At 67.7% G+C, this 42,427-nt stretch carries 41 protein-coding genes (2 of these 41 only partly in view); 24 read left to right on the top strand and 17 right to left on the bottom strand.

Translation table 11 applies throughout. The features are described 5' to 3' along the window. The 9 genes from BOQ54_RS03045 to BOQ54_RS03005 all read right to left on the bottom strand — a co-directional run. On the bottom strand, nucleotides 1-1,894 hold the 5' portion of the coding sequence (locus tag BOQ54_RS03045) for an efflux RND transporter permease subunit (RefSeq protein ID WP_071923225.1). The gene continues 1,181 nt to the left of window position 1, outside the view; only the first 1,894 of its 3,075 coding nucleotides appear in the window; it begins with the start codon at nucleotides 1,892-1,894; the stop codon falls past the left edge of the window. A gap of 10 nt (nucleotides 1,895-1,904) precedes the next feature. After that, nucleotides 1,905-3,017: an efflux RND transporter periplasmic adaptor subunit gene (locus tag BOQ54_RS03040; protein ID WP_055459667.1), complete on the bottom strand. Its 1,113-nt coding sequence runs from the start codon at nucleotides 3,015-3,017 to the stop codon at nucleotides 1,905-1,907. A gap of 222 nt (nucleotides 3,018-3,239) precedes the next feature. After that, nucleotides 3,240-4,034, bottom strand: a complete 795-nt coding sequence (locus BOQ54_RS03035; RefSeq protein ID WP_055459898.1) for an SDR family NAD(P)-dependent oxidoreductase — start codon at nucleotides 4,032-4,034, stop codon at nucleotides 3,240-3,242. A gap of 107 nt (nucleotides 4,035-4,141) precedes the next feature. Beyond that, on the bottom strand, nucleotides 4,142-4,609 hold the full coding sequence (locus BOQ54_RS03030; RefSeq protein WP_055459668.1) for a universal stress protein: 468 nt from the start codon (nucleotides 4,607-4,609) through the stop codon (nucleotides 4,142-4,144). 14 nt (nucleotides 4,610-4,623) lie between these two features. Further along, entirely contained in the window at nucleotides 4,624-7,278 is a 2,655-nt protein-coding gene (locus BOQ54_RS03025; protein WP_071923224.1) for a TRAP transporter permease, read from the bottom strand. A gap of 107 nt (nucleotides 7,279-7,385) precedes the next feature. Continuing rightward, nucleotides 7,386-8,363 carry a TAXI family TRAP transporter solute-binding subunit gene (locus tag BOQ54_RS03020; RefSeq protein ID WP_055459670.1) on the bottom strand — a complete coding sequence of 326 codons (978 nt, stop codon included), beginning with the start codon at nucleotides 8,361-8,363 and terminating at the stop codon, nucleotides 7,386-7,388. Nucleotides 8,364-8,388: 25 nt separating this feature from the next. Beyond that, complete coding sequence (locus BOQ54_RS03015; protein ID WP_071923223.1) at nucleotides 8,389-9,261, bottom strand: 3-keto-5-aminohexanoate cleavage protein; 873 nt, start codon at nucleotides 9,259-9,261, stop codon at nucleotides 8,389-8,391. Beyond that, complete coding sequence (locus BOQ54_RS03010) at nucleotides 9,258-10,592, bottom strand: aspartate aminotransferase family protein (RefSeq protein ID WP_055459672.1); 1,335 nt, start codon at nucleotides 10,590-10,592, stop codon at nucleotides 9,258-9,260. Before BOQ54_RS03010 ends, BOQ54_RS03015 begins: the two co-directional genes overlap by 4 nt. A 7-nt stretch (nucleotides 10,593-10,599) precedes the next feature. Further along, entirely contained in the window at nucleotides 10,600-11,496 is an 897-nt protein-coding gene (locus tag BOQ54_RS03005; protein WP_055459673.1) for a MurR/RpiR family transcriptional regulator, read from the bottom strand. A 181-nt stretch (nucleotides 11,497-11,677) separates the two neighbouring features. On the opposite strand from BOQ54_RS03005, the gene BOQ54_RS03000 reads away from it, so the two are divergent. From BOQ54_RS03000 to BOQ54_RS02960, 9 genes are all read left to right on the top strand, one after another. Next, a complete protein-coding gene (locus BOQ54_RS03000) occupies nucleotides 11,678-12,562 on the top strand; it encodes a MurR/RpiR family transcriptional regulator (RefSeq protein ID WP_063188312.1) in 885 nt (294 codons plus the stop codon). A 464-nt stretch (nucleotides 12,563-13,026) separates the two neighbouring features. Next, on the top strand, nucleotides 13,027-14,175 hold the full coding sequence (locus tag BOQ54_RS02995; RefSeq protein ID WP_063188311.1) for a mandelate racemase/muconate lactonizing enzyme family protein: 1,149 nt from the start codon (nucleotides 13,027-13,029) through the stop codon (nucleotides 14,173-14,175). A gap of 9 nt (nucleotides 14,176-14,184) precedes the next feature. Beyond that, entirely contained in the window at nucleotides 14,185-14,946 is a 762-nt protein-coding gene (locus BOQ54_RS02990) for a creatininase family protein (protein ID WP_071923222.1), read from the top strand. Nucleotides 14,947-14,989: 43 nt separating this feature from the next. Next, nucleotides 14,990-16,525 carry an ABC transporter substrate-binding protein gene (locus tag BOQ54_RS02985; protein ID WP_071923221.1) on the top strand — a complete coding sequence of 512 codons (1,536 nt, stop codon included), beginning with the start codon at nucleotides 14,990-14,992 and terminating at the stop codon, nucleotides 16,523-16,525. Nucleotides 16,526-16,818: 293 nt separating this feature from the next. Continuing rightward, the gene (locus tag BOQ54_RS02980) at nucleotides 16,819-17,760 is read left to right on the top strand and encodes an ABC transporter permease (RefSeq protein WP_071923220.1); all 942 of its coding nucleotides are present in this window, start codon (nucleotides 16,819-16,821) and stop codon (nucleotides 17,758-17,760) included. Then, the gene (locus BOQ54_RS02975; protein ID WP_071923219.1) at nucleotides 17,760-18,617 is read left to right on the top strand and encodes an ABC transporter permease; all 858 of its coding nucleotides are present in this window, start codon (nucleotides 17,760-17,762) and stop codon (nucleotides 18,615-18,617) included. Before BOQ54_RS02980 ends, BOQ54_RS02975 begins: the two co-directional genes overlap by 1 nt. Nucleotides 18,618-18,620: 3 nt before the next feature. Beyond that, nucleotides 18,621-19,670 (top strand): ABC transporter ATP-binding protein, encoded by a 1,050-nt coding sequence (locus BOQ54_RS02970; protein ID WP_071923218.1) that lies wholly within the window; start codon nucleotides 18,621-18,623, stop codon nucleotides 19,668-19,670. A gap of 5 nt (nucleotides 19,671-19,675) precedes the next feature. After that, nucleotides 19,676-20,683, top strand: a complete 1,008-nt coding sequence (locus BOQ54_RS02965; RefSeq protein WP_055459899.1) for an ABC transporter ATP-binding protein — start codon at nucleotides 19,676-19,678, stop codon at nucleotides 20,681-20,683. Next, nucleotides 20,680-21,138, top strand: a complete 459-nt coding sequence (locus BOQ54_RS02960; protein WP_063188300.1) for a RidA family protein — start codon at nucleotides 20,680-20,682, stop codon at nucleotides 21,136-21,138. Before BOQ54_RS02965 ends, BOQ54_RS02960 begins: the two co-directional genes overlap by 4 nt. A gap of 227 nt (nucleotides 21,139-21,365) precedes the next feature. Here the strand turns inward: BOQ54_RS02960 and topA are convergent, their stop codons facing one another. Continuing rightward, complete coding sequence (gene topA / locus BOQ54_RS02955; protein ID WP_071923217.1) at nucleotides 21,366-24,017, bottom strand: type I DNA topoisomerase; 2,652 nt, start codon at nucleotides 24,015-24,017, stop codon at nucleotides 21,366-21,368. Between the two features lie 304 nt (nucleotides 24,018-24,321). On the opposite strand from topA, the gene rplS reads away from it, so the two are divergent. From rplS to leuB, 10 genes are all read left to right on the top strand, one after another. Beyond that, on the top strand, nucleotides 24,322-24,708 hold the full coding sequence (gene rplS / locus BOQ54_RS02950; protein WP_055459900.1) for a 50S ribosomal protein L19: 387 nt from the start codon (nucleotides 24,322-24,324) through the stop codon (nucleotides 24,706-24,708). A 217-nt stretch (nucleotides 24,709-24,925) separates the two neighbouring features. After that, nucleotides 24,926-25,063 (top strand): hypothetical protein, encoded by a 138-nt coding sequence (locus BOQ54_RS19960; protein WP_157672649.1) that lies wholly within the window; start codon nucleotides 24,926-24,928, stop codon nucleotides 25,061-25,063. Nucleotides 25,064-25,234: 171 nt separating this feature from the next. Further along, entirely contained in the window at nucleotides 25,235-26,638 is a 1,404-nt protein-coding gene (gene leuC / locus BOQ54_RS02945; RefSeq protein WP_063188295.1) for a 3-isopropylmalate dehydratase large subunit, read from the top strand. A 139-nt stretch (nucleotides 26,639-26,777) separates the two neighbouring features. Continuing rightward, nucleotides 26,778-27,032 carry a hypothetical protein gene (locus BOQ54_RS02940; RefSeq protein WP_055459684.1) on the top strand — a complete coding sequence of 85 codons (255 nt, stop codon included), beginning with the start codon at nucleotides 26,778-26,780 and terminating at the stop codon, nucleotides 27,030-27,032. Between the two features lie 18 nt (nucleotides 27,033-27,050). Beyond that, nucleotides 27,051-27,476 carry a metallopeptidase family protein gene (locus BOQ54_RS02935; RefSeq protein WP_055459685.1) on the top strand — a complete coding sequence of 142 codons (426 nt, stop codon included), beginning with the start codon at nucleotides 27,051-27,053 and terminating at the stop codon, nucleotides 27,474-27,476. A 103-nt stretch (nucleotides 27,477-27,579) separates the two neighbouring features. Continuing rightward, on the top strand, nucleotides 27,580-28,185 hold the full coding sequence (gene leuD / locus BOQ54_RS02930; RefSeq protein WP_055459686.1) for a 3-isopropylmalate dehydratase small subunit: 606 nt from the start codon (nucleotides 27,580-27,582) through the stop codon (nucleotides 28,183-28,185). Between the two features lie 128 nt (nucleotides 28,186-28,313). Further along, complete coding sequence (locus BOQ54_RS02925) at nucleotides 28,314-28,940, top strand: LysE family translocator (RefSeq protein ID WP_071923216.1); 627 nt, start codon at nucleotides 28,314-28,316, stop codon at nucleotides 28,938-28,940. Between the two features lie 25 nt (nucleotides 28,941-28,965). Next, nucleotides 28,966-29,355, top strand: a complete 390-nt coding sequence (locus BOQ54_RS02920) for a RidA family protein (RefSeq protein WP_071923215.1) — start codon at nucleotides 28,966-28,968, stop codon at nucleotides 29,353-29,355. A 23-nt stretch (nucleotides 29,356-29,378) separates the two neighbouring features. Continuing rightward, nucleotides 29,379-29,774 (top strand): VOC family protein, encoded by a 396-nt coding sequence (locus tag BOQ54_RS02915; RefSeq protein ID WP_019404457.1) that lies wholly within the window; start codon nucleotides 29,379-29,381, stop codon nucleotides 29,772-29,774. A 105-nt stretch (nucleotides 29,775-29,879) separates the two neighbouring features. Continuing rightward, a complete protein-coding gene (gene leuB, locus BOQ54_RS02910) occupies nucleotides 29,880-30,992 on the top strand; it encodes a 3-isopropylmalate dehydrogenase (protein WP_063188289.1) in 1,113 nt (370 codons plus the stop codon). Between the two features lie 183 nt (nucleotides 30,993-31,175). Here the strand turns inward: leuB and BOQ54_RS02905 are convergent, their stop codons facing one another. After that, a complete protein-coding gene (locus BOQ54_RS02905; RefSeq protein WP_055459691.1) occupies nucleotides 31,176-31,475 on the bottom strand; it encodes a hypothetical protein in 300 nt (99 codons plus the stop codon). 127 nt (nucleotides 31,476-31,602) lie between these two features. Further along, nucleotides 31,603-32,574 carry a hypothetical protein gene (locus tag BOQ54_RS02900; protein WP_071923214.1) on the bottom strand — a complete coding sequence of 324 codons (972 nt, stop codon included), beginning with the start codon at nucleotides 32,572-32,574 and terminating at the stop codon, nucleotides 31,603-31,605. A 440-nt stretch (nucleotides 32,575-33,014) separates the two neighbouring features. Here BOQ54_RS02900 and BOQ54_RS02895 point away from each other — a divergent pair, with 440 nt between their 5' ends. Beyond that, entirely contained in the window at nucleotides 33,015-34,049 is a 1,035-nt protein-coding gene (locus BOQ54_RS02895) for an aspartate-semialdehyde dehydrogenase (protein WP_071923213.1), read from the top strand. A gap of 159 nt (nucleotides 34,050-34,208) precedes the next feature. Here BOQ54_RS02895 and BOQ54_RS02890 read toward each other — a convergent pair whose 3' ends face one another. The 3 genes from BOQ54_RS02890 to BOQ54_RS02880 all read right to left on the bottom strand — a co-directional run bounded on the left by BOQ54_RS02890 (nucleotide 34,209) and on the right by BOQ54_RS02880 (nucleotide 36,675). Next, complete coding sequence (locus tag BOQ54_RS02890) at nucleotides 34,209-34,895, bottom strand: carbonic anhydrase (protein WP_055459694.1); 687 nt, start codon at nucleotides 34,893-34,895, stop codon at nucleotides 34,209-34,211. 21 nt (nucleotides 34,896-34,916) lie between these two features. Further along, a complete protein-coding gene (locus tag BOQ54_RS02885; protein ID WP_055459901.1) occupies nucleotides 34,917-35,882 on the bottom strand; it encodes a threonine/serine dehydratase in 966 nt (321 codons plus the stop codon). A gap of 70 nt (nucleotides 35,883-35,952) precedes the next feature. Further along, nucleotides 35,953-36,675 (bottom strand): DUF429 domain-containing protein, encoded by a 723-nt coding sequence (locus BOQ54_RS02880; protein WP_071923212.1) that lies wholly within the window; start codon nucleotides 36,673-36,675, stop codon nucleotides 35,953-35,955. Between the two features lie 110 nt (nucleotides 36,676-36,785). On the opposite strand from BOQ54_RS02880, the gene BOQ54_RS02875 reads away from it, so the two are divergent. Then, nucleotides 36,786-37,667, top strand: a complete 882-nt coding sequence (locus tag BOQ54_RS02875; RefSeq protein ID WP_071923211.1) for an HpcH/HpaI aldolase/citrate lyase family protein — start codon at nucleotides 36,786-36,788, stop codon at nucleotides 37,665-37,667. A gap of 82 nt (nucleotides 37,668-37,749) precedes the next feature. Here the strand turns inward: BOQ54_RS02875 and metW are convergent, their stop codons facing one another. Continuing rightward, nucleotides 37,750-38,385, bottom strand: coding sequence for a methionine biosynthesis protein MetW (gene metW, locus BOQ54_RS02870; protein WP_055459697.1), 636 nt, complete (start codon nucleotides 38,383-38,385; stop codon nucleotides 37,750-37,752). A gap of 2 nt (nucleotides 38,386-38,387) precedes the next feature. Beyond that, entirely contained in the window at nucleotides 38,388-39,557 is a 1,170-nt protein-coding gene (metX, locus tag BOQ54_RS02865; RefSeq protein WP_055459698.1) for a homoserine O-acetyltransferase MetX, read from the bottom strand. A gap of 252 nt (nucleotides 39,558-39,809) precedes the next feature. On the opposite strand from metX, the gene BOQ54_RS02860 reads away from it, so the two are divergent. The 3 genes in view from BOQ54_RS02860 to BOQ54_RS02850 are tightly spaced (at most 14 nt apart) and all read left to right on the top strand, a layout consistent with a single transcriptional unit that may run on beyond the window. Then, nucleotides 39,810-40,688 carry a chorismate mutase gene (locus tag BOQ54_RS02860; protein WP_071923210.1) on the top strand — a complete coding sequence of 293 codons (879 nt, stop codon included), beginning with the start codon at nucleotides 39,810-39,812 and terminating at the stop codon, nucleotides 40,686-40,688. 14 nt (nucleotides 40,689-40,702) lie between these two features. Then, complete coding sequence (gene hisC, locus BOQ54_RS02855; RefSeq protein ID WP_071923209.1) at nucleotides 40,703-41,815, top strand: histidinol-phosphate transaminase; 1,113 nt, start codon at nucleotides 40,703-40,705, stop codon at nucleotides 41,813-41,815. Beyond that, nucleotides 41,808-42,427, top strand: partial view of a prephenate/arogenate dehydrogenase family protein gene (locus BOQ54_RS02850; RefSeq protein ID WP_063188281.1) — the 5' portion only. 340 nt of this gene lie beyond the right edge of the window; 620 of the gene's 960 nt are visible here — the first part of the coding sequence; its start codon is at nucleotides 41,808-41,810; its stop codon lies beyond the right edge, outside the window. Before hisC ends, BOQ54_RS02850 begins: the two co-directional genes overlap by 8 nt.

The raw sequence follows: 42,427 nt of genomic DNA, 5'->3' as shown, positions 1-42,427 counted from the left end.
GCTTCGGCTGCAGGTCGGCGACGATGTCCTGCTGCTTGACGCTGCGGTCGTCCCAGTCGACCAGCCGGCCGAAGGCCATGAAGTCGGTCACCTCGGGAAAGCCGACGATACTGAGCGTCGAGCGGATGCCGGGATATTGCGACACCAGCGCCTCGACCTCCTGCGCATAGCGCGTCGTATAGGCGAGGGTCGCGCCCTCGGGGCCGCTGCCGCGCAGCATCACCGTGCCCCGGTCCTCGACCGGCGACAGCTCCGACCGCAGCTGGGTGAAATAGAAGGCGCTCATGCCGGCGACGCCGACGGCCAGCAGCACCACGAGCCAGCGCAGCTTCAGCGAGGCGACGAGCGCGCGGCGATAGCCATGCTCCAGGGCCGACAGGAAGCGCTCGAGCGCCGAGAAGACGAAGCCGGGGTTCGGATTGTGCTTCAGCAGGCGCGAGCACATCATCGGCGTCAGCGTCAGGGCGACGAAGCCCGAGACGAGCACCGCGCCGGCGAGCGTCAAGGCGAATTCGAGGAACAGCCGCCCGGTGCGGCCCGGCGAGAAGGCGACCGGCGCATAGACCGCGGCGAGGGTCAGCGTCATCGCCACCACGGCGAAGGCGATCTCGCGCGAGCCCTTGATGGCGGCCGCGACGGGCGTCATGCCCTCCTCGATGTGCCGGTAGATGTTCTCCAGCACGACGATGGCGTCGTCCACCACGAGGCCGATGGCGAGCACCATGGCGAGCAGGGTCAGCGTGTTCACGCTGAAGCCCATCGCATACATCAGCGTGAAGGTCGCGATGAGCGAGATCGGGATGGTGACGATCGGGATGATGGAGGCGCGCAGCGAGCGCAGGAAGAACAGGATGACCAGCACCACGAGGATGATGGCCTCGCCGATGGTGTGATAGACGGCCTTGATTGAGCGGTCGATGAAGACCGCGTTGTCGTTGGCGACCTCTGCCGTGACACCGGCCGGCAGCGATTCGTTGACCGCTGGCAATACGGCCCGCACCGCATTCGAGACGTCGAGCGGATTGGCCACCGCCTGCTTGACGATGCCGACCGTGATCGTCGGCTTGCCGTTGTAGCGGCCGTCGCGCCTCAGGTCAGCGGCGCCGAGCTCGACGCGCGCCACCTCCCCCAGCTTGACTTGATAACCGTCGGCCAGCTTGACGATGATGTTGCGGAATTGCTCGGCGGTGGTGAGGCCGGTGCGCGACAGCACCGTGAACTCGCGCATCTGGCTCTCGATCCGGCCGGACGGCAACTCGACGTTCTGGCTGCGCAATGCACTTTCGACGTCCTGGACGGTGAGGTTGTAGGCAGCGAGCCGCTCGCGGTCGATCCAGATGCGCATCGCATAGCGGCGCTCGCCAAAGATGGTGACGTCAGCGACGCCATTGAGATTCTTGAACCGGTCGACCACGTAGCGGTTGACATAGTCGGTCAGCTCAAGCGCATCCATCCGCTCGGCCATGAAGGAGATGTAGATGACCGGCTGGGCGTCCGCTTCGACCTTGGCAATGGTCGGCTCGTCGATCTCGTCCGGCAGGCGCCGGCGCACCCGGCTGACGCGGTCGCGCACATCGCTGGCGGCAACATCGACATCGACATCCGAACGGAAGCGCACGGTGATGCGGCTCGATTCGGCCCGGCTCGTCGATTCGAGGACATCGATGCCGGCGATACCAGCGATCGAGCCTTCGAGCACCTGCGTCACCTGGCTCTCGATGATGGTCGCCGAGGCTCCGGGATAGCTCGTCGTCACGGAGACGACCGGCTCGTCCACGTTGGGATATTCGCGCACCGCCAGCCGGTCGTAGGAGACGATACCGACAAGGATGAGGACGAGGCTGAGAACGGTGGCGAAGACCGGACGGCGGATGCAGATCTCCGGCAGGCGCATCTGCCTTCCCTCAGCCCTGCGCGGCGGTCGAGGTCACGACCTCGACGTTGGCGCCGTCGCGCAGCCGCTGCTGGCCGGCAGTGACGACCACCGCCCCCGGCTCGACCCCTTCGGCGATCTCGACGAGGCCGCCGTAGCGGTTGCCGAGCGTCACGCGCGCCTCGACGGCCTTGCCGTCCTCTACGCGGAAGACGAAGGTGTCCTGCCCGCGCGGCACGATGGCCTCCTCCGGCACGGTAACCACCTGCCGCTCCCGGCTACCCTTGATGAGGATGCGCGCGAAAAGCCCGGGCCTCAGGGCCATGTCGCCGTTGGGCACCCGGGCGCGCACGCTGAGTGCCCGCCCGTTAACGTCGACCAGCGGGTCGATGGCCTCGATCACGCCGTTGAAGATGCGTCCGGGGAATGCATCGACGCTCACCTCGACGGCCTGCCCCACGGCGATGTCGCCGAGATGGATCTCCGGAACCTTGAAGTCGACGTTGAGGGCATCGATCTTCTCGAGGTTCACGAGCGGCTGGCCGGTCGTGACATAGGCGCCGACCGAAACCGTGCGGATGCCCAGGATGCCCGGGAATGGGGCGCGGATCGTGAGCTTATCGAAGCGGGCCCGGATGAGCGCGACGGCGGCCCGTGCCATGGCGAGATTGGCCACCGCCTCGTCGTTCGCCCGCTGGGTCGTGTTGCCGGAACGGGCGAGTGTGCTCGTGCGCTCGTAATTGGCGAGGGCGAGGTCGAGCTTGGCCTGTGCGTCGTCCATCTCGGCCTGCGTCAGCGCGCCGTCGAGCTTGAAGAGAACGTCACCCTCCTGGACGGCTTGGCCGTCGCTGAAGGCGATCGAAGAGATGCGGCCCGCAATCTCTGACGCGACCTTCACCGATTCGTCCGAGGCGAGGCTGCCGATGGAGCGAACGTCGGCGGTCGACGTGCCGGCCTTGGCCACCGCGGTCTCGACGGCAAAGGCCGGTGCGCGACGCGAGGTCGTCGCCGGGCCCTGCCCCTGCGCCGAAGCATTCGACTGCAACGCGGTCCACAGATCATTGAACCGGCCCTGATTGAGCAGGTAGGCGCCGCCCCCAGTGGCCGCGAGCAATGCGATGGCGACAACAACCGATTTGCGCATACCGTCCCCTGACTCTCTCGGCCCGCCGCCCATCGCGCACGACGAGCCTGTCTTGGCATGCCCGCGAACGTTCGCGAACGCCCCCGTCCGCCGGCCCGAAAGTGGCCTAGTTCCTCAACCCGAGAATTATACGCTAGCTATGTGGCGACTAGCAGAAAGCGGCAAATTAAATCTTCGTCATCAAACACCCGGCAAGGCACCGCCTCGTCAGTGGGCAAAAGTTCACAGTGCGGACAGGAGATGCCCGCCGTCGACGGGAATCACCGCGCCCGTCATGTAGGCCGAAGCCGACGACAGCAGCAGCAGCAGGACGGCATCGAGATCCTGCATGCGGCCGAAGCGCCTCTGGGGGATGCGTTTCAGGAGCGCCGCCCCAGCCTCGCTCGCCAGGACGTCGCGGTTGAGGTCAGTTTCGACATAACCCGGGGCCAGCGCATTGACGCGGATGCCGTGGCGCGCCCATTCGAGGGCCATCTGTTTCGTGAGTTGGATCAGCCCAGCCTTCGACGTCGCGTAGGAGCCGACCTGTCTGCCCTGGCGCAGGCCCAGGATGGAGACGACGTTGACGATCGCCCCGTCGCCGCCCGCCGCGATCATTGCTCGCGCCACCTCGCAGGCGACATGCCGCGCCCCGGTGAGATTGGTGTCGATGGTCGCCACCCACTCCTCCGATGCCTCGTCGAGCAGCGCCCGCGTACGGGCGATGCCGGCGTTGTTGACGAGTCCGTCGATCGTGCCGAAACGCGCCACCACACGGGCAACGCCGTCACGGACGGAAGCGATGTCCGTCACGTCCATCGCCACCGGCTCGGCCTCGCCGCCGGCCATGCGGATCTCCTCGACCAGGGGCACGAGCAGATCGAACCGTCGGGCCGCGACCGCGACATGGACCCCATGGCCGGCGAGCATGCGCGCGAAATGATGGCCGAGACCGGACGAGGCGCCGGTGACGATCACCACCGCGCCGGCCAGGTCGGCGAAGGGATTGAGAATCCGTGGGCCATTCTCGTCGAGCATCGCGCCATCCATCCGCAACCGGCCCCCTCCAGGCCCCGGCGACCTCATGCGAGCACGCGCGCGCATGGGGCGCAAGGCGGCCGGACGGCGATCCGCCCGCCGGCCGCTCAGCGCTGCGTGCCGGCCTGCCGTGCGGCCTCGGCCGCCGTCTCGCGCACGACGACAACGGTCGCATCGGCATGGCGGACGACACGCGCGGCGTTCGGCCCGAGGAAATAATCGTCGATCTTGGGCCGCGCTGCGCTGATGACGATGAGGTCGATGTCCAGTTCCCGGGCATAGCGCAGGATGACCTCGTAGATGGTGCCGTGATCGACAATGTGCCGGTGGCGCACACCCGCCGGGATGGTCTCCTTCGTATAGGCGTGGAGGGCAGCGTTCGCCTCCTCCATTGCCCGGCGCACGTGATCCTTCGGGAAGAAGCCAGCAACGATGCTCATGCCGAAATCCGGCACCACGGTCAGCACGTGGATCGTGGCACCGAAGGCCTTGGCCATGTCGACGGCGGTCTTCACCGCCTTGGTCTGGCTGTCGAGGTGGGCGACGTCGATGGCGAGCAGGATGTTCTTGTACATGGACTTCCTCCGGCTCAGGCGGTCGCGGGCGCGCCGACGGCCGTGCGCTGCCGGCGGCGCTGCAGGAGAACGACGAGGCCGATCAGCAGGAAGCCGGGAATCGTCATCAGCTGGCGATTCATGCGCTCGCGCTCGCGCTCCAGCTGCACGATGCGCACCGGCTGCTCGCCGTAGAAGTCGAAGTTCTTGAGGCTCTGGGCCGCCTGGCTCGTGGCATCGAACGGCTCCTCCAGCACGACCGCATCCCCCTCGACCTGGTAGAGGAGACCCGTGTTCTGCTCCAGGCGCCCGCGCGGATCCCCTGCCGGCGCTCCGAGCTCGAGCACGATGGTCTTCTGTGCGATCCGCCCGAGGCGGAAGTCGGGCCCCTCCACCGTGAGCCGCAACGTGCCCTCGTCGGGCTCGGAGGCCACCGCCTCCTCGATCCGCGCCGGCGCCAGCGTTTCATAGGGTTCAGATATCTGGTCCAGGAAGAAGCCGGGACGCAGCAGGAAAAAGGCCGCGAGCAGCAAGATCGCCGATTCCCACAGGCGCGAACGCACGAGGAAGAAGTTCTGAGTCGCCGCGGCGAAGACCAGCATGGCGATCGTCGCCTTGAAGAAGATCCAGACCGCACCGGCCCAAGAGACGTCGATGAGCAGGAGGTCAGTGTTGAAGATGAAGATGAACGGCAGCAGCACGGTGCGCAGACTGTAGAAAAAGGCCGTAACGCCGGTTCTGATGGGATCGCCACCGGAGACGGCGGCCGCGGCAAAGGAGGCGAGGCCGACGGGTGGCGTCACATCCGCCATGATGCCGAAATAGAAGACGAACAGATGCACGGCGATGAGCGGCACGAGGAAGCCGTTGGCGGCCCCGAGTTCCACGACCACCGGCGCCATCAGCGAGGAGACGACGATGTAGTTCGCCGTTGTCGGCAGGCCCATGCCGAGGATAAGGCTGATGACGGCCGTGAAGAAGAGGATGAGCAGGAGGTTGCCGCCGGAGATCAGCTCGACGAACTGCGCCATCACCTGGCCGATGCCGGTCAGCGTCACGGTGCCGACGATGATGCCGGCCGTCGCCGTGGCCGCGGCGATGCCGATCATGTTGCGGGCGCCGAGCACGAGCCCTCCGAAGAGATCGTCCGCCCCCTCGCGCAGCGCGGCGCCGACATCTTGGCCGCGCAGGCCGCGGAAGAGCGCCTTGAGCGGCTTCTGCGTGACGAGGATGAGGAGCAGGAGGGCCACGGCCCAGAAGGCAGACAGGCCGGGCGACTTCTGCTCGATCATGAGGAACCAGACGAGGACGACGATCGGCAGGAGGTAGTGCAACCCGGTCTTTAGCACCTCCTTGGCGAGCGGCAGTTCCACCACCCGGGCGTTCGGGTCGTCGAGTTCGAGGTCGGGCGAGCGCGAGGCATACCAGACGAGCCCGACATAGGCGGCGAGCAGCAGCAGGACGAGCAGCGAGGCCGACATGTCGGGCAGCAGCATCTGCACGCCGCGGATGACCCAGTAGATCACGCCGCAGAGGATGACGATCGAGGTCGCGGAGATGCCGGTGACGAGGGCCGACTGCCAGACGGTACGCCGAATGCGCTTGGGCAGCGTCGGCATGTCGTGCTTCACCGCCTCGAGATGCACGAGATAGAGCAGCGCTATGTAGGAGATGATGGCGGGCAGGAAGGCGGCCTTGATCACCTCGAGGTAGGAGATGCCGACATATTCCACCATCAGGAAGGCGGCCGCGCCCATGACGGGCGGCATGATCTGGCCGTTGACCGAACTCGCCACTTCGACCGAGCCGGCCTTCTCGGGTGTGAAGCCGACGCGCTTCATCAGCGGAATAGTGAAGGTGCCGGTCGTCACCACATTGGCGATGGAGGAGCCGGAGATGAGACCGGTCATCGCCGAGGCAAGGACGGCGGCCTTCGCGGGTCCGCCGCGCAGGTGGCCAAGCAGTGCGAAGGCGAGCTTGATGAAGTAGTTGCCGGCCCCCGCGCGGTCGAGCAGCGAGCCGAAAAGCACGAAGAGGAAGACGAAGGACGAGGACACGCCAAGCGCGATGCCAAAGACGCCCTCCGTCGACAGCCACATCTGGTCCATCGCCCTTGGAATCGACGCGCCCTTCCAGCGGATCACGTCCGGCACGAAGACACTCGAGCCGAAGAAGACGTAAAGCAGGAAAACGACCGCCACGACGACGAGGGGCAAGCCGAGCGCGCGGCGCGTCGCCTCGAGGAGGAGGATGAGGCCGACGCCGGCCACGACCAGGTCCTGCATCAACGGATTGCCTGGGCGGGTCGCGAGGGCCCCGTAGAACAGGAAGATGTAGGCCGCGCAGAAGGCGGCGAGGAGCGCCAGCACCCAGTCCTGCACAGGGATGCGATTGCGAGGGCTCGACGGCAGGGCCGGAAAGGCGCAGAAGGCGAGGAAGAGCGCAAAGGCGAGGTGGATCGAGCGCGTCTCGGTATCATTGAGGACGACGCGCAGGCCCGTTGCCGCTTGGGTGACGAAGGGCAAGGGCGACGCGATCCAGATCTGGAACAGCGACCAGGCGAGCGCGACACAGAACAGCAGCCGGCCAGCCATGCCACCGGGATCGCGTGCACCGGTGTCGGAGGACGCCACAAGGTCCTGCAGTTCGTCATCGCTCAGCGGACGGCCCGCTTTCGGCTCCTCAGCCATGCTCATGCTCCCCCCGCAATTGCGCTTGCCGCCTTGTCGGCCCGCCGCCGGGCATTTACCGCGACGGCGAAAAGACGGGCGGCACGCGCGTGCCGCCCGTCTTCATCTTACATCAGGCCGGCTTCCTTGAAGTACTTCTCCGCGCCTGGGTGCAGCGGCGCCGACAGGCTCTGCTTGACCATCTCCTCCTTGGTCAAGGTGCCGAACGCAGGATGCAGGCCCTTGAACTGGTCGAAGTTCTCGAAAACCGCCTTGGTGAACTCGTAGACAACGTCTTCGGGCACCTTGGCCGAGGTCACCACCGTGGCACCGACGCCGAAGGTCGTCGTGTCCTCGGCTGAACCCGGATACATGCCGCCGGGAATGGTAGCCATGCGGTAGTAGGGGTTATCGGCGACGAGCTTCTCCACCTCGGCACCGTCGACGTTGACGAGCACGCTCTCGCAAGACGAAGTCGCCTCCTGGATCGAACCGTTAGGATGGCCGACGGTGTAAACGATGGCGTCCACCTTGTTGTCGCACAGCGCCTGGGCCTGCTCCGCCGGCTTCAACTCAGAGGCGAGCGAGAAGTCGGACGTCTTCCAGCCCTTGGCCTCGAGCAGCACCTCGGTCGTCGCCCGCTGACCCGAGCCCGGGTTGCCGATATTGACGCGCTTGCCCTTGAGATCGTCGAAGGTCTTGGCATTCGCGTCCTTGCGCGCCAGCACCGTATAGGGCTCGGCGTGCAGCGAGAACACGGCACGCAGGTCCTTGTCGGCGCCCTGGTCGGCGAAGTTGGCCTTCCCGTTATAGGCATTGAACTGCACGTCGGACTGCACGACGCCGAACTCGAGCTCGCCCGAGCGGATGGCGTTGACGTTGAACACGGAGCCGCCGGTTGATTCGACCGAGCAGCGGATGCCGTGTTCCTTGCGCTTCTGGTTCATGAGCCGGCAGATGGCGCCGCCGGCCGGATAATAGACGCCCGTGACGCCGCCCGTGCCGATGGAAATGAACTTCTGATCCTGGGCAGCGGCGCCACCGGCGGCGGCAAGGCCGATGGCCCCCGCCGCAGCGGCCGTTGCGAAAATGGACAGGATACGCATGTCTGGACCTCCCTCTATGGTCAGATCATCCGGGAACCCTTGACGAGGCCCCGCTCATCGCCCCGGCCGGTACTGGCGGCAGGGGCGTGTGCCAAAGGCGGCGCAGGTCGTCCGCGCTGGCGAGCGGACGGGCGCTGCCGGCAGCGGCCGCGACGGCCGCCGCGACAGTTGCGCCGTTATGGGGCGCGACGCGCCCCTCCGGCAATATCAGATTGTTCTCGAAGCCGATGCGCATATGCCCGCCGTGGGCAACCGCGGCAGCGGCGCAAGCCGCCTCACGCCGCCCGAAGGCGCAGACCATGAACGGATGGCGCGCAAGGCCTGCCGTGAGGAAGGCGTCAAGATCGCCCGGCGCTGCCTCCCGTCCGGCGTAGCTGCCGAGCACGGCGAGCACGTTTGGCCGCGGCGTGTCCGGGATGATCCCGCGCGCCATGACGTCGTCGAGCCGGGCGAGCTCCTCTGCACTGTAGACGATGATCTGCGTCAGGACGGGCCGGATGGCGAGCCGGGCGAAGAAGCGGCCAGCCGCAGTCTCCGCAGCAACATCGGGCATGATCTCGCGCAGCGCAATCGAGACGCTCTCGGGCACCAGGTCGTCGACGAGCGCCATCTGCGCCGCCGGGGCATAGCGCCCGACGGCCTCGGTGGTGATCTGCACCACCATGGCCTCGCCCACCGCGGCGCGCACGGCGCGCGTCGCCTCGCGGTACAGATCCGCATCGAGGACGTGGCGCCCCTCGCCGTCGCGCACGTGAAGGTGGATCGCCACGGCGCCCGCCGCTCGGCAGCGGGCGGCCTCGCGGGCGAGTTCCCTGGCCGTCAGCGGCAGTGCCGGGTGATCGGCCTTGCCGCGCCGGGCGCCATTGGGCGCCACCATGACAGCGAAGGGAGCGGTCATGCACGCACCTCTGCGATGGCCCCGTCAACGGCAGCGGCCAGCTTGTCGACGATCTCCTCGACGTGGGACGCAGCGATGATGAAGGGCGGCGCCAGCAGGATGTGGTCGCCGCTGACGCCGTCGGCCGTACCGCCGGCAGGATAGCACATCAGCCCGGCCTCCATGGCCTTGGCCTTGACCCGCGCATTGAGCCTGTCCTGCGCGGCAAAGGGCTGCTTCGTCTCACGATCGGCGACCAGCTCGACGCCGATGAAGAGCCCGCGGCCGCGGATGTCGCCGACATGGGCGTGCTGGGCGAATCGCTGTCCCAGCGCCTCGGCCAGTCGAATGCCCTGCTTGCGGCAGTTGTCCAGCAATCCTTCGGCCTCGATCGCCCGTTGCACGGCGAGCGCCCCTGCACAGGCGCTCGCGTGGCCGATATAGGTGAACCCGTGCTGGAAGCCCTCGGGAGATAAGGCAATCGTATCGTAGATCGTGCTCGACATCAGGCATGCGCCGATGGGTTGATAGCCGGCGCCGAGGCCCTTGGCGCAGGTGACGATGTCGGGCGTGACGCCGTCCTGCTCGCAGGCGAAGAGCGTGCCGGTACGGCCCATGCCGCTCATCACCTCGTCGAGGATCAGCAGGATGCCGTAACGGTCGCAGATCTCGCGGATGCGGCGGAAATACCCGGGCGCCGCCGGCACGGCGCCCAGCGTCGCGCCCACCACCGTCTCGGCGACGAAGGCCATGACCGTACCGGGACCGAGGCGTAGGATCTCGGCCTCCAGCGCCGCCGCGGCGCGCTCGCCATAGGCCCCCTCGCTCTCGTCGTCGCGGCGATGGCGATAGGCGTAGCAGGGCTCGATGTGGGAGACCTCGATGAGCAGCGGCTCGTAGACGGCGCGACGGCCGGCATTGCCGCCGACGGCGAGCGCCCCGAGCGTGTTGCCGTGGTAGCTCTGCCGGCGGGCGATGATGCGCGAGCGCTCGCGCTCGCCCCGGTTCCAGAAATATTGCCGCGCCAGCTTGAAAGCCGTCTCGTTGGCCTCCGAGCCGCCGGAGACGAAATAGACATGGCTGATGCCGGCCGGCGCGCGCTGCGTGAGATGCTCCGCCAGGGCCTCTGCCGGCTCGTTCGTGAAGAAGGAGGTGTGCGCATAGGGCAAGGCGTCGAGCTGTGCCTTGATGGCCTCGATGACGCTGCGGTGCGAATGGCCAAGGCAGGAGACGGCCGCGCCGCCGGAGGCGTCGAGATAACGGCGCCCGACCGAATCGATGACATAAGGCCCCTCGCCGGCGACGGCGACGGGCAGCGGGATCCGGGTCTGGCGGTGCAGGATGCGGGTCATGATGCGTTCAACTCGTTGCGGAAGGCTGGCTCAGGTCGTCGGCGTCGCTCCAGTACGCGCCGGCCGACTGCAGGTGTTGCTCGCGGCCGGCGACGGCGGCGAGCGCCTCAGGTCCGAGGCGGGCCATGACGAGAGACACGAGGGTCTCGACGACGGCCATTGTGCCGACCTGCGACTGCAGCAGCGAAACGCCGCCGTCCCCCACGAGAACCACATGGCCGGCGGCGCGGCCGAGCGGCGAGAGCGCGCTGTCGGTGATGGCGATGACCGTCAGCCCCTGCCGGCTCGCCTGCCGGGCCACGAGTACGGTCTCCCGCGTCAGCGGCGCGACGCCGATGGCGACGAGCACGTCGCGCTCGTCGCAATGGTCGAGCGCATCGACGCCGAGCCCGCCGACGCCAGCGAGCGGCAGCACCCCTTCACGGAACAGCGCAAGCGAATAGGACAGGGCGAAGGCTGGCGGAAAACTGCTGCGCAGGCCGACGACAGCGATGCGCCGGGCCGCCGCGAGGCTTTCTGCCGCCGTAACGAGAATCGCCGCCTGCGGCGGGGCGAGCGCCGCATCGACCGTGACATGCGCCGCGGCCTGCGTCGCAGCAACCAGCATCGCCGCATCTGAGCCGGCCCGCGCCATGATGGACTGCGCCCGCGCGGCGAAGGGCCCGACGGGACGCGCCTTCCACTGCGCGCGCAGGACGTCGCGGAAATCCTCGTAACGCTCGTAACCGAGCATGCGCACGAGCCGCAGGAGCGAGGCGGGCGAGACGCCGGCGGCGGCCGCGAGTTGACGCATGGACATAAGGGCGCCGTCGTCGGGGTGGCGCGTCAGGTGCTGGGCCGCCTTGCGCAGTTGCGGCGGCAAATCGTCGAACAGCCGAGCCAGTTGCCGGTCGATCGTGTCCACGGACGCCCCGATGCAGCCGATGAAGCAAACGTTTCATTATGCCCGCACCATAAAACATCTGCGTCAATAAGAGTCATCGCTATCGGCGGCGGCGGACCCGGAATTGTCGCGCGCCCCCGTTTGGCGCTACCGTTCGTCGCGGCCACCGGGCCGCCACGCGCCGCGGAGAGCTAAAGACAGCATGCGCAATCCCACCAGCCTGATCGACCGCATGCGCCTCGAACTGCCGGAGATGAATCGGGCCGACCGGGCAGTGGCGGACGTCATCCTCCATGACATCGACGCCGCGACGCGCCTCAGCACCAGGGAGCTCGCCGGCAAGGCCGAGGTCAGCGAGCCGACCGTCATCCGCTTTGCGCGGCGGATGGGCTGCGAGGGCTTCACGGATTTCAAGATCCGCCTGGCGCAGGACTACGCCATCGGCCGCATGTATCTGGTTGCCGAACGGTCAGTGCCGGCGGAGACCGGGCGTGAGGTCGCCGAGCATGTCTACGAGGCGACGGCACAGGCGCTCGCCAGTGCCTTCTCGCAACGCGATCCGGCGGCATTGGAGGCGGCGGCGGAGATACTGGACAAGGCGCGCCGCATCTTTTGCTTCGGCGTCGGCGGCAGCTCGGCCAACGTCGCGCAGGAAGCGGAGAACAGGCTTTTCCGCCTCGATCTCGCCGCCTCTGCCACGGCCGATCCCTACAAGCAGCGCATCATTGCGGCGACGGCGGGACCGGGCGATGCCCTGCTCATCTTCTCCGTCACCGGCAAGCCGCGCTCGCTCGTAGACGCGGCGGAGATCGCCCGCGGCCTCGGCGCCGCCGTGGTCTCGGTGACCGCGCCCGGAACCCCGCTCGCCGGCCATTCGACATTGGTTGTCCCCCTCGTCGCCTTCGACGAGGAAAAGTTCTTCTACATGCCGAATCGCGGCCGCTACGGCCAGCTGTTCGTGCTCGACTGCCTGGCGACACTGATCGGCGCGCGGCGCATGAAGAGCGTCGCCAAGAAGCTCTGGCGCGCCCGCATGACCCTTGTCGACCTGCACGGCTCGACCGAGAGCCAGCCCGTTGGCGACTGAGCGCTGCAAGGCGCCTCCCGCCTTGACGGCCCACAAACGGCCGGCAGCTCTGGCCTCCGGCGCCGTCATGCCGGCGCGTGTCGCGGGCATCCACGCCTTGAAAATGAGAACAACGTCAAAGGCGTGGATGGCCGGGACGAGCCCGGCCATGACGAGGCCCATGCGCGCTCCACAGCGCGCCAGCCGCGGGCACGTAGCCGGAACCCTCAATAGGTAGTTAAATTACATTCTCTCTCCCCACGTCCGAAACCCCGGAAATTGCCAGCAACTCGGCCGCAAAATCCTGGGAACGGCAAAATTTTCTTATTTCATCGATAATTACATCCGAGTTCCCTACCCGTCGGGATGCGCCCACCCACCCCAATCGAGCCAGTCAAGATCCCTCAGCCGCCCTCCCGATTGACAGGTCAGTAATAAAACTACATCATACGCTCATTCCAATTCCAGACTGGCGAATGCGAAGCATGCAGCGCTCCGACAAGACCATCGTTTCCTTCCGTTTCGACGAAGTCGTCGTCCCGGCCCATCCGGGCGTGATCAATTCGGAGAGCCTTGCAAAGCCGCTCCACATGCTGCCGGTCGGCGGCAAGGCGGCATGGAGCACCCAGTTCGACGAGCTGCCGAAGCTCATCGTGCGCATGACGCTTGCCGACGGCACGGTCGGCCTCGGGGAATTCTACCGCGACCATGAGTGGCCGCGCATCGAGGCGATCTGCGCCAACCTGCTCGGCACCTCGATCCTCGACCTCCCCCTGCAGGATCTGCCGCTGCCGCTGTGCCGGGAATATGATGGCTTCGAATGCGCGCTCTGGGACGCCTATGCGAAGTCGCTCGGCGTGCCGATGCATGCGCTGCTCGGCGGGGCCATCCGTGACCGCGTCGCCGTCAGCGCCTGGTCGAGCCACCGCACGCAGGAGGAGGTCGGTCCCTGGGTGCGCCGCTACTGGGAACAAGGCTACAAGGTCATCAAGTTCAAGTGCGACCTCGAGGACGACGTCGCCGGCTGGTGCGCGCGTATCAAGGAGCACGCGCCGGGGATGAAGGTGCTCTTCGACCCCAACCAGCGCTGGGAGAATGCCGGCAACGCGCGGCGCATCATCCGCGAGCTCGAGGCCGTCGGCAACGTGCTGCTGCTCGAGGACCCGCTGCCGCGCTGGATGCTGCTCGACTTCGCAGAGCTGCGACGCTTCTCCTCGATCCCGATCGTGCTGCACGTCTCGCTGCCCTACGTCTACCAGGGCCAGCGGCCGCACGACGCCATCAATGCCATCGCTCACAATGCCGTCGACGGCTTCAACTTCAACGGCGGCCTCGCCAAGTTCCAGGCGCTCGACCATATCGCCGCGACGGCCGGCCTCTATTGCTGGCACGGCTCGGAGGTGGACCTCGGCATCCTCGAGGCCATGTACGTGCACCAGTCGGCGGCGGCGAAGAGCTGCGTGTGGCCGGGCGACATCTTCGGCCGGATGATCCGCACGCACGACCTGCTCGAGAAGCCGCTCGCCTTCGAGCCGCCGTTCGTGCGCATCCCCAGCGACGGCCCGGGTCTCGGCGTGAAGCTCGACGAGGCGGCGCTCGCACGGTTCCGCACCGCCGAACGCACCATCTCCTGAGGGCGGCCGATGCGCTGGGAAAAGTTCACGACGAACGAGATCGCCGGCCTCGACCGGTCGACCCCGGTTGTCCTCAACATCGCCGCCATCGAGCAGCACGGCCCGCACCTGCCGCTCGATACGGATGCCGCGATCGGCGCCCATTTCCTCACCCGGCTCGACGAAACGCTGGGTGAGAAGGTGCTGATCCTGCCGCAGGTCAAGGTGTGCTGCTCCGAGCACCACATGGATTTCGCCGGCACGCTCAGCATCCGTCACGAGACCTTCCTTGCCTATGTCGGCGACATCCTCGAGAGCGTCGTGCGGCACGGCTTTCGCAATCTCGTGCTGTTGAACAGCCACGGCGGCAACCAGGCTATCGGCCAGGTGCTGCTGGAGAGCTTCGGCGCCCGCCACCGCGACTGCCGTATCGCCATGCTGACCTGGTGGCGGCTCGCCGCGCCCGAACTCGAAACGATCCGCGAGAGCGATTTCGCAGGCATCAACCACGCCTGCGAGTTCGAGACCTCGCTGATGCTCCATGCGGTGCCCGACAGCGTGCGGAGCGCGCTCGTCAGCGGCATGAGCTATGCGCCGACGCACGACTGGGCCCAGGCCGACATGATCCGCGGCAGCCGCGGGGCCATGTTCCGCTCCATGCACGAGATGTCGCATGGCACCGGCGTCGTGGGCGATCCGTCGAAGGCGACCGCAGAGAAAGGCGAGAGGATCACCGCGGCTGTGGTGAACCAACTCGTCCGCGTCGTTTCGACCCTCCAAGAAGCGCGCTGACGGCGCGCGTCTTTCACCGGCAACCAACAGAGGGGTGCGCCACATGTTCAGAAAATTGGTCCTGGCGGGGCTCGCGGCCACGAGCCTCTCCTTCGCTGCCACGCCACCGACCCTCGCGCAGGAGCGCGGCGGCGTCATCAATGTGGCCATGATCGGCGAACTCGCCTCGCTCGATCCGACCGTCGCGACGGGCGACCTTCTCGGCACCGTCACGCAGCACTTCTTCGAGACGCTGTTCACCTTTGACAAAGAGTGGAATGTCACGCCGCTTCTGGCGGAGAAGCTGCCGGAGGTGTCGGCCGACGGCCGCGTCTACACCATCACCCTGCGCAAGGGCGTGACGTTTCACGACGGCAGCGCGATGACGGCAAAGGACGTCGTCGCCTCCCTGCACCGCTGGCTGGAACTCGCCGCGCGCGGCAAGCTGGTGCAGCCGAACCTCGCCGGGCTCGAGGCGGTCGACGACCATACCGTCCGCCTCAGCCTGAAGGAGCCGTTCGCGCCGCTCGCCGCGCTGCTCGCCTTCAACAATTCCGCGGCCATCATCCTGCCGGCCGGCAAGATGGACAACCCGCTCAAGGAATACGTCGGCACCGGCCCCTACATGCTCAAGGAGCGCAAGGCCGACCAGTACATCCAGCTCGTGCGCTTCGACGGCTATCAGGCGCGCGAGGGCGACCCGAACGGCTTCGGCGGGGCGCGCAAGCAGTACCTCGACGAGATCCGCTTCGTGCCGGTGCCGGATGCGAACACACGCGTCGAGGGGGCCATCGCCGGCCAGTACGACTATGCCGACCTCCTGCCCGTCGAGGCCTACGACCGGCTCAACGGCCAGGACAAGACCGAGCCGCTCCTGCTGAAGTCGTTCGGCTGGCCCATGTTCATCATGAACAACAAGCAGGGCATGATGACGAAGCTGGAAATGCGCAAGGCCGTGCAGGCCGCGCTCAACGCGGACGACATGCTCGCCGCCGCCTTCGGCAAGCCGGAGTTCTATACCGTCGACGGCGCGCTCTACCCGGAAGGCTATTCGTGGCGCACGGATGCCGGCACCGAGGCCTACAATCTGGGCGACCCGGAGAAGGCCAAGGAACTCGCCAAGACGGCCGGCTACGACGGCAAGCAGCCGATCCGCATCCTGACCAGCCGCCAATATGAGTTCCACTACAAGATGGCGCAGGTCGCGGCGGAATATCTGAAGGCGGCTGGTCTCGCCGTCGAGTTGCAGGTGGTCGACTGGGCGACGCTGGTGCAACGCCGCGCCGATCCCGCCCTGTGGGACATCTTCATCACCCACAGTCCTTTCCTGCCCGATCCGGCGCTGATCGCGCCGCTGCCGGCGACCTATCCGGGCTGGTGGGACAATCCCGAGAAGGAAAAGCTGCTCGTCGCCCTCAACGCCGAGCTCGACCAGAACAAGCGCGTCGCGCTCTTCACTGACCTACAGAAGCTGCTCTACGATCAGGCTCCTCTCTATAAGGTCGGCGATTTCAGCGCCCTCTCGGCCAAGTCGCCGAAGCTCAAGGGCTACGAAGCCTCGCCCTGGCCGTACTTCTGGAACGCCTATCTGGAGAAGTGAGCCTGAGCCGGCACAGGCCGGCGGTGCACGCCCCTCCTGCCTGTTCCACGAATTGGCGCGGAGGGGCGGGGGGAAGGGAGGAAGGCGGAGCAGCGTGCCGGCGCTGGCCGGACATGTCAGCCTTCCAGCATCGATCGGAACGGTCCGGCGGGCGCCGCCGACCCTAGCCCCGCCCTGCCGCAAGCTAGGGGAGGGAACCCGGCGCGCCCGACTGGTTCCGCCCACTGCCAGAACGCCATAGTCTTTTGTCCCGGGATTGTGATGCCGCTCATCTCCCGGCAGCGAGTGGAGCGATGACCCGCTACATCCTGCAGCGCCTTCTCGGCATGCTCGCCGTGATGTTCACGGTGGTGACGATCGTCTTCATCATCGTGCGCATCGCCCCGGGCGACCCGGCTGCCGTCATGCTGGGGCCGGACGCGACGCCGGCCGACATCGCCGCGCTGCGCGCCCGCCTCGGGCTCGATCAGCCGCTCGTGGTGCAGTATCTCTTCTTCCTCGGCCAGCTCATCAAGGGCGACCTCGGCCAGTCGATCTTCCTCGACATGCCGGTGACGCGGGCGCTCGCCGAACGGGCCGAGCCCACCTTCTTCCTGACGCTGTTCTCTATTCTCATCGCCAGCGCCATCGCGCTGCCGGTCGGCATCCTCTCCGCCTACAAGCGCGGCACGCTGTTCGACCAGGCGGTGACAACCTTCGCCATGTTCGCGGCGAGCATCCCGAGCTTCTGGCTCGGCCTCGTGCTCATCCAGATCTTCGCGGTCAGGCTCGGCTGGTTTCCGGTCGCGGGCTACGGCGGGCCGGATGCGTCCTTACTCACGCGCCTGTCGCATCTCGTATTGCCGGCGGTGGCCCTCGGCATTGTGTCCTCGGCGCTGATCACACGCTTCACCCGCGCCTCGATGCTCGACGTGCTCAACGACGACTACGTGCGCACCGCCCGCTCCAAGGGTATGGGCGAGTTCCGCGTCGTCATGAGGCACGCCTTCAAGAACGCACTCATCCCCGTGCTCACGGTCATCGGCCTCACGGCTGCCCTCCTCGTCTCGGGAGCCGTGGTGACGGAGACGGTGTTCAGCCTGCCGGGCGTCGGCAACCTCGTCGTGTCGGCGGTGCTCCGGCGCGACTATCCCGTCATCCAGGGCGCGCTGCTCGTGATCGCGGCGATCTACGTGCTGATCAATTTCGGCATCGACATGCTCTACATCCTCATCGATCCGCGGGTGCGCTACTGATGGCCGCTGTCAGCATCACCCCCGCGCCGCGCCTCACGACGCTCATGCTGCAGCGCAAAACGCTGGCGATCGGCCTTGCCGTGATCCTCGCCATCGCGCTCTTTGCCTTGCTCGCGCCGCTGATTGCGCCCTATGCGCCGAACAAGTTGTCGATCGTCAACCGCCTCAAGCCGCCGAGCGGCACCTATTTCTTCGGCACCGACGAATTCGGCCGCGACATCTTCAGCCGCACGATCTACGCCGGCCGCCTGTCGCTGACGGTGGGCGCAGCCGCGACGGTGTTCGCATGCGTCATCGGTATCACGCTCGGCCTCGCTGCCGGCTTCTTCCGCCGCGCCGACACGGTGATCGCGCGCATCATCGATGCGATGATGGCCTTCCCGGACATCCTGCTCGCCATCGCGCTCGTCGCCGCGCTCGGGCCGTCGCTCACCACCGTCATCGTGGCGCTCGGCATCGTCTATGCGCCGCGCCTCGCCCGCATCGTGCGCGCCTCAACGCTGGTGATCCGGGAGCTGCCTTACGTGGAGGCGGCGCGGGCGCTCGGCGTGCCGACCTGGCGCATCATGACGCGCCACGTGCTGCGCAACCTCGTCTCGCCCATCCTCGTGCAGGCGACCTTCATCTTCGCCTATGCCATGCTGGCGGAGGCGAGCCTGTCCTTCCTCGGCGTCGGCGTCAGCCCCGAGATCCCGACCTGGGGCACGATGATCGCCTCCGGCCGGCAATATGTCGGTCAGGCCGACTGGATGACGATCTTCCCCGGCGTCGCGATCATCCTGTCCGTCCTGTCGCTGCAGCTCGTCGGCGACGGCCTGCGCGACCTCCTCGACCCGCGCCTTCGAAAGGACCTCTGAGCGATGGCCGCCGTCCTTTCCGCCCCCTCCCCGCTCACCGCGACGCTACCCGAGGACGTCGTCCTCAGGGCCGAGGACCTGCACACCCACTTCATCGTCGGCGAGCGCGCGGCGAAGTCCGTCGACGGCGTGACGCTGACGGTGCGCCGGGGCGAAACGCTCGCCGTCGTCGGCGAATCTGGCTCGGGCAAGTCGGTGACGAGCCTGTCGATCATGCGCCTCCTCGCCCATCCCGGCCGCATCGTCGCAGGGAAAATCCTCTACCGGATGCGCGACGGCACGGTCGTCGATCTCGCGACCTTGCCGGAAAAGCGCATGCGCGCCATCCGCGGCAAGGAGATCGCCATGATCTTCCAGGAGCCGATGACGAGCCTCAACCCGCTCTACACCGTCGGCGACCAGATCATGGAAATGATCCGCCTGCACGAGCCGCTTTCCCGGCACGAGGCGCGCCGGCGGGCGCGGCAGATGCTCGAGCTTGTCGAGATCCCGGCGGCCGAGAAGCGGCTCGACCAATATCCGCACGAGATGTCGGGGGGCATGCGCCAGCGCGTGATGATCGCGCTCGCGCTCTCGTGCAACCCGGCCCTCCTCATTGCCGACGAGCCGACGACGGCGCTCGACGTCACCATCCAGGCCCAGATCCTCGACCTGATGCGCCGCCTGCAGCGCGACATCGGCATGAGCATCCTGTTCATCACCCACAATCTCGGCGTCGTCGCCGAGATTGCCCACGAGGTGGCGGTGATGTATGCCGGCCGCGTGGTCGAGCAGGCCCCGGTCGAGGCGCTCTTCGCGCGGCCGCGCCACCCCTATACCAAGGGCCTCCTCGCCTGCATCCCCAACCCGGAGCGCGACCGGGCGGCGGACGGGGCGCGGCTGATGTTGAACCCCATCCCCGGCAACGTCCCGAGCGTGCTCAACCTGCCGCCGGGCTGCACCTATGCGCCGCGCTGCCCGCTCGTCGAGCCACACTGCGAGCGCGAGGCGCCGGGCCTCGTGCCGGCCGGCCCCGGCCACCTCTCCCGCTGCTTCAGGCACGAGTTGCTGTGACCGTCATGAGCCAGTCTCCATCCCCCGCAGGCGGCGATGTCCTGCTGTCCGTCCGCAATCTCTCCAAGCGCTTCCACACGGCGAGCGGTCCGGTGAAGGCGGTCGAGGACGTCTCCTTCGACGTTGGCCGTGGCCGCATCGTCGGCATCGTCGGCGAATCGGGCTCGGGCAAGACCACCGCCGGGCGCTGCATCCTGCGGCTCGTCGAGCCGTCGGAGGGCGAAGCGGTCTTCGACGGAGTCGACCTGTTCAAGCTTCCGGAGCGGGCGCTGCGCGCCTATCGCCGGCGCATGCAGATCATCTTCCAGGACCCCTATTCCAGCCTCAACCCGCGCATGCGTGTCGGCGACATCATCGGCGAGGCCATCGACACGCACGGCCTCGCCAAGGGTGCGGCGCGGCAGGCGCGCATCGCGGACCTCCTGACCCGCGTCGGCCTCAGCCCGGAACATGCGCGGCGCTATCCGCACGAGTTCTCCGGCGGCCAGCGCCAGCGCATCGGCATCGCCCGCGCGCTTGCCGTCGAACCCGAGCTCATCGTCGCCGACGAGCCCGTGTCGGCGCTCGACGTCTCGGTGCAGGCGCAGGTGCTCAACCTCATCCAGGAGCTGCAGAAAGAGCTGGGCCTCACCATGCTCTTCATCTCGCACGACCTCACCGTCGTCGAATATCTGTGCGACGACATCGTGGTGCTCTACCTCGGCCGCATCCTGGAGCAGGGCCCGTCGCGCGAGGTCTATGCCAATCCGCGCCATCCCTATACCAAGGCGCTTCTCTCGACCGCGCCGATCCCCGATCCGACGGTCCGGCGCGAGCGCGTCATCCTTCAGGGCGACATCCCGAGTCCGCTCGACCCGCCGTCCGGCTGCGTCTTCCGCACGCGCTGCCCCTTTGCCATCGAGGCCTGCGCCAGGGCCGTGCCGCCGCACGAGAGCGTCTCGCCCGGCCATTCCGTCGCCTGCATCCGCCAGGCGGAACTCGCCACTCCTGCCACGCAGAAGGTCACCGCATGACGCCCTACCAGCGCCTCGCCGATCTCGGCCTCGCCCTGCCACCCGCACCGAAGCCTGTCGCGACCTATGTGCCCTTCGTGCAGGAGGGCAACCTCCTCTTCCTCTCCGGCCAGGGGCCGCGCGAGGCGGACGGCCGTCAGCGCACCGGCAAGGTCGGCGACGAGATCGGCGTCGCGCAGGCCTATGACGATGCGCGACTGACCGGGCTCAACCTGCTCGCCGTGATGCACGAGGCGCTCGGCGACCTTGCCCGCGTGCGGCGCGTGGTGAAGCTGCTCGGCATGGTCAATGCCGTGCCGGATTTCGGCGACCATCCGAAGGTCATCAACGGCTGCTCGGATCTCTTCGTCGCCGTCTTCGGCGAGGCCGGCCACCACGCCCGCTCGGCCGTCGGCTTCGGCTCGCTCCCGAACAACATCACGGTGGAGATCGAGGCGATCGTGGCGGTGGATTGAGCGAAGGCTCGCTGGCTCCCGCGCAACCGTCATGCCCGCGCCCGTCGCGGGCATCCACGCCTTGGAAAGCTGTGCAACGTCAAAGACGTGGATGGCCGGGACGAGCCCGGCCATGACGGCGGGAGCGGTGCGCTCCCGGTTCGGTCAGCATCAGGGGAAGAAGGCAGGCCGGCAGTGTCTATGCCGTTCGGTCGTTCATGTCCCAAGGGAGAAGAAGCTGCCGACCGCTATTCCCCCGCTGCCGCCTTCTTCGTTGGTTTGCCGGCTGCCTTTTTAGCGGGCGCCTTTTCAGCCGGCTTCTTTGCAGCAGCCTTCTTCGCAGGAGCCTTCTTGGCGGCCGGCTTCTTCGCCGATGCCTTCTTGCCGCCGTCGGAGGCGCGCTTGGCGCGGATGAGGGCGATGGCCTCCTCCAGCGTCAAGGCGTCCTTGTCCATGCTCTTGGGCAGGGTGGCGTTGGTCGTGCCGTCGGTGACGTAGGGCCCGTAGCGGCCGGCCTTGACGCTGAGCTGCTTGCCGCTCTCCGGATCTTCGCCCAGCACCCGGCCCGGCTCGGCCGCGCCGCCGCGGCGTCCGCCGCCCTGCTCCTTCGTGATGATCAGGTCGATGGCCCGGTTGGCACCGATGTCGAGCACGTCGTCGTCCTTGCCGAGATTGGCATAAGTTTTGTCGTGCTGGACGTAAGGCCCGAAGCGGCCGATGCCGGCGAGGATCGGCTTGCCGCTCTCGGGGTGTGTCGCAACCTCGCGCGGCAGCGACAGCAGCTTCAATGCCTTTTCGAGGTCGACGAGATCCGGCGCAAGGCCCTTGGGCAGCGTCTGGCGCTTGGGCTTGTCGCCTTCCCCGAGTTGCACATAGGGGCCGAAGCGGCCGTCGCGCAGCGTGACGTCGAGCCCCGTCTCAGGGTCCTTGCCGAGGGTGCGCGGGCCGCTGTCGGCGGCGGCGCTCGCCTCACCGTCTCCGTTCGCGGCGAGCTGGCGCGTGTAGCGGCACTGCGGATAATTGGAGCAGCCTATAAAGGAGCCGAACTTGCCGAGTTTCAGCGACAATTGACCCGTGCCGCAGCTCGGGCAGGCGCGCGGGTCGCTGCCGTCCGCCTTCTTCGGGAAGATGTGCGGCCCGAGCTCCTCGTTGAGAGCGTCGAGCACCTCGCTCATGCGCAGGCTCTTCGTCTCGTCGATGGCGGCGATGAAGTCGCGCCAGAAATCGCGCAGCACCGTCTTCCAGTCGATCTCGTTGTTGGAGACGCGGTCGAGTTGCTCCTCGAGGTCGGCCGTGAAGTCGTATTCGACATAGCGACGGAAGAAGCTCTCGAGGAAGGCCGTGACGATCCGGCCCTTGTCCTCGGGCACGAGGCGCTTCTTGTCGATCTCGACATAGCCGCGCTCCTTGAGCACGGCGAGCACGGCCGCATAGGTCGAGGGCCGGCCGATGCCGAGCTCTTCCATGCGCTTGACGAGGCTCGCCTCGGTATAGCGCGGCGGCGGCTCGGTGAAATGCTGCGTCGCGCGGATCTCGCGCTTCTCGAGGGCATCGCCGGCCTTCATGGCAGGCAGGCGGCGGCTCTCTTCATCTTCCTCGTCGTCGCGGCCTTCCTGGTAGAGCTTCAGGAAGCCGTCGAAGGTCACCACCTGGCCGGTGGCGCGCAGCTCGAGAAGGCGACCGCCGGCCCTTGCCTCGATATCGACCGTGGTGCGCTCAAAAACGGCCGATTCCATCTGGCTCGCCACGGTGCGGGTCCAGATGAGCTCGTAGAGCCGCGCCTGATCGGGGTCGAGCTGGCGCGCCACCATGGCGGGGAGGCGGCCGAGATCGGTGGGGCGTACCGCCTCATGCGCCTCCTGCGCGTTCTTGGCCTTGGTCGTATACTTGCGCGGCACGCCGGGTACATAGGCGTCGCCGAACTCCTTGGCGATGACGCGGCGGGCGCCGGCAACCGCCTCCGGGGCCATGTCGACGCCGTCGGTACGCATATAGGTGATGAGGCCGACCGTCTCGCCGCCGATCTCGACGCCCTCGTAAAGCCGCTGGGCGAGCTGCATGGTGCGCGCCGGGGCGAAGCCCAGCTTGCGCGAGGCCTCCTGCTGCAGGGTGGAGGTCGTGAACGGCGGTTGCGGGTGGCGCTTGGCGGGCTTGGCCTCGACGGCGGTGACACGGAAAGCCGCCGTCTCGAGCAACTTCCTGAAGGCTTCAGCCTCCTCGCCCTGGCCGATGTCGAGACGGGCGATCTTCTTGCCGTCGGCACCGACGAGGCGAGCCTCGAAGGTCGCGCCCGCGTCCGTCTTGAGGACGACGACGAGCGACCAGTATTCGCGCGGCACGAAGGTCTCGATCTCGCGCTCGCGGTCGCAGACGAGGCGCAGCGCCACCGACTGCACGCGCCCGGCGGAACGGGCGCCGGGCAGCTTGCGCCACAGCACCGGTGAGAGGTTGAAACCGACGAGATAGTCGAGCGCACGACGGGCGAGATAGGCATCGACCAGCGCCTGGTCGATCTGGCGCGGCTGGCGCATCGCCTCCAGCACCGCATCCTTTGTGATGGCGTTGAAGGTGACGCGCTCGACGGCCACGTCCTTCAGCACTTTCTTCTGGGTCAGCGCCTCGACGACGTGCCAGGAGATCGCCTCGCCCTCTCGGTCCGGGTCGGTGGCGAGAATGAGCTTGTCCGCCCCCTTCACCGCCCTCGCGATGTCGGACACGCGCTTCGACCCGCGGTCCTCCAGTTCCCAGACCATGGCGAAATCGGCCTCGGGATCGACCGAGCCGTCCTTGGCCGGCAGGTCGCGGATGTGCCCGAACGAGGCCAGCACCTCGTAGTCCTTGCCGAGGTACTTGTTGATCGTCTTAGCCTTGGCGGGGGATTCGACGACAACGACTTTCATCAAGAATTCCTCGGCGAGCCTTCAAGGAAAATGCGGGCGGCCGGCGTTACCACGGCCGGCGGGCGGACTAGTTGAGTGAAAGGGAGCGCGGAGTCAAATGGCAAGGCGATGACAGCGGCGCAAGAGGCGCGCGGCGCCAGCGGGGCTGCAGCGTCGGAACCAACGCTGTTGCGCCTTTCGCGCACGGTTCTTATCGACAAGGACGAGAGCCTCGTGTATAGGGCGCCACCAACTCAGAACAGCGTCGCCGAAACGCTCGTGTCCGCGGGGCTTTCCTTCGGGCATGCCGGCAGGAGTGATCGACATGAACATCATCGAAGAGATCAACAGGGAACAGATCGCCAAGCTCACGGAAGCCAAGTCCATCCCGGACTTCGAGCCCGGCGACACGGTGCAGGTCAACGTGCGCGTCAAGGAAGGCGAGCGCAGCCGCGTGCAGGCCTATGAGGGCGTGTGCATCGCCCGTGATGGCGGCGGCATCAACGAGAGCTTCACCGTCCGCAAGATCTCCTATGGCGAGGGCGTCGAGCGCGTGTTTCCGCTCTATTCGCCGCTGGTCGAGTCGATCAAGGTCGTGCGTCGCGGCAAGGTGCGGCGCGCCAAGCTCTATTACCTGCGCGATCGCCGCGGCAAGTCGGCCCGCATCACCGAGCGCGCAGAGCGCCGCGCCGAAAACAACGCCAGCGAGTGATCCCGCTCGATCATGGCCGGCGGCACCACCGCCGGCACCGGGACGTTCAGGAAGCGCGGCCTCTCGCCGCGCTTTTTCATTTCCATCGCCGGCTTCGGCGCGGCTCGCGCGGGAGCCATGCCAAGGCAGAGCGTGCGGGCGCGTTGTCGCTGCCGTTTTGATCTGTTAAAAACGGCGCGGAATGATGAGGCGCGGGCGCTCCATATGCCGGCCCGACGTGACGGCTTGCCGTCTGACGTCGCAGCCGCTGCCGACGACGCAGGAATTTGCGGCGCTGCACGATCACGCCCGCCTGCCGTGGCGCTTCTTCGCGCGCCTCCTGGCCTGCACGATCGCCGACCTTCGCCGCGCCTGAGCCGGTGCCCGTCAGGGCGCCCGCCAGGCACCGCGCCCCGCGAGGGGGACGGCCGCAGGAGCGGCCCGTGACGCGGGTGAACATGTCCCGGCCGGCGAAACGGAGGCGGGACATCCAAGCGACAAGAGCACCGATGGCAGCCGCCATCACAGCATGAGAAGCCGAAAGCCCATGACAGCGCGCACCCTCTACGACAAGATCTGGGACGATCACGTCGTCGACACCCAGCCCGACGGCACCTGCCTCATCTACATCGACCGCCACCTCGTGCACGAGGTCACCTCGCCGCAGGCCTTCGAGGGCCTGCGCGTCGCTGGCCGCAAGGTGCGCGCGCCGCAGAAGACACTCGCGGTCGTAGACCACAACGTGCCGACCACCGACCGCTCGCACGGCATCGAGGATCCGGAAAGCGCATTGCAGGTGGCGACGCTCGCCGACAATGCGCGCGACTTCGGCGTCGAATATTACAACGAGCTCGACCAGCGTCAGGGCATCGTCCACGTCGTCGGCCCCGAACAGGGCTTCACACTGCCGGGCACCACGATCGTGTGCGGCGACAGCCACACTTCGACCCACGGCGCCTTCGGCGCCCTCGCCCACGGCATCGGCACCAGCGAGGTGGAGCACGTGCTCGCCACGCAGACGCTGATCCAGAAGAAGGCGAAGAACATGCTGGTCCAGGTCGACGGCGCCCTGCCCGAGGGCGTCACGGCCAAGGACATCATCCTCGCCATCATCGGCGAGATCGGTACCGCCGGCGGCACCGGCCACGTCATCGAATATGCCGGTGAGGCGATCCGCTCGCTGTCGATGGAAGGCCGCATGACCGTCTGCAACATGTCGATCGAGGGCGGCGCCCGCGCCGGCCTCGTGGCGCCGGATGAGAAGACCTACGCCTATCTTAAGGACAGGCCGAAGGCCCCGAAGGGCGCGGCCTGGGCCGAGGCCGTGCGTTTCTGGGAGACGCTGCGGACGGACGAGGGCGCCCATTTCGACGCCGTCATTCGACTCGACGCGGCGAATCTGCCGCCGATCGTCACCTGGGGCACGAGCCCGGAGGACGTCATCTCGATCAACGGCGTGGTGCCGAACCCGGATGACATCCAGGAGGAGACGAAACGCCAGTCGAAGTGGCGAGCGCTGGAATACATGGGCCTGAAGCCGGGCACGAAGATCACCGACATCGCGCTCGACCGCGTCTTCATCGGCTCCTGCACCAACGGGCGCATCGAGGATCTGCGCGAGGTGGCGCGCATCGTCGCTGGCAAGGCAGTCAACCCCAACGTCAACGCCATGATCGTGCCGGGCTCCGGCCTCGTGAAGATGCAGGCGGAGGCCGAGGGTCTCGACAAGATCTTCAAGGCGGCCGGCTTCGACTGGCGCGAGCCCGGCTGCTCCATGTGCCTGGCCATGAATGCCGACAAGCTGAAGCCCGGCGAGCGCTGCGCCTCCACCTCGAACCGCAACTTCGAGGGACGGCAGGGCTTCAAGGGCCGCACCCATCTCGTCTCCCCCGCCATGGCGGCGGCGGCGGCGATCGCGGGCCATTTCGTGGACGTGCGCAGCTTCGGCTGAGGCCGGCGCGCAGGGGGACGGCCGGGGGCAGGGTCGTCCTCTTGCGAAGGCACGAAAACGATCATGGCGACATCCCGGCCCGCGACGCTGCGGTGCAGGGACGCGGGACGCCGGAAGCGAGGCCTGCAAGGTGGTCGCGATGACAGGCGATGACGAGAAGCGGCAGCGCGAGGCGCGTGACGCACTGGACCGGGTGGAGCGGGACAGCGAGACGCTCGCCTCATCCTCCCTCGGCCGCGCGACGCGGCGCCTCGGCGCGCATTTCTCTGGCCGCGACGCGGACCATCCGGACGACGACCGCATCGAGGTGTGGGGCAAGCGTATCGGCCGCCTCCTCGGCCTCGTGCTCCTCGTCTATCTCGCCTATGCGCTGATACAACAGCTGGCACACTGACCCATGGAAACGGGGCCCATGAGCACGAGCCGGAACACAGACCACCTGCACGGCCTGACGGCCCCGGGCATCGATGCCTTCGAGGACCTCGCCCAGACGGCTTTCGACGCCCTGCCGGAAGATTTCCGCCGCCTGTGCGACGGCGTCCTCATCCGCGTCGAGGACTTCCCGGACGAGGAAACCATGGAGGAGATGGGCTGCGAGAGCCCGTTCGACCTCCTCGGCCTCTTTCGCGGCTACGGCCTTGCCCAGCAGGGCGCGGTGCCGATGTCGGGGCAGATGCCCAACATGGTCTTCCTCTACCGCCGGCCGATCCTCGACTACTGGGCCGAGCATGAGGAGACGCTCGGCTCCCTCGTCACGCATGTCCTCGTGCACGAAATCGGCCACCACTTCGGCCTCTCGGACGAGGACATGGAAGCGATCGAGGCCGCGGCGGGGTGACCGGCGCGGCCGCCGGCTGCGCTAGGCGCGCCAGGCCGGCTTTGGTATGACACTGGGCAAACAAGGTCGCCGCGGCGGCCGCAGACGGACAGAAGAGCGAAAGATGGAGAAGTTCACCACCCTGACGGGCGTCGCGGCGCCGCTCGAGATCGTCAATGTCGACACCGACATGATCATCCCGAAGCAGTATCTGAAGACCATCAAGCGCACAGGCCTCGGCAAGGGTCTGTTCGCGGAGATGCGCTATAAGGAGGACGGCTCGGAGAATCCCGACTTCGTGCTCAACAAGCCTGCCTACCGCAAGGCGCAGATCCTTGTCGCGGGCGACAACTTCGGCTGCGGTTCCTCGCGCGAGCATGCGCCGTGGGCACTGCTCGACTTCGGCATCCGCTGCGTGATCTCCACCTCGTTCGCCGACATCTTTTACAACAACTGCTTCAAGAACGGCATCCTGCCCATTACGGTGTCACCGGAAGACCTCGACAAGCTGATGGACGACGCCCGCCGCGGCGCCAACGCGACGCTGACCATCGACCTCGAGGCGCAGGAGATCCGCGGACCGGACGGGGGCAAGGTCAGTTTCGAGATCGACGCCTTCCGCAAGCACTGCCTGCTCAACGGGCTCGACGACATCGGGCTCACCATGGAGAAGGCCCCGAGCATCGAGGCCTACGAGAAGAAGACTGCGACCGTGCATCCCTGGCTCTGAGAGGGGCGCGAGGGGCGGCGACGTGAGAGGCGGCGGCTCCCTCTTTCAGCAAGCGCGAAGAGAATTTGCCACGAGCCCGGCCTGTCCGGGTTCTCAACCTGTCTCGACGAACAGCGGAGACGGACGGCATGAACCTCGACACCTACCTCGTCTTCCTGCCGGCCTGCTTTGCCATCAACATGGCCTTCGGACCGAACAACCTGCTCTCGCTGACCAACGGCGCACGCGAAGGGGTCTGGCGCGCCACCGCCGCGGCCGGCGGGCGGCTCGTCGCCTTCGCCATCATGATCGTCATCGCCGCGCTCGGCCTCGGCGCGGTGCTGGCGACGTCGGAGATGCTGTTCAGCGTCGTCAAATGGGCGGGCGCAGCCTATCTCGTCTATCTGGGCTTCCGCCTGTTGCGCGCCGGCGCTCCCGAGCTCACGACGCTCGAGACGAGCGCGCGCACGCCGCTCGGCCGGCTGGCGCTGCAGGAATTCTGGGTGGCCGCCGGCAACCCGAAAGCGATCCTCGTCTTCACCGCCTTCTTCCCGCAGTTCCTCGACAGTGGCAATCATGCGCTGAGTTTCCTTGTCATGGGCGCGACCTTCATCGCGCTTGAGGTCGTCGCCATCGCCGCCTATGCCGCCTTCGGCGGGCGCCTGCGCTCCCTGACGCGTGGGCGACGGGTGCTGAAGCTCTTCAACCGCGTCAGCGGCAGCCTGATGATCGGCTTCGGCATCATGCTGGCGCTGACCCGCCGCCCCACCGCCTGACCCCCGATACGAGAGGACCATCCGCATGACGCGGCGGCTGATCTCCACCGGCTCTCCCTTCGAAAGAGCCTACGGCTATTCGCGTGCCGTGATCGACGGGCCCTTCGCCTTCGTCGCCGGCACGACCGGCTACGACTACGCGACGATGGCGATGCCGGAGGATGCGGCCGCGCAGGCGCGCAACTGCTGGGCAACCATCGCACGCACGCTGGAGGAGGCCGGCCTCTCCCTCGCCGACATCGTGCGCGCCACCTATTACGTCACCGATGTCGCCCATGCCGAGCCGCTGCTCACCGTCTGCGGCGAGGTGCTGGCCGAGGTGCGACCGGCCGCGACGCTCCTCGTCGTCGCCGGCCTCCTGAAGCCCGAGATGAAGGTCGAGATCGAGGTGACGGCGCTGAAGCGCCGCGTCTGACCGCGAAACGGAGCCCCTCGCCCGTGGCCAAAGCCATCCACACCATGATCCGCGTGCTCGACGAGGCGCGCTCGGTCGCCTTCTACGAGACGGCCTTCGGCCTCAAGATCGCCGACCGCTTCGTCTTCGACGGCTTCACGCTCGTCTACCTGCGCAACGCCGAGGCCGATTTCGAGGTCGAGCTCACCGTCAACCACGGCCGCAGCGAGCCCTATGCGCTCGGGGACGGCTACGGCCACCTCGCCGTCGCGGTCGAGGATCTCGACGCCGAGCACGCCCGCTTCACCGATGCCGGCCTCGCGCCCCAGCCGATCAAGGAGTTCTTCCGCGACGGGGCGCTGATGGCGCGCTTCTTCTTCGTCACCGATCCGGACGGCTACAAGATCGAGGTGCTCGAGCGCCACGGCCGCTATCGCTGAGCGGGCCGGCCGGCGCGAGCCATGCGCCGGAACGCCTTGCCAAACCCGCACCCGCGCAGCAAAAGGCTGCGCGACCCATCTCATTCCGCGCAACACGAGGGCATCATGGCGTCCTACAATCTCCTTCTCCTCCCCGGCGACGGCATCGGCCCCGAGGTCATGGCCGAGGTCGAGAAACTCGTCGGCTGGTTCACGAAGACCGGCATCGCCCGCTTCGAGACGGAGAAGGACCTCGTCGGCGGCTGCGCCTATGATGCGCATGGCGTCGCCATCACCGACGCCGCCATGGACCGCGCGCAGGCGGCGGACGCCGTGCTCTTCGGCGCCGTCGGCGGGCCGAAGTGGGACAAGGTGGCCTACGAGCACCGCCCCGAGGCGGGCCTCCTGCGCCTGCGCAAGGAGCTCGGCCTGTTCGCCAACCTGCGCCCGGCCATCTGCTATCCGGCCCTGGCCGATGCCTCGTCGTTGAAGCGCGAGCTGGTCGAGGGGCTCGACATCGTCATCGTGCGCGAGCTCACCGGCGGCGTCTATTTCGGCGAGCCGAAGGAGATCGTGACGCTGGAGAGCGGCGAGAAGCGCGCCGTCGACACGCAGCTCTACACGACCCATGAGATCGAGCGCATCGCCCGCGTCGCCTTCGAGCTCGCCAAGGTGCGCCGCAACAAGGTCTCCTCGGCCGAGAAGCGCAACGTCATGCGCACCGGCGTGCTGTGGAACGAGGTCGTCACCCGCGTCCACAAGAACGAGTATCCGGGCGTGGAGCTGGAGCACGTGCTCGCCGACAACTGCGGCATGCAGCTGGTGCGCAACCCGAAGCAGTACGACGTCATCGTCACCGACAACCTGTTCGGCGACATCCTGTCCGATGTGGCGGCCATGCTGACCGGCTCGCTCGGCATGCTGCCGTCGGCCTCGCTCGGCGCCGAGGATCCCGCGACCGGCAAGCGCAAGGCCCTCTACGAGCCCGTGCACGGCTCGGCCCCCGACATCGCCGGCAAGGGCCTTGCCAACCCGATCGCCATGATCGGCTCCTTCGCCATGGCGCTGCGTTATTCCTTCAGCCTCGTGAAAGAAGCCGACATGCTGGAGAAGGCCGTCGCCAACGTCCTCGACGGCGGCCTGCGCACCAAGGACATCGCCGGGCCTGGCGTCAATGCCGCGGGCACCGGCGAGGTGGGCGACGCTATCGTTAGGGAAATGGAAAAGCTCGCCGGCTGAGGCCGGACGCAGCCTGCAACGACGAAGCCCGGCCGTCCGGCCGGGCTTTTTCGTTGTTTATATCTTAGCGGCAAGGAACTTGCGTGCGCCATGGCCCGGCTTGTCCCGGCCGTCCACGCCGTCGATCTTGCTTGAGCTTTCAAGGCGTGGATGCCCACGACAAGCGCGGGCATGACGCCCCCCTCAGCGCGACGCCTGGAAGTCAATCGCGCCGAAGGGATTGCGACCGCCGCCGATGCGCGGGGGCAGCACGGTGGAGCCGAATTTCTCCTGCACGTTGGCATAGACGGGCGAGGCATGGCTTTGGCCCGAGAGCACGTAGTTTGACATGGACCCGACCGGCACGACCTTGCCGGGATCGAGATAGCTGCGCGGCGTCACCGTGATGGTGCGCACGCGGCTCTGGGCGTATGCCTCACCGGCGACGGCAAGACAGGAGGCCGCCATGGCAGCGGCCGACAGGATGATGGTGAGATGACGCATGGTGCTGAACCTTCGCTTGCCATATCGGCGCGGCCATTAGTCACAGAATAGCATAACGGCCCGTGAAGGGCGCCGCCGCCGACCATCACACGCCCGTCCCGGCGCTCAACTTGCGGTGACGGGCGGCTCACGTGCGCCCGAAGGAGGCCGGCCGGACCGGCGGCAAGGGCACGTCGGCCGAGGTCGCGAGCAGTTCCGCGATACCATCGGCCGCCAGCGCCTCCTCCGCCACGCGCGGCGCAGCGCCGCAGGTGGCGGCCGGCCTTGCCGCATGGAACAGAGCCTTCAGGCCTCCGTCATCAAGCGAGGCGGCCGGCTCGAGGCCGTCGATGACGCAGCGCAAGGCGGCGTCGGCGCGCGGCCTGTCATCGGCGCCGCAGACCCAGCCGCTGAGGCGGAGGGCTGGTGCAGCATGCAGCAGGCGAAAGGCGGAGCAACTGCGCACGACGCCATGGCCGACCAGCTGCGCTTCCGCAACCTCCATGGTGCCCAGCTTCGTCGTGACACCACGCGGCACCGACGTGCGGGAGACGGCGAGTCCCGCCTCCGAAGCGGCCCGCACCATATCGACGAAGAAACTGGACGGAGTGCCCGCCTCCCCGCCCGGCCGATAGACCGACAGGCGCAGATGCGGGCCCGGCGTCGCGAAACGCCCGATTCCGATAATATCCTCCTGCCCGCCGAGGCCGTGATGCTGGGCCTCGTAGCTGCGTTCCCTGTCGCCGAAGCCGGGGCCGATGCCCGAGGCCGCGAGCGAGAACACGGGCACGGGCGCGCTCGCGCGGATCCAGATGGGGCGCGCCACGGCGGCGTCGAGGCCGGGCGTCGCCGGCACCGCTGCATCCTCCGCGAGCCTGACGTCCGACTGTGCGTCACCGACTCCGGCGCCCTCAGGCCCCTTCGCGGCCTGAAGGACATAGGTGCCGCCGGCAAGGGCGACGACGAACAGCCCGGACAGGAGCGTGCGCTTCAGGCGCGCCGCGGCGCTGCGCCGCGGCCGCCGGCGCACCGGCCGGTCCAATTCCTCGTAGAGCCTGTCGCCTGACGACAGGTGCGGCATGGGCGGCCCCGCCGCACGGCCTTGGTGATATCGCGTCATGGACACGCTCCCTGCCCTTCTGTTGCCGAAGGTTTTCCGGTGTCGTAGCGGACAAGGCTCACCGCATATGCCTGACCATCAGTTACCGCCGCGCGGCGATCTCCAAGGAGAGTCAACGACCCGTTGACGGGTAGCCGCCTGCAGTAACGTTAACGGGCCGCGCCGTGCATCCACGTCGCGCTTGACAGGACACGCCCGCCGTGGTGCAGAGACGGGTGCGGCTCGCTCTCGTTCGGCCGCGACTGGAACCGACGGACTTTCCATGGCTTCGCTGCTTGCGCTCAGCACGCTGACGAAAACGAAAGCCACGCTGACGGTCAAAACGGCCGGCTGACAGTCCGCTCGTCCCCCCGGTCCTCTCCCCACGGGGCGAGAGGAGGCGCCCGAGACGGCGCACGACGCCCAAGGGGGAGAAGCGAGAAATTCGAGGAGACAACGTGATGGGTTTCAAGGTCGCTGTCGTCGGCGCCACCGGCAATGTGGGCCGGGAGATGCTCGACATCCTGGCCGAGCGCGCCTTTCCGGCCGACGAGGTCGTGCCGCTCGCCTCGCGCCGCAGCATCGGGCAGGAGGTCTCCTACGGCGACAAGACGCTGAAGGTGAAGGACCTCGCGACCTACGACTTCTCCGATGTCGACATCTGCCTGATGTCGGCCGGCGGCGATGTGGCGCGCGAATGGGCGCCGAAGATCGGCGCCCAGGGCGTCGTGGTCATCGATAATTCCTCGGCCTTCCGCTACGACGCCGACGTGCCGCTGATCGTGCCCGAGGTGAACGCCGACGCCGTCGCGGGCTTCACCAAGCGCAACATCATCGCCAATCCGAACTGCTCGACGGCGCAGCTCGTCGTGGCGCTGAAGCCGCTGCACGATGCCGCCGGCATCAAGCGCGTGGTCGTGTCGACCTACCAGTCGGTCTCCGGCGCCGGCAAGGAGGGCATGGACGAGCTCTTCGACCAGACGCGCGCCATCTTCTCGGCCGGCGAGGTGAAGAACAACAAGTTCACCAAGCGCATCGCCTTCAACCTCATCCCCCATATCGACATGTTCATGGAGGACGGGTTCACGAAGGAAGAGTGGAAGATGACGGCCGAGACGAAGAAGATCCTCGACCCGAAGATCAAGCTTACCGCCACCTGCGTGCGCGTGCCGGTGTTCATCGGCCATTCGGAGGCCGTGAACATCGAGTTCGAGAAGCCGATCACGGCTGACGAGGCGCGCGACATCCTGCGCTCGGCCCCCGGCTGCCTCGTCGTCGACAAGCGGGAGCCCGGCGGCTACATCACACCGCACGAGGCGGCGGGCGAGGACGCCACCTATATCAGCCGCATCCGCGAGGACGGCACTGTGGAGAATGGCCTCGCCATGTGGATCGTCTCCGACAACCTGCGCAAGGGTGCAGCCCTCAACGCGGTGCAAATCGCCGAGTGCCTCGCCAACCGCAAGCTGATCACAGCCAAGAAGAAGGCGGCCTGACCGGGCACTCGCGCGACGGCGCGCATGCCGTTGCCTGTTCAATGACCACTGATCTTTTCGTCATGGCCGGGCTTGTCCCGGCCATCCACGTCTTTGAGCCTTGCGCACCCGTCCTGGCGTGGATGCCCGCGACAGGCGCGGGCATGACGGCGGTCTTTCTTACGTGCAGCCGATCGCCGACACCCGCCCCGGCAGGTCCGCGATGACCGGTGCGAAGGCGCCTGTCTCGGGATCACGCACGAGCAGATGGCCCGTGGCGACGCCGAAGAACGCGCCATGCAGCGCCAGCCGACCCTTCTCCACCAGGATGCGCACGCAGGGAAAGGTCATGAGGTTGGCGAGGCTGTTCTCGATGGCGGCATATTCGAGCTTGCGCAGATAATCCGTCTCGGCCTCCCCGCCGCGGCGCGGGCCGAGGCGCTCCGCTGCCGGGGCGATGAGGTCCATCCACTTGCCGATGAAATCGCCGGGCGAGAGCGGCTCGGATTCCCCTGCGAAAGCGCGGATGCCGCCGCAATGGGCGTGGCCGAGCACGACGATGTGCTTCACCTTCAGCGCCTGGACGGCGAATTCAAGCGCGGCGCTGGTACCGTGGTGAGACACCTTGTCCGGCTCGTAGGGCGGCACGAGGTTGGCAACGTTGCGCACGACGAACATCTCGCCCGGCGCGGCGTCGAAGATGACCTCCGGAGAGACGCGCGAGTCGCAGCAGCCGATGATCATGATCTCCGGCCTCTGGCCCTTCTCGGCGAGATGCTCGAAGCGGTCGCGCTCGCGCGGCAGGCGTTCGTGCACGAAGGATGTGTAACCGTCCGTCAGCCGTTTCGGGAAGGGGGCGCTTGCCATGTGCCGGGTCCTCCTTGGATATCAGGCGGCGAGTGCCGCAAGGGTGGCGAGATCGACGTTGCTGCCGCAGGCGAGGATGCCGAGCCGCTCGCCACGGGCCGGCACATAGGCGCCGGCGAGGACGGCGGCAAGCGCCGTGGCCCCACCCGGCTCGGCAGCGATTCTGAGGCCGCGCCAGAGGCGGCGCTGCGCCTCGATGATCGCTTCGTCAGGCACAAGCACGACGCGCTCGACGGCACGCGATGAGATGGCATGGACGAGCGGCCCGACGTTGCGGGCGCCGAGCGAATCGGCCGCTACCGACTCGACCGGCACATCGACGGGCGCCCCGGCGGCGAGCGCGGCGTGCAACGCACATGAGCCCTCCGGCTCTACCCCGACGACCTTGACCTTGCCGCCGAACCACCAGGAGGCGATACCGGCGATGAGCCCGCCACCGCCGACAGCGACGAGCACCGTATCGAGATCCGGCACCTGCTCTTCCCACTCACGCCCGACCGTGCCCTGACCGGCAATCGTCTCGACGGCGGAGAAGGGGTGAATGCGCAGCGCCCCGCTATCGGCCACGTAGCTGTCGCAGGCGTCCTGGGCGTCGGCATAGCGGGCGCCGCCGATGACGATGTCGGCGCCGAAGGCTCGGATAGCGGCGATCTTCGGGGCGCTGGAAATCTCGGGCACGAAGATACGTGCCTTCAAGCCGAGCTTCATCGCGGCATAAGCCACCGCCGCGCCATGGTTGCCGCCCGAGGCGGCGGCAACGCCCGCCCCCGGCACGGGCAGCGACAGGAGCGTGTTGAAGGCGCCGCGCGGTTTGAAGGAGCCAGCGTGCTGGAGGAGTTCCAGCTTGATATTGACCGGGCCTTCGAGCCCGAGATCGCCGGCGGCAAGGTCGATGACAGGCGTACGGCGGATGTGGGGCCGGATCCTCTCATGGGCGGCCTCGATTGAAGCACGCGGGAGCGGGCCTTCGGCCAGAGTGCCGTGCATGGATTTCTCCTCCGTGGTCGCGCGGACCATAGCGGCTGGGAGCGACGCCTCCAACCCTCCGTGGCTTGTCTTATGTCCAGATGGATACTGGTAAATTCGCGCCGTCACGGCCGGGCGGATCGGGGAAGCTGCGGGCTTCGCCACAGGCAATCCGCAGGGCCACGGTGAGATTGGCGAGGGCGTCGAGCACGTCGTCCGGGCCCGTACCGCGCGGGCGCAGGCCGAACGCGCCGTCGCCGAAGCCGGCGGCGCGCAGGAGGCGTTCACGAAGGGCGAGGCCCGCCGGCCAGGGGCGGCCCTTGACCTTCTTGGGCTGGTCGAGCGCCCGTTCGCCGTTGAGGCGCCAGAAGGCGACCTCGGGATGGGCCTCGAACACCCGGCCGGCGAGATCCGGCCGGCCGCGCAGCAGCGCGTCGAGCTCTCGGATCTTCGGAAAGAGATGGAAGCACTGTTTCGACACCCGCCGCGGCGGATCAGAAGTCGCGAGTGCGGTGGCGCAGGCGGCGGCATAGTCACCGGCGTGGACAGCTGCGCGTGACGGCACGGAAAACACGCTCGACTGGCGCCCACCGAGCAGTGGCCGCACCAACGCCTCCGGGCCTCGCCCGCCATGACCGACGCGCTCCGGCAGGCCGATGGGCATGTCAACGGCCACGATAGCTGGCGCGTCCACGAGGCTGAAGAGATCCTCGAACCGTGGCACGACGAGGAGGCGAGGCACGAAAGGCTTTGCGGCAGGCGCCAGCGCCGCAACCCATCCGCCCGGACAGCCGTCGACCCCCGCCAGCCACATGCCGCGTTCTCCGCACCCCGCCTGTCCACAGGCAGCATTCACCTTTTGCATGAGTGGCGCGGCGGCGTCGAGGCGTTATGCTGCAGCGCCGAAAAGGAGCATTCCCGCCCATGACCGAGATCCGCCCGCGCCGCAGCGCGCTCTACATGCCCGGCTCGAACGCCCGGGCCCTTGAGAAGGCGCGCAGCCTGCCGGCCGACGTCGTCATCCTCGACCTCGAGGATGCCGTGGCGCCGGAGGCGAAGGAGACGGCGCGGGCCCAGGTGTCGGCAGCCGTCACGGCCGGCGGCTTCGGCCCGCGCGAGGTGATCGTGCGCGTCAACGGCCTCGACACGCCGTGGGGCGAGGAGGACCTGGCCGCTGCCATCGCCTGCGTGCCCGATGCCATCCTCCTGCCCAAGGTGTCGACCCCGGCGGTGCTCGCCACGGTCGGCCGCCGGCTGGCGACAGCGGGCGCCCCGCACAAGATCCGCATCTGGGCGATGGTGGAGACGCCGCTCGCGATTCTGAACATTGCCGAGATCGCCGCGGCAGCGGCCGACCAGGCGACGCGCCTCGAATGCTTCGTCATGGGCACCAACGATCTCGCCAAGGAGACGGGGGCGCGGCTCGTGCCCGGCCGCGCGCCCATGCTGCCCTGGCTCGCCACAAGCCTTGCCGCAGCGCGCGCACACGGGCTTTCGATCCTCGACGGCGTCTACAACAATCTCTCCGATGCGGACGGCTTCGCGGCCGAATGCGCCGAGGGCCGCGACATGGGCTTCGACGGCAAGACGCTGATCCATCCTGGCCAGATCGCGGCGGCCAATGCCGCCTTCGCGCCGGAGGAGGCCGAGGTGGCGCACGCCCGCGCCATCATCGCCGCCTTCGATGCGCCCGAGAACGCCGGCAAGGGCGCCATCAACCTTGACGGGCGCATGGTCGAACGCCTGCATGCGGCGATGGCACGGCGCACGGTGAGCCTCGCCGAAGCGATCGCAGCGCGGGAATGAGCCCTACCGCGGCAAATGCCTGCCACTCCTCGCCTCACTTGCGGGGTGTGTGGGGGCCCAACAGGAATGGAGACGCTGCCAGTCACCGCCGGCGCAACAGGAACACGCCGTTCTCGCCGAAGAGGTTCCACACCCACCAGGGCACGCTGACGCGTACGGGCTCGCCGCTGGCGTTGAGCGCCACGGCCCGCTCCATCTGCGCACCCACCTCGTCGCACAGCGCCACGAAGTCACGGATCGTGCAGAAGTGGATGTTGGGCGTGTCATACCAGGAATAGGGCAGCTTCTCCGTCACCGGCATGCGGCCCTTGAGGCCGAGCTCGAGGCGGATGCGCCAGTGGCCGAAGTTGGGAAAGGAGACGATGGCCCGGCGGCCGATGCGCAGCATGTGCTCCAGCACCTGCCGCGGCTGGCGCGTCGCCTGGATGGTCTGGGACAGGATCACGTAGTCGAAGGAATCGTCCGGATAGTCGGCAAGGTCCGTGTCGGCATCCCCCTGGATGACGGAGAGGCCGCGCGCGACGCTCTGGCTGACTCCTTCACGGGAAATCTCGATGCCGCGCCCGTCGACGCCGCGTTCGCGCATGAGCAGCGCGAGCAGCGCCCCGTCGCCACAGCCGACATCGAGCACCCGTGCCCCCGGCTCGACCATGTCGGCGACGAGCCGGTGGTCGGAACGAACAGGCAATTGGTCCGGAAAGGCTGTCGTCGCATCCATGATCACAGCCCCCGTGCCCGCGCCGCGGCGGCGAGGAAGCCGCCGGTGGTGGCGAAGAGTTCAGGCTCGTCGAGGAGGAAGGCATCGTGCCCCTTGTCGCTTTCGATCTCGACGAAACTGACGGAGGCTCCCGCAGCGTTGAGCGCATGGACAACGGCCCGCGAGCCGGACGTGGGGAACAACCAGTCCGAAGTGAAAGAGGCGACGCAGAAGCGTGTCTTCGTGCCGCGGAAAGCATTGGCCAGCACGCCGCCATGGTCGGCGGCGAGGTCGAAATAGTCCATCGCCCGCGTCACGTAGAGATAGCTGTTGGCGTCAAAGCGCTCGACGAAGGCCTCGCCCTGGTAGCGCAGGTAGCTCTCCACCTGGAAATCGGCATCGAAGGAGAAGGTCGGCGCCTCCCGGTCCTGCAGGCGGCGGCCGAACTTGCGATGCAGCGCCTTCTCGGAGAGATAGGTGATGTGCGCGCCCATGCGCGCCACGGCGAGGCCCTTGGCGGGTTTTACACCCTCCTCCAGATAGCGGCCGTGGCGCCAGTCGGGATCGGCCATCACCGCCTGGCGGCCGACCTCGTGGAAGGCGATGTTCTGGGCAGAATGGATGGCGGCGGCGGCGATCGGCATGGCCGAGAAGACGCGCTCGGGATAGCTTGCCGCCCATTGCAGCACCTGCATGCCGCCCATGGAGCCGCCCGCCACACAGAACAACGTGTCGATGCCGAGGTGATCGACGAGCATCGCCTGTGCGCGGACCATGTCGCGGATGGTGACGACGGGAAAGTCGATGCCCCACGGCTTGCCCGTCGCCGGGTTGAGGGAGGCCGGGCCCGTGGTGCCCATGCAGCCGCCAACGACATTGGCGCAGATGACGAAGAAGCGGTCGGTGTCGATGGGCCGGCCGGGACCCACCATGGTTTCCCACCAGCCCGGCTTGCCAGTCACGGGATGCGGGTTGGCGACGTGCTGGTCGCCCGTCAGGGCATGGCAGACGAGTACCGCATTGGACCGCGCGGCATTGAGTTCGCCATAGGTCTGATAGGCGATCTGCCAGGGCGCCAGAGCGACGCCGCAGTCCATGACGAGCGGCCTGTCCGGCCCGAAGCGTGCGACCGGACTCGCCGGATCGTCCACCTGCGAAGCCCCCAGCTGGCGTGCGACTGCACCTTGGACCATCGCCTCACCCGACACGTTCCGGAGCGGTCCGACCCGCGCGGCGCTCCGTTCGTTTTACCGAACCGTTTTCCTAGTGAACGAAAGGGCCGCTCGTCAACGGCAAAGGCAGCAAGACGGATGCGCGGCCGCCATACGTCGAAGGCAATGGTGTACCGACACCGATCTCTTTGCGTTCCGCCGCGCCGCGTTCTACAAGACCGGCTTTGCTGGCCCGCGATGGCGTGCGGGACGGCAGCTCATGCGGATCGGAACATGTCGCGGACCCTGCCAAACGTCGACCTCGCCGCCCTCAGGCAGGACATCGACCGCATCGACGAGGCGATGCACCGTCTGCTGATGGAGCGCGGCGAAATCATCGACCGGCTGATCGCGGTCAAGAAGACGCAGGAATCGGGCTCCGCCTTCCGCCCCGGGCGCGAGGCGGACATGATGCGCCGCCTGGCCGCGCGCCACCGAGGCATCCTGCCGCTCGACACGGCCGAGAGCATCCTGCGCGTCATCATCGCCACTTTCACCTATGTGCAGGCGCCCTATCGCGTGCATGCCGACATCTCCGGCGGCGACGCGCCGATGCGCGATTCCGCGCGCTTCCACTTCGGCTTCACCGTGCCCTACGTGCCCCACGCGAGCGCTGCCGAGGTGATCGCCGCCGTCGCCGCCTCGAAGGGCGATCTCGGCATCTTCCGTCCGGACCAGGGTACCGCCTCGGGCGCCTGGTGGGCGCGGCTCACAGGCGCGGGCGCGCCCAAGGTGATTGCGCGCCTGCCGTTCATCGAGCGGCCCGATCATCCGGCGGCGACCCCGGTCTTCGTCGTGTCGAAGCCAGTGGCCGATGCTGCCGTGCGCGAGATCGTGCTCGTCTCGGCGCGGGTGGAGCGATGGCGTGACACCGTCCCTGCCGCCATTTCCGCCCTCGGTGCCGAGGTGCTCGGCTCGGCCGGCATTGCCGGCGGCCTCTCGCTTCTCCTCTCCATGCCCGGCACGTTGACGCTTGCCGCCCTCGAAGAGGCGCTGACCGGCGCCGGTGCCGGGCGCGCGCATCTTGCCGAGATCGGCAGCCATGCGGCCCGGTTCGTCGTTCCCGAGGCGCCCTCACAGGGCGGCGGCGCCTCTTCTTCCCCCGTCCGATAGCGGAGCCCATTGCAATGGCCATCGTCACGGCCCGTCCCGAGCCTCGTCCCGGCGTGCTCAGCATCGACGCCTATGTCCCCGGCAAGAGCGCCGCGGCCGGCGTCGAGAAGGTCTATAAGCTCTCCTCCAACGAGACGCCGCTCGGCCCAAGCCCGCATGCGATCGCCGCCGTCCGCGCCGCTGCCGATCACATTTCTTATTATCCGGACGGATCGGCGACGCGCCTGCGCCATGCGATCGCCGCCAAATACGGTCTCGACGCCGGCCGCATCGTCTGCGGCGCCGGCTCGGACGAGCTGCTCAACCTCCTGACCCACGCCTATATCGGCCCGGGCGACGAGGGCCTGTTCAGCGAGCACGGCTTCCTCGTCTACCGTATCGCCATCCTGGCGGCCGGCGGCACGCCGGTGGTGGCGCCGGAGAAGAACCTGACGACCGATGTCGATGCCCTGCTCGCGCGGGTCACCGAGCGGACGAAGATCGTCTTCCTCGCCAATCCCAACAACCCGACAGGCACCTACATCCCCTTCGACGAGGTCAAGCGCCTGCACGCCGGCCTGCCGCCGCACGTTCTCCTAGTGCTCGACGCGGCTTACGCCGAATATGTGCGGCGCAACGACTATGCCTCCGGGCTCGAGCTGGTGGCGACGAGCGATAACGTCGTCATGACGCGCACCTTCTCGAAGATCTACGGGCTTGCAGGCCTTCGCCTCGGCTGGGGTTACATGCCGGCGCATGTCGCCGACGCGCTGAACCGCATCCGCGGCCCCTTCAACATCGGCGCCCCGGCGCTGGAGGCCGGCATCGCCGCGCTTGCCGACGACGCGCATATCGCGGCCTCCGTGGCGCACAACGAGGAATGGCTGCCCTGGCTGACGCGGGAGATCGAGAAGCTCGGCCTTTCCGTCACCCCGAGCGTCGGCAACTTCCTGCTCATCCACTTCCCGGACGAGGCGAAGCGCGGCGCCAGGGCGGCAGATGCCTTCCTCTCGGCCCGCGGGCTGATCCTGCGAGGGGTCGGCGCCTATGGCTTGCCGAACGCGCTGCGCCTGACGATCGGCACGGCCGAGGCCAACCGCCTCGTCGTCGCGGCGCTCGCCGATTTCCTGCGAGGGGGCGATGCCTGACCGTCTCGGCCCGCCGCGTGACACGCCGCTCTTCGAGCGGATCACTCTCATCGGCCTCGGCCTCATCGGCTCCTCGATCGCGCGGGCGGCGCGCCACCTGAAGCTCGCCGGCACGCTCGTCGCCGCCGATGCCTCGCCCGAGGTGACGGCGCGTGTGCGCGAGCTTGGCCTCGCCGATATCGCGACCACCGATGCCGCCGCGGCGGTCTCCGGAGCCGATTTGGTCATCCTGTGCGTGCCGGTCGGCGCCTATGGCGCCGTCGCCGAGGCCATCGCGCCGCAGCTCAAGTCCGGTGCCATCGTCTCCGACGTCGGCTCGGTCAAGGGCGCGGCCTTTGCCCAGCTTGCGCCGCACATACCGGCAGGCGTTCATCTCGTTCCCGCCCATCCCGTCGCCGGCACCGAGCATTCCGGCCCCGATGCAGGCTTTGCGACGCTCTTCATCGATCGTTGGTCGATCCTGACCCCGCCGGAGGACGCCGATCCCGCTGCGGTCAACGCCGTGCGCAGCTTCTGGCGCGCGCTCGGCTCAAATGTCGAGGTGATGACGGCGCAGCACCACGACCTGGTGCTCGCCATCACCAGCCATGTGCCGCACCTCATCGCCTACAA

Origin of the sequence: Chelatococcus daeguensis (assembly GCF_001887265.1) — a bacterium.
Lineage (GTDB): Bacteria > Pseudomonadota > Alphaproteobacteria > Rhizobiales > Beijerinckiaceae > Chelatococcus_A > Chelatococcus_A sambhunathii.
This window is presented reverse-complemented; position numbering and strand designations above follow the sequence as displayed.

Bases quoted from the DNA above. Each gene is read 5' to 3' on its own strand.
- BOQ54_RS03040 (WP_055459667.1), bottom strand. From the start codon at position 3,017: ATGCGCAAATCGGTTGTTGTCGCCATCGCATTGCTCGCGGCCACTGGG.
- hisC (WP_071923209.1), top strand. From the start codon at position 40,703: ATGGCCATCGTCACGGCCCGTCCCGAGCCTCGTCCCGGCGTGCTCAGC.
- BOQ54_RS02965 (WP_055459899.1), top strand. From the start codon at position 19,676: ATGAGCCAGTCTCCATCCCCCGCAGGCGGCGATGTCCTGCTGTCCGTC.
- BOQ54_RS02920 (WP_071923215.1), top strand. From the start codon at position 28,966: ATGACGCGGCGGCTGATCTCCACCGGCTCTCCCTTCGAAAGAGCCTAC.
- BOQ54_RS03010 (WP_055459672.1), bottom strand. From the start codon at position 10,592: ATGACCCGCATCCTGCACCGCCAGACCCGGATCCCGCTGCCCGTCGCC.
- BOQ54_RS03020 (WP_055459670.1), bottom strand. From the start codon at position 8,363: ATGCGTATCCTGTCCATTTTCGCAACGGCCGCTGCGGCGGGGGCCATC.
- BOQ54_RS03025 (WP_071923224.1), bottom strand. From the start codon at position 7,278: ATGGCTGAGGAGCCGAAAGCGGGCCGTCCGCTGAGCGATGACGAACTG.
- BOQ54_RS02925 (WP_071923216.1), top strand. From the start codon at position 28,314: ATGAACCTCGACACCTACCTCGTCTTCCTGCCGGCCTGCTTTGCCATC.
- BOQ54_RS02895 (WP_071923213.1), top strand. From the start codon at position 33,015: ATGGGTTTCAAGGTCGCTGTCGTCGGCGCCACCGGCAATGTGGGCCGG.
- BOQ54_RS02880 (WP_071923212.1), bottom strand. From the start codon at position 36,675: ATGTGGCTGGCGGGGGTCGACGGCTGTCCGGGCGGATGGGTTGCGGCG.
- BOQ54_RS03015 (WP_071923223.1), bottom strand. From the start codon at position 9,261: ATGACCGCTCCCTTCGCTGTCATGGTGGCGCCCAATGGCGCCCGGCGC.
- leuC (WP_063188295.1), top strand. From the start codon at position 25,235: ATGACAGCGCGCACCCTCTACGACAAGATCTGGGACGATCACGTCGTC.
- topA (WP_071923217.1), bottom strand. From the start codon at position 24,017: ATGAAAGTCGTTGTCGTCGAATCCCCCGCCAAGGCTAAGACGATCAAC.
- BOQ54_RS02875 (WP_071923211.1), top strand. From the start codon at position 36,786: ATGACCGAGATCCGCCCGCGCCGCAGCGCGCTCTACATGCCCGGCTCG.
- BOQ54_RS02970 (WP_071923218.1), top strand. From the start codon at position 18,621: ATGGCCGCCGTCCTTTCCGCCCCCTCCCCGCTCACCGCGACGCTACCC.
- BOQ54_RS02905 (WP_055459691.1), bottom strand. From the start codon at position 31,475: ATGCGTCATCTCACCATCATCCTGTCGGCCGCTGCCATGGCGGCCTCC.
- BOQ54_RS03000 (WP_063188312.1), top strand. From the start codon at position 11,678: ATGCGCAATCCCACCAGCCTGATCGACCGCATGCGCCTCGAACTGCCG.
- BOQ54_RS02980 (WP_071923220.1), top strand. From the start codon at position 16,819: ATGACCCGCTACATCCTGCAGCGCCTTCTCGGCATGCTCGCCGTGATG.
- BOQ54_RS02885 (WP_055459901.1), bottom strand. From the start codon at position 35,882: ATGCACGGCACTCTGGCCGAAGGCCCGCTCCCGCGTGCTTCAATCGAG.
- rplS (WP_055459900.1), top strand. From the start codon at position 24,322: ATGAACATCATCGAAGAGATCAACAGGGAACAGATCGCCAAGCTCACG.
- BOQ54_RS02890 (WP_055459694.1), bottom strand. From the start codon at position 34,895: ATGGCAAGCGCCCCCTTCCCGAAACGGCTGACGGACGGTTACACATCC.
- BOQ54_RS02940 (WP_055459684.1), top strand. From the start codon at position 26,778: ATGACAGGCGATGACGAGAAGCGGCAGCGCGAGGCGCGTGACGCACTG.
- BOQ54_RS02860 (WP_071923210.1), top strand. From the start codon at position 39,810: ATGTCGCGGACCCTGCCAAACGTCGACCTCGCCGCCCTCAGGCAGGAC.
- BOQ54_RS02960 (WP_063188300.1), top strand. From the start codon at position 20,680: ATGACGCCCTACCAGCGCCTCGCCGATCTCGGCCTCGCCCTGCCACCC.
- leuB (WP_063188289.1), top strand. From the start codon at position 29,880: ATGGCGTCCTACAATCTCCTTCTCCTCCCCGGCGACGGCATCGGCCCC.
- BOQ54_RS03035 (WP_055459898.1), bottom strand. From the start codon at position 4,034: ATGCTCGACGAGAATGGCCCACGGATTCTCAATCCCTTCGCCGACCTG.
- metX (WP_055459698.1), bottom strand. From the start codon at position 39,557: ATGGTCCAAGGTGCAGTCGCACGCCAGCTGGGGGCTTCGCAGGTGGAC.
- BOQ54_RS02985 (WP_071923221.1), top strand. From the start codon at position 14,990: ATGTTCAGAAAATTGGTCCTGGCGGGGCTCGCGGCCACGAGCCTCTCC.
- BOQ54_RS02995 (WP_063188311.1), top strand. From the start codon at position 13,027: ATGCAGCGCTCCGACAAGACCATCGTTTCCTTCCGTTTCGACGAAGTC.
- BOQ54_RS02990 (WP_071923222.1), top strand. From the start codon at position 14,185: ATGCGCTGGGAAAAGTTCACGACGAACGAGATCGCCGGCCTCGACCGG.
- BOQ54_RS03030 (WP_055459668.1), bottom strand. From the start codon at position 4,609: ATGTACAAGAACATCCTGCTCGCCATCGACGTCGCCCACCTCGACAGC.
- leuD (WP_055459686.1), top strand. From the start codon at position 27,580: ATGGAGAAGTTCACCACCCTGACGGGCGTCGCGGCGCCGCTCGAGATC.
- BOQ54_RS02935 (WP_055459685.1), top strand. From the start codon at position 27,051: ATGAGCACGAGCCGGAACACAGACCACCTGCACGGCCTGACGGCCCCG.
- BOQ54_RS02975 (WP_071923219.1), top strand. From the start codon at position 17,760: ATGGCCGCTGTCAGCATCACCCCCGCGCCGCGCCTCACGACGCTCATG.
- BOQ54_RS02900 (WP_071923214.1), bottom strand. From the start codon at position 32,574: ATGACGCGATATCACCAAGGCCGTGCGGCGGGGCCGCCCATGCCGCAC.
- metW (WP_055459697.1), bottom strand. From the start codon at position 38,385: ATGGATGCGACGACAGCCTTTCCGGACCAATTGCCTGTTCGTTCCGAC.